This window comes from Nocardia sp. GTS18, from assembly GCF_013839555.1.
Taxonomy (GTDB): Bacteria; Actinomycetota; Actinomycetes; order Mycobacteriales; family Mycobacteriaceae; genus Nocardia; species Nocardia rosealba.
In genome coordinates, this window is record NZ_JACBIU010000008.1 from 56,834 (window position 1) to 114,504 (window position 57,671).

Below are 57,671 nucleotides of genomic sequence, written 5' to 3' on the forward strand. Positions count from 1 at the left end.
ATCGGCCTCCGTGACGAGAATGGCTCTGATCGCGCTTTCATGGTCACCGCGAGCGGGGACCGCCACGCACTGAACAAGCCGTCGAATGCCCGGCTCTCCCAAGCTCTCGTGACGAACTACTCGATGCGCCCTAAAGAGCGATTTCTGCCCTTGGCCGGGCAGCAACGCTTTTTGGATGCACTCAGCGCACCCTCCGAGGATGGTAAGAAGAGAGGGCGCATCGGGGTCGACTTCGGCTCTGTCAGCCTGTGTCACGTTGCTGCCGGGTTCACTGATGCAACCGTCGAATTCGCCAAAGGCTTTGCCATTTGGGATCTTTCGCCCGGCCACTACATCTTGAATGCCGCAGGAGGAGTGGTGATCGACCTTGAAGGTAACCCGATCTCTATGGACTGCGGCCTGAACAGTCTGTCTGAAATCAACAAGGCGATGAGCGCGCGCCGGAAGTTCATCGCCGCTGGCAACCGTGCGCTGGCCGACCAGATTCGTGAGGTTATCCGGCAGTAGAAGCGGTTGGCCCGCAAGAATTTTCACGGTGCTCCTTCCGCATGCGTACCCCGATCCGGGTACGACGGCCCGCCGCATCGCCGGTGCGTACAGCATCTGCTGTGACCGATCGCGATCAGGATCGGCGCACCAGCGCCGCGCCTTCTGGTTCGATTCAGCAGCCACAGTCGCTACCGCCGGTGCTACCTGGGGTCAGGATGCAAGTGCTGATCTTCTATCCAGCCCGTGACCGTGCCGATTCGGAGAATCGAATGATGCCCTTCCGCTACCAGTCGGCGTCGTAGCCCGGGCCGCGCTGTCGATTGTCGTGCAGGTCGAAGTCATCGGCCTCGTGGTCGTGCTCGGCGTACGTAGACTGCGTGCCGCTGAGTGCGGCGCCTACAGCGTCGGTGATTGCTCGAGCATGCTGGTCCTCGGAGCGCGTGGAGTTGTCGGCCGAAACTGTGATGTCAGTGGCGGGGATTTCCAGGCGTGCCCAGAGCGCGGCGGCAGGCATCTCATCGGGTAGCGGCCGCATGTGGCTGGCCTCGGCGAGCTGGTGTTCTATGTCGATGCCGGCTTGGGCAGCAGCGTCGATGTGAGTGGCGATGGTCGGCCAGGCCGGATCCTTGCTGATACGGGGGTCGATGCGGTCGACGGTGGCAGCCCATCGGTGTTGCGGCAGGCGGGTGTTGCCGTCGATTTCGAGAATTCGGCGGTTCAACTGTTGTTGGTGAGCGCGTTCGATCCCGATGTGCCGGGTGGGTCCGGTCGGTCGGTGGTCGGAGTCGGGAACGTTCAACCCGGCGCGCCAGATGGCAAGGTCGGCGACGAGTTCGGGGTCGGTGCCGAGCAGGGGCCGTGCCCATTTCGGCGAGGTAGCGGTGGTCCAGGTGCGAGAGAGGTCGCTGATCTGTCGGGCGAGTTCGGCCACGATCCGTTCCCGCGCGCGTACGGGCGCGGTCTCGGTGTCGGTGGCGAGATCGCTGGGGAGTCCCGGGGTCCAGGCCAAGGGGCCGGGTCCTGCGGAATGATGGCCGGTGGGGTCGAGTCGCCAGTCGAGTACGGCAGCCGGATCGGTGACGGTGTCGAGTTCGCGGGCGTCTACGGCGGTGCGTAGTTCGGTGATCGGGTCGGCGCCGGTGAGGGCGAGCATGGCCAAGTGTTGGCGCAGGACTGAGTAGGCGGGGCTCTCGGTCAGTCCCGGTACGAGTTGGTCGGCGATCCGGTCGATGGCGTCGAGTCGCGCGGTGCCGATGGAGTTTTCGGCGGTCATACCGAGTGTGTCGAGGTAGATATCGATCGCGCGCCCGATTCGGCGTGTGGGGTCGAGCGCGTCACGGAGTTCGGTGTGAGCTGATTTGCGTGCGCCGTCGCGGTCGAGAATGTGGTGGAGATGTTCGACCGCGGTGCGCGGGTGGTGGGCGGGAAGTGTGTAGATGTCGCCTTCTTCGCCGTCGAGTGCGGTGGCGATATAGGCGTGGTTGGCGTGGCGTCCGCGCGTTATTGATACGTAGAACTGTTGGCGTGATTCGCGTCCGGACAGGGCGACGTGGCAGGTATCGGTGGTGATGCCTTGCGCGGAATCGATGGTGGCGGCGTATCCGAGGTGCAAGTGTTCGCGCACGTACTCACCCGGTAACCGCACGACGGTGTCGGTATCGCGGCCGTGTACGCGCCGCACGACTGTCACCGCGTCGTCTGGATGAACCTCTCGGACGGTCCAGGTGTAGCCGTTGCGCACCCAATCGCGTTCGCCCAATCGAAGGCGGCGGTCGTTGCGGCGGGTGCGCACGGTGTCACCGGCTGAGGCCACCAACCCGTCAGCGAGGAACACGTGCGGGTCCTTGGATATATCCGTGGGAGGGTCGCTGCGGGCGATTCGGTGGGCGCGGGCGCGCACATTCAATGCGGACACGATGTCGTGCGTCGGTGCGAGCATCACCGCGTCCGACCCGTTGGCGGCATCGGCGGCCCACGCTCGGTAGACGTCTTCGTAGACGGTACCGAGGTGTCCGCCGTGGATGCGGCCGTTGTCGAGATACCAGGCCAGTGCGATCGGGTCGCCGTCGCGTATCCCTTTCGACGCCAGCGCTTCGCCGCGTTCGGTGAACCGGACCACCTCGGTCAAGGTTGGTTGTTCCTGTGGTGAGGCACTAGCGATGTCGGCATGGACGCCACCGGCATCGATGGACGAGAGTTGCCGGTCGTCGCCGATGCACCGCACGGTTGCGCCGCGTCCGGTCAGATACCGGAGCAGTTGCAGGCGTTTGGCGGTCGGCAAGGTGACGTGTTCGTCGATGATCACCAACGTGGTCTCGTTGATGTCGAGGACCCATTGCGGCAAGCCCGGCGGGTACTCACCGGTGTCGGCGCCTGGGTGGTGGCGGTCGATGACGGTCAAGAGCTTGTCCACGGTTTCGGCGCGCGCACCGATCGACGCACCCAGAACGGCTGCGGCTGCTGCTGTGGGGGCCATGCCCAACACCGTCCCGCCGCCCGATTCCCAAGCTGTGGCAAGGACTTCCATCGCGGTGGTCTTGCCGGTTCCGGCGGGGGCATTGGCGGTATGTACGCGCATTCCGGCGCCCGCGAACGACTCGATGACACGAATTTGGCCGGGATTCAACGGTTGGTCCGGGTGGGCGGTGTTGTAGTTGTTGACTGCGTTGAAGACCCATCCGGGGTCGAGGATGTGTCCGCCGGGCTCGATCGAGAGCGCGATGAGTTCGGCTTCGTCGGTGAGCGTGGACTCGGTGGTGTAGATCTGAGAGTTCGCGCGGGTGTGCATCGGGGTGCCGTCGTGGCGGCGTAACCAGGTCGGGACCGCGCGCAGATCGGGCTGTTCGGCCACGTCCGGATCGCCGCGCGCGACCGTGGACGACGGTGACAATGCCTGCGTCATCACAGCATCCGTGATGCGCGACCAGTCGGCGGGAGCGACGTTCCCGCGGATTTGGCGCTCGACTTCGGCCCGAAGGTTGAACTCGCGCCAGGTCGAGCGTTTGTCCGAGACCGCCGCTAAGGCTTGATCGGCGAGGTGGGTGATGAACGTGTGATCGGGTGCCGGACGGTGAGTGTGTGAGGCGGACGTAGCGCGGATGATGATGTCGTCCACTGCTTCGGGAGTGCCGAGAAGTGCTTTGGCTTGGGCACGCCAAGTGGTGCGCTGCTCGGTACGGGAACCCGGAACATGCTTGCGAGGCCGGGTTTCGAGTGTGGCGCGTTGGGCGAGGTCGTGCACTTCGCCCGGGTCGGGTTCGCGCCCGAACGTGGTCTGGAACGCGGTGGTGAGGGTGTCGAGTCGGTCGCTGATCACGGCTGTGCGCTGGGACCAATGGTGGATCAGCGACAGCGGAAACCCGACGATCTCGCGAACCCGCACCTGGTCTGGGCTGCGGTCGGGGCGGGTTTCGAACTGCACTGCGAGGGCGGTTTCGAGGTGGTGTTCGAGGCGGGTGTCATAGATTTCGGACACTGTGACCACGGCTTCATGGATGAGCGAGCCGTAGATGGTGCGCCACTTGCCGTCCAGTGTTCGGACCCGGTTCGCGATCAGAACATGGGTGTGCAGATCCGGGTCACCTGCGCGGGACTCTCGGTGGTCGAATGTCGCGGCGATCGAACCTTGCACGTCGACTTGTCGAATTCCGTTGCGGCCCAGCCGGGTGAACAGTGCGTTGTTTTCCAACCAGGTCAACGCGTCGGTGATAGCGGCGCGGTGAGCGGTCTCGATCTTGTGTGCCAGCTCGGGTGTGGCGATCGCCCACAACCCCGACACACTCTTGACGGGGCTGAACGTGAAGTCGAACCCGGCCACTGCTGTGCGGTCCGCGCGTGAGTTTTTCGCGACCCATCCTGACAGTTCGCGGGCGTCCAACGGGGCACGCCCGTACTCGTTGGTGAACATTTCAGTGGCGACTTCGGTACGGATTTGAGCGCGGGCCGGGTCGGGAATGTGTGCGGTGACGCACTCGCCGTTGCGGGTGTTGTGGTCGCGGTATGCCTGGGCCGTGGCAGCGGGGAACCCCGAAGTGGTGGTGTAAACCGCGTAGCTGTTGCCGAGTTTGGTTGCTTGGTCGGCCAATCGGGCGGCCTGAGCGGGCGGTACTCCCGAGTTGAGGTGGTGCGTTTCGACGCGTTGGCGGACCTGGTCTGCGTTCGGGTGCTTCCCTGCACCGAACAGAGATCTCATCTGGTCTTCGGCCACTTCCTCGCCGGGGGTGATGCCGAGAGCGGAAAGTCCGGTGCCGTACCAGGTTCCGGGGACTTCGCCGTGCTCGTTGTAGTACTCCGACAGCGATGCTCGCCCGCGCGCTGTGGTGTCGTTGGCGGCGGTGTTGCGCAGGTAGTACTCGTAGCCGTTGCCTGCGGCGACTTTGTGCATGGTCGCGACCATGCCTCCATGAGGCATCGATGAATTCGTTTGCCGCAAGGGGCAATTAGCTCGGGATGGACAACGCGGGACGACGTTGGACAACTATGGACACAGCGTGACCGAATTGTGACTCGGTAGCGGAGTTCGCTGCGAAAACTATGCCTATTACGGGGATTTCAAGGTGCCCCGGGCACCCTTGTTCATTCCGACGGGTGGTGGTCCGGGCCCAGATGAAAGATGTCTGATCGTGGAAAGGAGGGTGAGACGAGTGGCGGAGGCACTTGTGCTGAGGAGCAGTGTGTCCAGGTCTAGTCGGCGGAGTCCAGATGTAGTTGGCGAGTAGGTGGCGAAGTCCGGCGATGGGTGGCGAAGTCCGGCGATGGGTGGCGAGTGGCTATGGGTGACCAAGGCTTTCGGGGTGTTGGCGATTGCAGACGGGCTCGCCGTCGGACGCGACCGTCAACGCCCGAACCCGTTGCTGCATCACCTCCCGGGCGGTCTCGGACACTCACGCTGTGACAGCCGACCGCCTATGGGGACTTGGTCATGCTGGGCTCGTGGTCGACCCGTTCAGTGCGCATCCGGAAAGCGCGCGTACATGTACATGTCGCGCGGTTGACCGTCGATCTTCTGCCATCGGCGCAGCAAGCCCTCGCGTCGATATCCGGCCGACTTCGCGGCACGCCATGATCCCTCGTTGGCGAACCGCCGCTCAGGAGCGCGTGCTTCGCCAACTCGAAGCGGAACGGACAAGCGGTGCTGGATGGGCATGGGAGCGAATGCGCTGGGCATGCGGGCCAAGTTCGTCTGTGAACTAAGTGTCACGCGGTGCTGGGAGCGCGGCTAGTTCTTGGAGGGGCGGGTAAGTCGGACCATCGCGCGGTAGAGCTCGCGCGGCGTCGGCGCGGGTGGCAACGGGCCGGGGTCGGTGCTGGGGGTGGCGTAGGAGCGCAGCATGTGTCCGACGAGGCGTTGCCACGCGTTGGGCGCGGCGTCTCCGGTGGCGTTGATGACTCCTGCGTTAGCCATCAGCAGGATGACGATGTCCTCGTCGGTGAAATCCGCGCGCAGGTGGCCGCTGTTCTTGGCGCGGGCGATGAGTTCGAGGACGCCGTTGTAGGCCTGAGTACGGCGGGCTTCGAGAGGTTTGGCTGCGGGGAAGGTCATGGTGAGCACGTCGGCGAAACCGCGGTCGGCAGCCTGCATGGCGCATACAGCGTGAATGAATCCGGCGAATCCTGCCCATGGGTCGCTATCGGCGAGTGCGGTGTCGACAGCGGCGACGTAGCCGTCCATACGGTCGGCGAACACCGCGGCGATGAGGTCTTCGCGGGTGGGGAAGCGGCGTGCCAGGGTCGCGTTGCCGACCCCGGCCTCGCGTGCGACCGCTGCCATGGAGACTCCGAGGCCCTCGCGGGCATACAGGCGTCGGGCGGCATCGATGATGCGCTCTCGGTTGCGTTCGGCATCGGCGCGCAGGGCGGGCTCGTCGGCGGTCGCGGGAGGGGTCGGAGGAGTTGTCACGTGCACCACTCTACCTAAGTGGAATGGGCTGCCCACTTGTGTTGTTACACTCAGCGAACAGAAATGGAAACCCCTTACCACTTAACTGGAGGGGTTGACCTGCACAAACCATGACAAGGAGTAATCGTGAACGTTGCCCTCTGGATCGTGGCCGGTGTCCTGGCCGCGATGTTCGCCCTCGCCGGGGTGCAGAAATCGCTGCAACCCCAGGACAAGCTGGCCGAGAAACTGCCGTGGGTCGAAGACGTCTCCCTGCCCACGCTGCGATTGATCGGTGTCTCCGAACTGCTGGGCGCACTCGGCCTGATCCTGCCCGCCTGGACCGGGATCGCCCCGATCCTGACCCCGGTCGCCGCGGTCGGGCTGGCCGTGATCATGGCACTGGCCGCGCTCACCCACGCTCGCCGCAAGGAACCAGCCGCGATCGTGTTCAACCTCGCCCTAGCCGCGGCCGCGGTGTTCGTCGCCTGGGGACGTTTCGGCCCCTACGCCTTCTGACCCCCTGATTCCCCGAAGGAGAACTCCGTTGAACGTCACCGTTTTCGGCGCCACCGGCGCTATCGGTTCGCTGACCGTGGACCGGCTGCTCGCGGCCGGGCACACCGTGACCGCCTACGCCCGCAACCCCGCCAAGATCCCCGCCCGCTGGGGCGAGCAGGTGAAAGTCGTGATCGGGGAGGTGTCCGACGCCGCCGCGATCGATGACGCCGTCGCCGGTGCTGATGCCGTGATCAGCGCGTTGGGCCCGAGCATGGACCGCAAAGCCACCGGGACCCCGCTGATCGAGGGCACCGGCCACATCCTGGACGCGATGAAGCGCCACGGCGTGCGCCGCTACATCGGCCACGCCACCCCTGCGGTGCTCGACCCGCAGGAAAAGCCGACCCTGGTCACCCGGTTGATCGGGTTCATGCCGCGCACGTTCATGCCCCGCGCCTACGACGAGATCACCGGCATGTCGAACCAGATCATGTCCTCGGGGCTGGATTGGACGATCGTGCGGTTCATCGCCCCCAAGGACGGCGCTCCCAAGGGCCGCGTCCGGTCGGGGTTCTTCGGCACCGACAAGCTCGGCTTCGCGATCACCCGCGCCGACATCGCCGCCTTCACCGCCGACCAGATCGGCGAGAGCCGCTACCTGCGTCGCGCACCCGCCATCAGCAACTAATCCCTGTCGAATCCTGAACGGAGACATCCCTGTGTCCATCGTCATCACCGCTACCTCCGGCCACCTCGGCCGCGCAGCTGTCGAAGCCGTCCTCGACCGCGGTACCGACCCCGCGCAGGTGATCGCCGGGGCCCGCGACCTGGCCAAGATCACCGACCTCGCCGCCCGCGGGGTCCGCACCGCGGTCATCGACTACGACGACCCCACCACCGTTACCGCCGCGGTGACGCCGGGCGATGTGTTCGTGCTGGTCTCGGGCACCGACCTGGCCAACCGTGACCGCCAGCACGCCGAGGTGATCGCTGCCGCCGCGCAAGCCGGTGCCGGGCGGATCATCTACACCAGCGGCCTCAAGGCCGACGACACCGCGCTGCCGATCGCGGCCATGCACCTGCCCACCGAGAACGCGGTGCGCGAGAGCGGGACACCGTTCACGATCTTGCGCAACGGCTGGTACAGCGAGAACTACGCCCGAGACATCCCCACCGTCCGCGAGACCGGGGTGCTGCTGTCGAGCACCGGCAACGGGGCGGTCGCTTCGGCGTCGCGTCGCGATCTTGCCGAGGCCATCGCGGTCGTGGCCACCACCGAGGGCCATGAGGGCAACACCTACGAGCTGTCCGGCGATACCGCCTGGACCTACGACGAGCTCGCTGTCGCGCTGGCGCAGGTCCTGGGCCGGGAGGTCACCCACCGCAATGTGTCCTCCGACGAGCACCGCGCGATCTTGATCGACGCCGGTGTGCCCGAGCAGTTCGCCGATATGGCCGTCGCTGTCGATGCCGGTCTGGACGCGGGCGCGATGGGTTTCCGCAATGGTGACCTGTCGCGGCTGATCGGACGTCCCACCACCCCGCTCGCCGAGACCTTGCACACGCTGGTCTGAGTATCACTTCCCGCGTGGCCGCCCACCTCTGTCCGGGGTGGGCAGCCACGAGACCCTCAGTAAGTCAGGAGAATCCGATGCCCTTCGAGCTCGGTGTCTACAGTTTCGGCAACACCCCCCGCACCACCGACGGCGGCTACGGCCCAACCTCCCAAGCCGTGCGCGACGCACTCGAAGCCGTTCGGCTCGCCGATGAGGTCGGTTTGGACTTCTTCGGTTTCGGCGAGCACCACACCGCCTCGATGCCGCTGTCCTCGCCGACCGCGATGGTCACCGCCGCCGCGGCCACCACCGAGCGCATCAAGATCGGTACTGCGGTCACGGTGCTTTCCACCGACGACCCGATCAGGGTTTTCGAACAGCTCGCCGTCGCTGACGCGATCGCACCGGGCCGTATCGAGGCCGTCGCCGGCCGCGGCTCGTCCACGATCACCTTCGACCTGTTCGACTTCGACGAAGCCGACTACGACATGCTCTTCGCCTCCAAACTCGACCTGCTGCTCGCGGGCGACCACGGCGAGAACATCACCTTCGACGGCCCGCACCGTCGCAAACCCTTGACCGATGTGACGGTCTATCCGCGTCCGGCGCAGCCGTTGCCGATCTGGCTCGGCACCGGAGGCAGCCCGAACTCGGTGATGCGCGCGGTCGAGCTCGGCCTGCCGATGTTCATCGGCGTCCTCGGGGGCACCCCGGAGCACTGGGCCCGCTACGGCCACGCCTACCGACAGGCTTGGGCGCAGACCGGCCGCCCTGCGGATCAGGGGCGGATCGCTATCGCGGTCCACGGTTTCGTCGGCCCCGACAACGCCGCCGCCAAAACCACCTACCTAGAACACGAACTCGCCATGTTCGCCACCGGTGCCGCCGAAGCAGGGCGACCCCCTATGACCCCGACCGGCCGCGAACGCGACCTCGACCCCGGCGGCATGGTCTTCGCCGGAAGCCCTGACGAGATCGCTGACCGAATCATCGGCCTGCACGAACTGCTCGGCCACGACCGCCAGATCCTGCAGATGGACGTCGGTGGCATGCCCCAAGCCGACCTGCTGGCAAGCATCGAACTACTCGGTACAGAAGTCGCGCCCCTCGTCCGCAAGGCGCTCGACTGACCTAGCTGGCGTTCAGCGAGGTAGCGGCGTTTGTGTCGATCTGGGCAGAGTTCGCTACAGCGCATAGACCTCGCGGAGCTGGTTGTCATCGCAGAATGTGGACGATGCCACTACGGGCGGCTTTCGGACGAAACTCAGTCGGCGGTGAGAGCTTTGGCCGGATCGATATTTCCGGCTCCCCGGGCGAGTGGGTGAGGTTCGCCGGTTAGGACGGCTAAAGCGGCCGCGACTTCGTGCAGTTGGGCTTTGACGTAGGTATCGGTTGTGCCGGTGGTCTTTCCGCGGTGCCCGGCGAAAGCTCGCGCCACGGCGTAGCTGAACGTGCGTTCGACCCAAGTCAATGTGGTGTGGCGCAGCCAGTGTGTGGTGACGCCTTGTGTGGCTACCCAGGGCAGTGATTCGCCGACTCGGCTCCAGATGTAGTCGTATCGGCGTCCGGTGATCGGGCGTCCGTGGTGGTATCGCAAGAGTTGGCCGCTGAACGGGGCGTGCCGGTTGGTCGCGTGGTCGTGGAGGTGTCGCATCAGCGTCGGGGATACGGGTTGCCAGCGGTCCGAGCCGCCCTTCTCGCGAAGGAATACCAGGCATTGGTCGCGATCGAGATCCTGGGGGCGCATCGCCAGCGCGCCGCCGCGACGGCATGCGGTTTCGAGATGGAATCGCAGAATCAGGGAGTCGAGTTCGGGGTCGTCTCCGGATGTGGCTGCGATCTGGCAGATTTCGGCGACTTGACCGGATGGGATCGCATAGCGGTGTGAGGGGCGGCGGGTCGGGATCGGGAGCTTGCGTGCTGGATTGTCCTGCGGTCGAATCCAACCGGCCTCTTCCGCATAGCGGTAGATGCAGCGCACTGCGGACACGTAGTGTTCGACTGCGCTCGTGCCGCCGCGCGACGCCTTGTTCGTTCGAGCTGTCGCCTGGACCATCTGTGCGAGTTCTTCCAATTCATGGTGGGTGGGTTCGCCCAGAGATCGGTTTGCCCATCGGGATTCGAGTAGGTCGAAGTGGGTGCCGTAGGTACGGGCCGTCCCGGCCGTCAGGCGTGCCCGCACCCGAGGGATCGCTTCGGCGAAAGTCGGGGCGGTGGGTGCGGTGTCGATGAGATCGGTCGCGGCGATGCCCATCTGGGCCAGCAGAAGTCGGGCAGCAGCAAGAGCCTCTGTGGTGACGGGGGAACCAACGGTGCCGGTCACAGTGTCTCCTCGAGAAGTCGGCGGCTCTGACCGGTCAGGTTGTCGAGCACGGCGGGAGGGTGGATCAGCAGTCCGCCCAGAGTGCGGTGTGCCATCAGCAGCACCCGATCGCCTTCGATCAGTCCGACCCGGCGGCGTGTGCGGAACGGGATGCGTAAAAACCCGGCGCCGGTTATGACGACGGACCCGTCCTCGGTCTCGCGGGCGAGGATCAGTCGGCCCTCCGGGCATGACACGTTCAGTCGGGTGCCTGGCGACCAACCCAACTGGGTGAATACCGCACGGTCGGCAATACGTCCGGACTCTCCGACTACAGCTATTCCGTAAGCAAGGTTCTTGTTGGCTGATCGGGGAACGGCGAACACCGGCAATGGGCCGTGGATGCGTTCTTCCAACTGGCTCAGCGGTGGAGTCAGCGGCTCGATCATCGCTGATCACCTCGTCCCGACAGCCTGAAATGCGCGGCGCCGGGCTGGTCAAAAGTGACACAGCTGCCACCCTCAAAAATCGGTCTGTACAGGTCAGACGCTTCCGATGCCGAATTTGTGTGTCGGCGCGGGCACTCGCACACCCGACGGTGCGTGAGCGCTACTCGCGTTCGAGAACTCGGCCCACAGGCCGGTTTCGGGGAACGGCGGTCGTCGCCGAAATGTGGCACAGCTGCCACCGGTGAAGCATGTTTATGCAGGTCATGGTCGTCCACAGGTGCTCTCCTGAGTGTGCGAGTGCACTCGAACACTTAGAAGCCCTGATCTGGCCCGAAGGCCAGGAATGTGTGCGCGAGAGGGGACTTGAACCCCTACGTCCGTGGACACCAGAACCTAAATCTGGCGCGTCTGCCAATTTCGCCACTCGCGCTGGATGTGTACGACCGTCCAAACTCTACCGGGCGAATCGGGCTCTCCCAAGCGTTGGGGCGGCGTGGCGTACTGGTGGGTAACACGACCTGGGATTATAACGATTCGATAAAGGTCAATATGAGGGGCACTCATGTTTTGCAAACGGACAGTAGGGCCTCACCTGCGCGTTCAAACATGAGGCGGGGTCATGTTTCAGAATAAACTTGTACGGTCGTACGGAAATACTGGGTGGTAGCTGCTGTGGGGGCGGGAAACGTGAGGCTTTCCTCATGATTTTGTGCGATCGTGGCTTCTAACAGGCCCGAGGGGCTGCCGGATACGTGTGCGTGCCGTCGGTGGGCGGAGCGCCAGGAGAAGGAAGTCGAGCGACTTGACGATCAACGAGAGCACCGAGATGGGCACGGGGTCGACCGCGAAAGCCGAAGGTCGTGGCCGGGCAACGGGTGTCCGGGTGTCGCTGCTCGAGCAGTTGCGCGGTGGCGCGGGATACGCGTTGGCCTTCGGTGGGCAGGGCGCGCAGTGGTTGCGTGAGCTCGAGGAGATCGGGCGCGACAGCGCGCTGGAATCCGAGCTGACGGCGCTGGTCGGCGAGGCCGCGGCGCTGGTCGATCCGGTTGCCACCCAGTTGCTGATGGTTCGCCCCGGCGGGTTCGACCCCATGGGCTGGGTGCTCGAGAGCGAACTCGACGAGCCGGAGGAGCCGTCCTCGGCACCGGCCGACGCGGTACTGCGGTCGGCGGCCGTATCGATGCCCGGCGTGCTGCTCACCCAGCTCGCGGCGATTCGCGCGCTGCGGCTGCAGGGTCTCGACCCGGCCGAGCACGCGCCGGTCGCCGTCATCGGGCACTCCCAGGGGCTGTTCGCCGCCGAGGCCGTGCGGGCCGGTGGCGCGCGCGACGCGGAGCTGCTGGCGATTGCCCAGCTCGTCGGTGCGGCCGCCGGTCTGATCGCGCGCAGGCGCGGGCTGATGCCGGTGGGGGAGCGCTCGCCGATGGTCGCGGTGTCGAATGTCGATCCGGAGCAGTTGCGCGCGATCGTCGCCGAGGTGGGCGAAGGGGTCGACCCGGCGCAGGCCGCGGTGGTGTCGATCCGCAACGGCCGCAGGCGGGTCGTGCTGTCGGGTGCGCCCGCGCAGATCGACCGGGTGCGGGCGCGCTGCGCGCAGCTGCACGAGGAACAGAACCGTGAGCGCGAAGCGAAGATCCGTGGTGGCGCGGTGTTCTCGCCCGTCTTCGAAGACGTGACCGTCGACGTCGCCTTCCATCATCCGGCGCTGGCCGAGACCGTCGACGTGGTCGCGGGCTGGGCCCGTCAGTGCGAGCTCGACGTAGACCTGGCCGCCTCGCTCGCCCAGCAGATCCTGGTCGACCCGATCGACTGGGTCGCCATCGTCGACTCCGCCGTCGAGGCGGGCACCCAGTGGATCCTCGACCTCGGCCCCGGTGACCTGCTCTCGCGCCTGACCGGTGGTTCGCTCAAGGGCACCGGTGTCGGTGTCGTCGCGGCGGCCACACGCGCGGGGCAGCGCAGCCTGCTCACCCCGGGTGCGGCGCCCGAACCGTCGGTGCCGTGGTCGGCATTCGCGCCCAAGCCGGTGCGCCTGCCCAACGGCCGCATCGTCGTGGAGACCTCGTTCACCCGCCTCACCGGCCGTTCACCGATCCTGCTCGCCGGCATGACGCCGACCACTGTCGACGCGAAAATCGTTGCGGCGGCGGCCAACGCGGGGCACTGGGCGGAGCTGGCCGGTGGTGGACAGGTCACCGAACAGATCTTCGCCGACCGGATGACCGAGCTGCGTCAGCTGCTGCAGCCGGGCCGCGCGGTGCAGTTCAACTCGCTGTTCCTCGACCCGTACCTGTGGAAGCTGCAGCTCGGCGGCAAGCGGCTGGTGCAGAAGGCGCGTGCGGCCGGTGCGCCGCTGGACGGCGTGATCGTCACCGCGGGTATCCCCGAACTCGACGAAGCCGTCGCGCTGATCGCCGAGCTCACCGAGGTGGGTATCAGCCATGTCGCCTTCAAGCCGGGCACCGTCGCCCAGATCCGGGCGGTGCTGCGGATCGCCGACGAGGTGCCGGACTACCCGGTGATCATGCATATCGAAGGTGGCAAGGCGGGCGGGCACCACTCCTGGGAAGACCTGGACGACCTGCTGCTGGCCACCTACGCCGAGTTGCGCGCCCGCGCCAACGTGGTCGTCTGCGTCGGCGGCGGCATCGGCACCCCCGAGCGCGCCACCGACTACCTCACGGGCACCTGGGCAACCAACCACGGCTACCCGGTGATGCCGCTCGACGGCGTGCTTGTCGGCACCGCGGCGATGGCAACCCTCGAGGCGACCACCGCGCCCGAGGTGAAGCAGCTGCTCGTCGACACCCCCGGCACTCCCGACTGGGTGGGTGCGGGCACCGCGAACGGCGGCATGGCCTCGGGCCGCAGCCAGCTCGGCGCCGACATCCACGAGATCGACAACGCCGCCTCGCGCACCGGCCGCCTGCTCGACGAGGTCGCCGGTGACGCCGACGCCGTGGCCGCGCGCCGCGACGAGATCATCGCCGCCCTCGACGCCACCGCCAAGCCGTACTTCGGCGACGTGGCGACCATGACCTACCAGCAGTGGCTGGAACGCTATGTCTCCTTGGCCGTTTCCAGCGATGTTCCGATCTCCTTCGATTGCGGCAGCGATATCGGTGACGCCATTCGCGACGCCACGCGCTCGGACTGGCTCGACATCAGCTGGCGCGACCGGTTCGCGGAGATGATGCGCCGCACCGAGGCCCGGCTGCACCCGGCCGACCGCGGCGAGATCGAAACCCTCTTCGCCGACGACGCCGACTTCGAGCACCCCGTGCAGGCGCTGTGCGCGCTGAAGAAGCAGTACCCGGCCCTCGCCGAGACCGTGCTGCACCCGGCCGACGTGCCGTTCTTCGTGTCGCTGTGCAAGACGCCGGGCAAGCCGGTGAACTTCGTGCCCGTCATCGACGCCGATGTGCGCCGCTGGTGGCGCTCGGATTCGCTGTGGCAGGCCCATGATCCGCGCTACTCGGCCGACCAGGTGTGCGTCATCCCCGGCACCGTCGCCGTCGCGGGTATCACCCGGGTCGACGAGCCGGTGGGTGAGCTGCTCGACCGCTTCGAGCAGGACGCCGCGTTCAGCCTGGTCCGCTCGGGTGTCACCCCGGCGCCGGTGGACGCGCGCCGGGTGGCCGGTGTGGTCGCGGGCCCGATCGACACGGTGCTGGCGGCCCCCGATGTGCAGTGGGCCGGGCGCACCACCGTCAACCCGGTGCATCGCCTCGGCGCGGTATCGGAGTGGGTGGTCGAGCAGGGCAGCGCGGTGCATACCGGCACCGGTGCCACCCTGACCGAAACGACCGGCCCGGAAGCCGAATTCAGCTACGTCGAGCTGGTTGTTCCGCTGCTCGGCAAGGACGCTGTGCGGATCCGGATCACCGTCCCGACGAGCGTGTACTCCGGCGGGGCGCCGGTCATCACCGAAGCCGATGCCGAAACCGCCATGTCTGCCCTGCTCGGCGTGGCCGCCGGTGCGTCGCTGCCCGACGTGAAATCCGGTGTGGCACATCTGAACCTGGCCTGGCAACCGGATCTGATCGCCGACCACGCGGGCGTCACCGGCTCGGGTCTGCCCGAGACGCTCAGCACCCTCGGCCGCACCGCACCCGACGTGCTCGTCGGCGCCTGCTGGCCCGCCGTCTTCGCGGTGCTCGGCGCGGCCCGCACGCCCGCCGGCGGTTCGGTGATCGAGGGCATGCTCGACCTGGTCCACCTGGATCACCAGATCGAACTGCTCGCCGAACTGCCCTCGGAGACAGCGATTCTCGTCGTCCGCGCCGACGGCGGCGAAGTGGTCGACACCGATATGGGCCGCGTGGTCGAGGTGGCCGTGAGCATCGGCGTCATCCTCGATCAGGGCCTCGACGCCACCCCGCTGGCCCGGTTGGTCGAACGGTTCGCCATCCGTGGCCGCAACGGCGCCGGTGAACTCACCGACCCGCCGCGGGCCGCCGGGTCCGTGTCCGGCGCGGCCACCGACACCCCGCGTCGCCGCCGTCGCGATGTGAGCATGGCCGCGCCGCGCGCCATGCACGCCTTCGCCGCCGTCTCGGGCGACCACAACCCGATCCACACCAGTGAGGCCGCCGCCAAGCTGGCCGGCCTCGGCAGCCCGATCGTGCACGGCATGTGGCTCTCGGCCGCCGCCCAGCACGCCGTGGTGGCGGTGGATCCCGAAAGCTCCGTTCCCGCACGCACTCTCACGGCATGGACCACCCGGTTCCTCGGCATGGTGCGCCCCGGCGCGACCGTGGACGTGCGGGTGGAGCGGATCGCGGTGGACGCGGGCGCCGAGATCGTCGAGGTCTCCTGCCGCGTCGAGGGTGACCTGGTCATGACCGCGACCGGGCGCACCGCCGCCCCGAAGACCGTGTACGCCTTCCCCGGGCAGGGCATCCAGCGCAAGGGGATGGGCCTGGACGCACTGACCCGCTCGAAGGCGGCCAAGCAGGTGTGGGAGCGTGCCGACGCGCACACCCGCGAAGCACTCGGTTTCTCGATCCTGGCGGTGGTGCGCGACAACCCCACCTACCTCAAGGCGCGCGGTGTCGAACACCGTCACCCCGACGGTGTGCTGCACCTGACCCAGTTCACCCAGGTCGCCATGGCGACCCTCGGTGTGGCCCAGGTCGCCGAGCTGCGCGAGGCCGGTGCCTTCGTCGAAGGCGCCATGCTGGCCGGGCACTCGGTGGGTGAGTACAACGCACTCGCCGCCGTCGCCGGTGTGCTGCCGCTGGAAGCCGTGCTCGAGGTGGTGTTCCAGCGTGGCTCGGCCATGCACGAGCTGGTCCCGCGTGACGCGCAGGGTCGCAGCGACTACCGGATGGCCGCCATCCGCCCGTCGCAGATCGGCCTGCCCGACGACGAGGTCATCGGCTTCGTCACCGGCATCGGCGAAGCGACCGGTGAGTTCCTCGAGGTCGTGAATCTGAACCTGCGCGGCTCGCAGTACGCCATCGCGGGCACCGTGGCCGGACTCGAGGCACTGGAGACCGAGATCGACCGTCGCCGCGCCGAGTTCGGTGGCAAGCGGGCGTTCATCCTGGTTCCCGGTATCGACGTGCCGTTCCACTCCTCGGTGCTGCGCGACGGCGTGCCGGAGTTCCGGCACAAGCTCGAGCAGCTGCTGCCCACCGAGGTGCACCCGGAGGTGCTCGTCGGGCGCTACATCCCGAACCTGGTGCCGCGGCCGTTCTCGCTGGAGCGTGAATTCCTCACCGAGATCGCCGAACTCGTGCCGTCGGAGCCGCTGCAAGCGGTGCTCGCCGACTTCGACAGCTGGGCCGAGCGCGATGCCGAACTGTGCCGCGTGGTGCTGATCGAGCTGCTGGCCTGGCAGTTCGCCAGCCCGGTCCGCTGGATCGAGACCCAGGACCTGCTGTTCACCGACACCGCCCACGGTGGTCTCGGCGTGGAGCGTTTCGTCGAGATCGGTCTCGGTGCCACTCCGACCGTGGCGAACCTGGCGAGCCAGACGCTGAAGCTGCCCGCGTTCGGTGGGGCGACGGTCGAGGTGGTCAATGTCGAGCGCGACGCCGCGGTCGTCTACTCCACCGACACCGATCCCGCGCCGGTCGAGGACGACATCGAGGAGACCCCGGCCGCCGAAGCCCCCGCTGCCGCAGCCGCTCCCGTGGCCGCCGCACCGGTGGCGACCGGCGGACCGCGCCCCGACGACATCGCCTTCACCGCCGCCGACGCCACCCGCGTGCTCATCGCGCTGTGGACCAAGCTGCGCTTGGACCAGATCGGCCCGGTCGACACCATCGAGGGCCTCTGCGACGGTGTGTCCTCGCGCCGCAACCAGCTGCTGGTCGACCTCGGCGCGGAGCTCTCGCTCGGTGCCATCGACGGTGCCGCCGACGCCGACATGGGCGCGCTCGCGGCCACCGTCGAACGTCTGGCCCGCACCTACAAGCCGTTCGGCACCGTGCTCACCGACGCCATCGGCGACCACCTGCGCAAGGTCTTCGGGCCGTCGGGCAAGCGGCCCGCCGCCATCGCCGACCGGGTCAAGAAGGTCTGGGAACTCGGTGACGGCTGGGCCAGCCACGTCACCGCCGAGGTCTCGCTCGGCACCCGCGAAGGTGTCAGCGTGCGCGGCGGGGACCTCGGCGGACTCGTCGGTGGCGCTCTCACCGACGCTGCCTCCGTCGATGCCGCCATCGACGCGGCTGTGCAGGCTGTCGCCGCCCGGCGCGGGGTCGCGGTCTCGCTGCCCTCGGCCGGTGGCGCGTCCGGCGGCACCGTCGACGCGGCCGCGCTGGGTGAGTTCACCGAGCAGATCACCGGTCGCGACGGCGTGCTCGCCACGGCGGCTCGCGTGGTGCTCGAGCAGCTCGGCCTCAGCGAGCAGGTGAGCGCACCCGAAGCCACCCCCGATACCCTCGTCGACCTGGTGTCGGCCGAACTGGGTTCGGACTGGCCGCGTCTGGTGGCTCCCGCGTTCGACGCTCGCAAGGCCGTCCTCATCGACGACCGCTGGGCCACCGCCCGCGAGGACCTCGCCAAGATGTGGCTCGGCAACGACGCCGAGACCGCCCAGCTGTCGATCGACGGCTACTACGGTGCCGGGGAAGCGGTTGCCGCACAGGCGAACTGGTGGCGTCAGCGGGCCATGCACGAGGCCCGCTCGGTGCTGGCCGGGGTGTACGCGCAGATCGCGCAGGTCGCCCTCGACACCAGCGAACCGGGGCTGTGGTCCGACGACGTCGCCGTGATCACCGGTGCCAGCAAGGGTTCCATCGCCGCCGCCGTCACCGGCAAGCTGCTCGCCGGCGGTGCCACCGTGGTGGTGACCACCTCGAGCCTGAACGACGAACGGCTGCGGTTCTACCGTTCGCTGTATCGCGACAACGCCCGCCACGGCGCGGCGCTGTGGGTCGTCCCCGCCAACATGGCCTCCTACCAGGATCTGGACGCGCTCATCGAGTGGGTCGGGTCCGAGCAGGTCGACAACGCCGGTGGCGCCAAGATCAAGGTCAAGGACGCCATGACTCCGACGCTGCTGCTGCCGTTCGCGGCGCCGCGCGTCGCGGGTGATCTCGCCGACGCCGGTGCGCGTGCCGAGATGGAGATGCGCGTGCTGCTGTGGTCGGTGGAGCGGCTGATCGGCGGCTTGTCCGCCCTCGGCGCCGATCACGACGTCGACGCGAAACTGCATGTGGTGCTTCCGGGTTCGCCCAACCGTGGCCTCTTCGGCGGCGACGGTGCCTACGGCGAGTCCAAGGCCGCGCTCGACGCCGTGGTCGCCAAGTGGCGGGCCGAGAAGTCGTGGGCCGCACGGGTCACCCTGGTGCACGCGCTGATCGGCTGGGTGCGCGGCACCGGGCTGATGGGCCACAACGACCCGATGGTCGAGGCCGTCGAGGCGGCGGGCGTGCACACCTGGTCGACCACCGAGATGGCCGACGAACTGCTGAAGTGGTGCACCTCGCGTGCCCGTCAGGTGACGGTCACCGGCCCGCAGCAGATCGACCTCACCGGCGGCCTGGCCCGCGCCAAGCTCGACCTGCCCGCGCTGGCCAAGCAGGCACAGGAAGCCGCGGCCGCGGCCGAGGAGGAAGCGGCCACCGCCGCGACCATCGCCGCGCTGCCCGCACCGCCGACGATGAGCTCGGCGCTGCCGGTGCCCGAATGGGGCGAGGTGACCGCCGATCTCAGCGAGATGGTCGTCATCGTCGGCGCGGGCGAGCTCGGCCCGTACGGCTCCGCGCGCACGCGTTTCGAGATGGAGGTCGAGGACAAGCTCTCGGCCGCGGGCGTACTCGAGTTGGCCTGGACCACCGGTCTGATCCGCTGGGAGAACGAGCCGAAGCCGGGCTGGTACGACACCGAATCCGGTGATTTCGTGCCCGAGGAAGAGGTGGCCGAGCGCTACCACGACACCGTCGTGGAACGCTGCGGTGTGCGCCGCTACGAAGACGACGGCGCCATGCTCGACAACGCCGCCCCGCTGCTCACCTCGGTGTTCCTCGACCAGGACCTGTCGTTCACGGTGGCGAGCGAGGCCGAGGCCCGCGCGTTCCACACGGCCGATCCCGAGCACACGGTGATCACCCCGGTCGCCGACTCCAGCGACTGGACCGTCACCCGCAAGGCGGGCACCGAGATCCGGGTCCCGCGCAAGGCGAAGCTGTCGCGCGTGGTCGGCGGTCAGATCCCCACCGGCTGGGACCCGACCATCTGGGGCATCTCCGCCGACATGGCGGCCTCGATCGACCGGGTGGCGCTGTGGAACATCGTCTGCACCGTCGACGCGTTCGTTTCGGCGGGCTTCAGTCCCGACGAGCTGATGAGCTGGGTGCACCCGAGCCTGGTGGCCAACACCCAGGGCACCGGCATGGGTGGCATGTCCTCGATGCGCTCGCTCTACGTCGACAACCTGCTCGGCGAGCCGCGCCCGAACGACATCCTGCAGGAGGCACTGCCCAACGTCGCACTGGCGCACGTGGTCCAGTCCTACGTCGGCAGCTACGGCGCCATGGTGCACCCGGTCGCGGCGTGCGCCACGGCGGCGGTGTCGGTGGAGGAGGGCGTCGACAAGATCCGGCTCGGCAAGGCCGAGGTCGTGGTCGCCGGTGGTTACGACGATCTCGGTATCGAGGGCATCGTCGGCTTCGGTGACATGTCGGCCACCGCCGACTCGGCGGCCATGCGTGCCAAGGGCATCAGCGACCGGTACTTCTCCCGCGCCAACGACCGCCGTCGCGGCGGATTCGTCGAATCCCAGGGTGGCGGCACCGTGCTGCTGGCCCGCGGTGACGTGGCCGTGGAGATGGGTCTGCCGGTGCTTGGCGTACTCGCCTTCGCGCAGTCGTTCGCCGACGGCGTGCACACCTCCATCCCGGCACCGGGTCTCGGTGCGCTCGGTGCGGGACGTGGCGGCAGCGGTTCGCGGCTGGCCGCCGAGTTGCGCAAGCTCGGTGTCACCCCGGACGACATCGCGGTGATCTCCAAGCACGACACCTCCACCGCCGCCAACGATCCCAACGAGTCCGAACTGCACGAGCGGCTCGCGGGCGCACTGGGCCGCAGCGAGGGCGCACCGCTGTTCGTGGTGTCGCAGAAGAGCCTCACCGGCCACGCCAAGGGCGGCGCCGCGGCCTTCCAGCTCATCGGCCTGTGCCAGGTGCTGGAAAACGGTGTGGTGCCGCCGAACCGGAGCCTTGACTGTGTCGACGAGAAGATGCAGGCCTACCCGCATCTGGTGTGGGCACGCGAACCGCTGCGCTTCGGCGAGAAGTTCGCGCTCAAGGCGGGTCTGGTGACCTCGCTCGGCTTCGGGCACGTGTCGGGTCTGCTCGCGGTGGTGCATCCGCAGGCGTTCCTCGCCGCGATCGAACCGGGCGCGCGGGCGGAGTACCAGGAGCGGGCGCAGGCACGTCAGCTGGCGGGCAGGCAGCGTTTCGCCGAGGCCATGTGCGGCGGCGCGGCACTGTACGAGAAGCCGGCCGATCGTCGCCTCGGCGCCGACGGCACCCCGGCCAAGCAGGTCCGGCAGCTCGAGGCCGACATGCTGCTCTCGCCGACGGCGCGCCTCGACCAGGGGCTGTACCGGGCCAACGGAATCGGTTGCGAGACCGGGCTGCTCGGTTCCGCCCCGCAACCCAGCGAAGCGTCGTAGGCTGCCGCTTCGTGACGATTCTCGGTATCGGCTTGGACCTGGTCACCATTTCCGAGTTCGCCGAACAGCTGCAGCGGCCCGGGTCGGCCATGCTCAGGGAGACGTTCACCGCCGGTGAACGCCGCTACTGCCAGAGCAAGCAGACCGACCCGGCCCGCAGCTTCGCCGCCCGCTGGGCCGCGAAGGAGGCGGTGCTCAAAGCCTGGGCGTCGTCGCGTTTCGCGCGCAGCCCGCAGATCGGGGACAACCCGTATCCGCTGATCGAAGTAGTCAACGACGCGTGGGGCAGGCCGAGTATCAAACTGCACGGCCTGGCCGCGGAGTTCCTGCCGCGCGTGCGCGTGCACCTGTCGCTGACCCACGACGGCGACACCGCCGCGGCTATGGTGGTTCTCGAAGATCCAGGTGAACTAGCCGACCTCATCGAAGGACGGGTAGGAAACTCCTAGCGCCGCAGACGTTCCGGGCCCGGGTCGAGGTCACTCCTCCGACCCGGGTCCTTTCGCGTGCCTGGACTCCTTCTCGGCGACCAGCAGATACGCCACCATCAGCCGCTTGAGTTCGGCGACGGCATCGGCGTTGGACTGCTCGTCCTGCACCGAGAAGTTGAGCATCGAATAGACGACGTGCACCAGCACCTCGGCCATCATCGTGCGCCGGGCGCGGGGAGTGCGCGGGGTGAGCGGCCGCAGCATCTGCGACACGACCTCGGCGAACTCCTTCTCGTGCAACGCGCCGGTCGCCCGGGTGGACGGGGTGGACTGCATCGCCAGCCACACCTCGCGCCGCGACGGATCGGTGGTCCACAGATTCGCCAGGTGATCGACGAACTGGTTCATGTGCCGCAACCAGTCCAGCGACGGCACCTCGCCGTGGAAATCGGCCAGCTCGCGCGAAACCGCGACGAGGTCTTGCCGATTCAGCTCACAGACGATCACGTACTTGTTGGCGAAGAACTGATAGAGCGTGCCGATCGGCACCTCGGCGCGCTGGGCGACCTCTTCACAGGTGAACGATTCGAAACCCACCTCGACCAGCAGTTCTCGCGAAGCCTGCAGCAATGCGTCGAACTTGCGCTTGCTGCGCTCCTGGGTGGGCCGCTTGCGCGGCATCAATTCCTGTGGATCGTCCTGCAATTCCAGCGCGGGGTCCGGGCGGTGCTGCTTGGACCGGGCCTGCGCATGTACTTCCACCCATCCAGGCTAGCGCTAGAGGGACCTATACGACATCCGCATACCCGAAGCGTGTCAGGAACCGGTGTGATTCCCACCCATCCGACCCGTGACCGGTGACGAATCATCAGATGAGCGTGCGTGCATCCGCACGCTGATTCGCGGTTCGTACCGCACCGCGTCGCACAGGGGCATCGTTTCGCTACAGGGGAAGGCAAGACTGGTGGCAGCAGTATCAGTGGTAACCCTCGGCGTGAGCACCGAGCGTGGAGCCGTGCACGCGGTCGCGCTCGCCGAGACGGGCAGCACCCTCACCGATCGGATGGTGCTGCGGCGCACCGTCCGTACCGCCGGTGACAGCAGACCGGAGACGGCCGAAGCGGTACGGGTGGCGCTCGACGCCCTCGCCTCCGAACTCGGCGACGACTACGAGATCGCCGGTGCGGCAGTCGGATACCGCGACGCCGCCGATCGCCGCGCCATCGTCACCCATCTGGCGACCACGCCGTGGAGCTCGGCGTCGCTGGTGTCGGCCAAGTCGGCGCACCTGTTCGTCGGTGGCGTGATGACCTGGCTCGACGAATTCGACACCCTGCTCGTCTACGAGGCGGTGCCGGGCTACCAGGCGATGACCCTGCTCGATCCGGGCAGGCACCGCGTGCTCGCCGCGTGCTCGCAGACCGGCCCGTCCACGCCCGAGGCGCTGCGTGCCGGGGTGGCGGCGGCGGGCGACCAGCTGGATGCGGCATCGGTGCGGCCCGGCGCGGTGGTGCTCATCGGCTCGTCGGCCGACGCGCCCGCCGTGCGCGAGGCAGCCGCGGGCTTCGGGGTGCCGGTGCTGCCGTGCCGGCTGGCCGGCTACGCGCCCGCCGCCGGTGCCGCACTGGTCGCGCTCGGTGACACGAAGGTGGTGCCGATCACCGGGCCCGCGCGGTCCCGCCGCGGCACCGCGGTGGCCGCCGCGGCGGCGAGTGTGCTGGCGGGCGGGCTGGTGGTCGGTGGTTCCTACGCGCTGATGGACGGTGGCGCGCCGACGGTCGACAACACCGCCGCGTCCTCGGAACCCGGTGCCGCCCCCGCACATCCGGCCCCCGCTGTCCAGGAGACCGCCGACACCGGATCCGCCGGTGGGCTCGGAGGTGGCAGCGGCCTCGCGGTCGACCCGACACCGCCCACCGACGTCTGGCCCTACGAGAAGGTGTCACCGAACCCGCAACTGGTGAACCCCGGGGTGTTCCCGCTCGACTATCCGACCCAGCTCTACGGCGACGCGGGCGAGGACGAGCCGCTCCCGCTGGAACCGGTACAGCCGGTCGCCCCGGAGATCCCGGTCGCCGCGCAGACGGTGCCGGGCACGGGCATCCCGCTCAGCATGCAACCCGCCCAGGCGATGACCCCGCCGGGCGGGATGTCACAATCGGCCGACTGATACGACACACGGGCCGCGCGAGATGATCGCGCGGCCCGTGCCGTTTCCGCTCAGGAACTGGTGCGGCGCCGGAACATCCACCGCGCGGCCAGATACCCGGCCACCGCGATACCGCCGCACCACAGCACCGCGAGCAAGCCGCTGTCACCGATGGGCGTGCCCATCAGCAGCCCGCGCATCGTCTCGATCACCGGCGTCACCGGCTGGTTCTCGGCGAAGGTGTGCAACCAGGTCGGCATGGTCGAGGTCGGCACGAACGCACTGCTCACATACGGCAGGAACATGAAGAAGAACGTGAACCCGTTGGCCGCCTCCGGGTTGCGGGCCACCATTCCCAGCGCCGCCGACAGCCACGACAGCGCGAACACGAACATCGCGAGCACACCTGCCACGCCGAGCCAGCGCACCGGATCGGTGGTCGGCCGGAAGCCGAGCACCACGGCCACACCGATCACGACGGCCGAGGTGACCAGGTTGCGCAGCACGCTCTCCACCACATGTCCGGTGAGGACCGCCGAGCGGGCGATCGCCATGGCCCGGAACCGGTCGACGATGCCCTCGGCCAGATCGGTCGACAGCGCCACCGCCGTGGTCGAGGCCCCGAATCCCGCACACAGCAGGATGATTCCGGGCACCACATAGTCGATGTAGGCGCCGTCGACCCGCATCGCGCCGCCGAAGACGTAGACGAACATCAGCAGGATCATCACCGGCAGGGCGATGGTCATGATCATGGTGTCCGGGCTGCGCAGGGTGTGGCGGATATTGCGGTCGAGCATGGTGACCGAATCCTGCACGGTGGTCATGGCGCTCATGCCGCCACCGCCGTCCGGCCGGTCAACGCGAAGAACACATCGTCGAGGTCGGGTGTGTGCACGGTGAGCTGCTCGATGGCGATGCCGAGTTCGGCGAACCGGTCGAGCAGCAGTTTGATCTCCACTGCGCTGCCCGTCGAGGACACCTGCATGCTCAGTTGTTCGGGGTCGACCTGTGCGCTCGGCACCGCCTTCGCCGCCGCGGTGAGCAGGGTGTGATCGGCGAACCGGAACCGCAGGTGCCCGCCGGGGACGAGCCGCTTGAGTTCCTCCGGGGTGCCGTCGGCGACGATGCGCCCGCCGTCGAGGACGGCGATGCGGTCGGCGAGCTGGTCGGCCTCCTCCAGGTATTGCGTGGTGAGGAAGACGGTGGTGCCCTCGGCGGCGAGTTCGCGGATGGCGTTCCACAGATCACGGCGGCTGCGTGGGTCGAGGCCGGTGGTCGGCTCGTCGAGGAAGACCAGCCGCGGGCGGCCCATCAGGCTCATGGCCAGGTCGAGTCGGCGTCGCATGCCGCCCGAATAGGTGTCGACCGGCTTGGCCGCGGCGTCGACGAGATCGAACCGGTCGAGCAATGCGGCGCTGCGGCGGGCGATTTCAGGCTTGTCCAGATGCAGCAGCTTGCCGGTGAGGCGCAGGTTCTCGTGGCCGGTGAGCACTCCGTCGACGGCCGCGAACTGGCCCGTGACGCCGATCAGCGCGCGCACGTCGTCGGCCTCGGTGACCGGGTCGTGGCCGAGGACGCGCAGTTCGCCGCGATCCGGCCGGGTGAGGGTGGCGAGGATGCGGACCAGGGTGGTCTTGCCCGCGCCGTTGGGGCCGAGCAGGGCGAAGACGGTGCCCGCACGGACCTCGAGGTCGAGGTCGTCGAGGACGACGTGGGTGCCGAATGACTTGTGCAGCTGCCGCACCGAGAGTGCGGGTGGTTCGGGTGCCATGGTGTTTTCTCCGATCGATGCCACTGTTTATGGCCTATATTGTTTATAGGCTAAACAGTTGTCGGGCACAAGTGGGCCGCCGGTTACAGTCGTGGCAGAGCGAAGGAGGCGGGCGAGTCGATGACGACCGGCGAAGCGGCGTTACCCAGAGCGGTGGAACTGATGTGGGGGTTGGCCCAGCCGGCCGGTCGCGGACCGAAACGGGCGCTCACCATCGACCAGATCATCGATGCCGCGATCGAGGTCGCCGACGCGGAAGGCGTCGCCGCGCTGTCGATGAGCAGGGTGGCCAAGCAGCTCGGCTTCACCGCCATGTCGCTCTACCGCTATGTCGACAGCAAGGACACCTTGCTCGACCTGCTGATGGATCGCGTGGTCGGCGCGCCACCGGACATCCCCGCCGGAACCTCCTGGCGCGCAGGTCTCGAACAATGGGCTTTCGCCGAGTTCGACCGGATCGGCAGGCATCCGTGGTGGATCGACATTCCGCTGGCCCGGCCGCCGATGGGCCCGAACAACATGGCTTGGCTCGAGGTGGCGCTCGGCACGCTCGCCGGGACCGACGTGCCGGAGCCGGCGAAGCTGCAGCTGGTGATGAACGTGTCGGTCTACGTCATCGGCAAACGCCGCATGCTGCGCGATCTGCAGACCGTCGAAGGTGCCGACTTCGCCTCCGTGATGGCGCGCGTGCTCGACCCGCGGCGGTTCCCCGCGGTGACGGCGGCCATGTCGGGCGCGGCGTTCGACGGCGACGAAGACGAGATCGACATCGACTGGGCGCGAGCGGATTTCGAATTCGGGCTGGCGCGGATGCTCGACGGTTTCGAGGTGTTCATCCGCACCTTCGCCGAGTAGCTACACCGAGAGGTCGCGGCGCAGTTTGGCCACGTGGCCGGTGGCGCGCACGTTGTACTGGGCGCTACTCTTGACAAGGTGACGCTGAGAGCGATAGTCGGAGCCCGCGTATCCAAGATGCAAGGGCAAGAGAAGGTTTCGCACCTTGCCCAGAAGGAGGATGGCCTACGGTGGGCTGCCGCCCAGGGGTACGAGGTAGTCGACACATTCGAAGATCTGGGGGTGTCGGCAGGCAAGACGACCCCGTTTGAGCGTCCTGACCTGGGGCAATGGCTCAAGCCGGAACGGTTGCATGAGTGGGATGTGATCGTGTTCCAGAAGATCGACCGAGCGTTTCGATCGACCCGCGACTGTGTGGACTTCGCCAAGTTCATCGAGGAGAACAAGAAGGTACTCGCGTTCTCCGGTGACGGCATGGTGTTGAACTATCGAGACCAGGGGGCGAGCTCGTTCGAGTCGCAGATGGCCGAGTTCTTCATCTACATCGGATCCTTCTTCGCTCAGATCGAGCTGAACCGCTTCAAGAGCCGTGCCCAGGATCGGATGAGCCAACTCAAGATGACCGACCGAGTGTCACACGGCGTGGCTCCGTTCGGATACCGGACGATTCCTCACCCGTCTGGTAAGGGCAAAGCGCTGGAGCGCGACCTGGAAGCCTATGCGGTGCTGCACGACATGAAGGACAAGCTTCTCCATGAGCACTGGTCAATGACCAGGCTGTGTGTCTGGTTGAACGAGAATGGCAAGAAGACGGCCGTCGCCAAGGCGAGAGGTTCCGGCGAATGGTCGGTGACGACGATTAGGCGTGTGCTGACATCGGTACGAACCCAGGGTCTGAAGGTCAGCCGCAACGGCGGTGTGGAGCATCCCGTGCTGGATACCGAAGGCAATGTAATTCGGATGGCTGAGCCAACGTTCACTGAAGAGGACTGGCAGTCTATTCAGTCCTTGCTCGCTGCCAAGTCGCAGAGCGGCAAGGCCCGGCAGATGACGGACAACCCGATGTCGGGTATTGGCAGGTGCCTGGAGTGTGGGTACTCGCTGAGCCAGCATCGCCGAAGCGTAAAGAAGAGGGACGGTTCTGTGAACGTCCATACCTACATCCGGTGTGGCCGCAGTCCGCGTGGATGCAAGGGTGCCGTCCGGCTCGATGCGGTTGAACGGAAGATCTCCGAATTGATCGAGGACTACTCGACGTTGGAAGTTACCAGGCAAGTGTTCAGGCCGGGTGAGGACCACACGCAAGATCTCGCAATGGCTGAACAAGCGTTGAAGCGGCTTCGCTGGGAGTCGGACAACGGTTTGGTCGATGATGAAGATCTCTGGCGCAGCCGCATGGCGGCGTTGTCAGCGAGGGTTCGGGAGCTGGGGCAGAATCCTGTGGTTCCCGCGCGCTGGGAAACAGTGGGGACGGGCACGACATACGGCGAACTCTGGGCCGACCCGAACACGGATCGCAGACAGGTACTGAGGGAAGCCGGAGTGATCGTCGGGTTGCAGGACGGAAAGATTCGGATCCGTACTCCGGACGACTGGCCCGAGCCGAGCTGGGTCGCGGAGCTGCGAAACGTGGAGCCTCCTTCCCTGCGTGAAGAGGAACCTGAGTGTGCGATAGACGATTTGGCAGTGTGATCGTGTGAGGACTGAGGGTGATGGGCGAAGTGAATAAGCGAGTGTCGAGCGGTGCGGCGGCTCACCTGGACTTCTATCTTGATCGTGGTTGCGTGGTTGTGCCGTGTCTGCCGGGTAAGAAGCGCGTGGTGAAAGGCGCTGGTGAGTGGATACCCGAGCGCTCGAAAGCTGAGCGAGAGAAGTTGACCCGCAACGCTGCTGTCCGAAACGGCACGGGCGGCATCTTGGTGGTGGACATCGATGCGAAGAACGGCGGATCGCTCGATCTCATGGCTGAGATGTTCCCTAGCACCACCATGACACGGACAGTGCAGACGGTGTCACCTGGCCCGCATGGCCTTGGTGCACAGCTGATCTATGCGTTGCCTGAAGGGTTCAAGATTCGACAAAGCATCTTGGCTCGCAACGACCACGGCGAACCAATGATCGAGGTCGCAGCGTTCGCGATGCTGCCGGGCTCCCGTGCCCGTGGTGCGGATGACGTGCAACGGTTCTACAAAGTCATCCGTGATCTGTCCCCATACCCTGCTACGCCGGAACTGTTGTCAGCCGTTGAAGCACGGGTGACGGTCGAGACCTCCGAGCCTGCACCGGCCGACGAAGACACTGCCGATGCTGGTATCCAGCTGAATACCTTGGTTGCCCGGGTGGCTGCTGCCGGACCAGGTCAGCGAAACGAGGTCTTCACCCAGTACGCCCTTCCGATCGTGCGGCTGTGCGATGTCCTTGGGGAGGACCCAGAGGAAGTCCTCACGTCGGCGTACGAAGAGTCCGGCGGAACGGACGCGAGCTGGATTGCGTCAGCTATTCGATCAGCTGTGAGAGGTGCGACCGGCGGGCCACTCGGACCACGAGGGCTCGGACAGTGGGCGAAGGAACACCTGTCGAAGATTGAGACCTGGGCTAGGTTCGCGGTCTGGAGCGGGAAGACCGGACCGTCTGACAGGCGAGTGCTGCTCGCATTGATAGCGGCATGCATTGAGCATGGGAACACCGAGACAACGCAGGGCAAGCGGAAGCTCGCTCTTCGTGCCGGTGTATCTGAGGAAACTGTTGAAGCTGCGTTGAAGCGGCTGACCGCACAGGGGCACCTACAGACGTTGAAACAGGAGAAGTGGTCTGTCCGACGTCTTCTGCGACGAGCGGACGACAACACACACATATTCCCCCCATTAGTAAGAGGAATACATACTACAGAGGATCTTTCAGATGACTTGTGGAAGGGGCTGGGACCCCTTCATATGGTGTGGAGTGTCCCCAGGACCGATAGGAGTCCTGGGATGGATGGCAGGCATGGTCATCTGTATGACCTTGTGGGTGCTGGGCTGACAACGGCCAAGGCGCTAGGTGACTACAGCGGTTCTCGTCCCGACTCTCTCAACCGGCCACTAGTCCGGATGGTTGAGGTCGGCTTGTTGGTGAAGTCCGGTAGGGAGTTCGCACCGGCCGATGATGCCGGGGACCTTGCCGCGAAGCTCGCCCTTGAGCTTGGCGCGGTCGAAGTATGTGCACACCGCGAGAACAGGTATCGGGACGATGACCTCAAGTGGGTTGAGGCCCAACGGCGACAGCGTGAACCCGCTCAGCAGACGAGCGATGTCCAGGACTCGATCGTTGACTTGCTGGAATCGTCATATCAACACGAGTTGTCCGACCAGGAGAAGGTCGAGATTCTGCAAGAGCTAGCGGCAGAGGCTGAGGAAGAACGTAAGCGCCGGGAGGACGAGCAAGAGCTGATGCGTCAGTTGGGGATCTTGCGTGACATAGGAATCTGACGCGACCCAAGGGGTACGCGGCTAACCGCCGTTCTTACACTGGCGCGCTAGGAATCCTCGCTCATGAAGCGGTTGAACATTTCATCTATTTCCTTCTCATCCCCGGGCCCTGGAGTGCGATGATGCGCCATCATGCGAGAATTGCCATCCATGTCGTCCTGCTGGTCTTCACGACTTTTCGCCTCCCGAACATCTTCCTCGATGCTCGGGTATACGCCGAAAATTTCTGCCATGTCGACCAAGGCGTCGAGGTCCGGGGGTGAAGGGTCCCATGCCATCAACTCACTTAACGCATGATCGAGAAATCGGTCCCTGATGCCCTGATCGATCTCGTCGTCGGAATAGATGAAGCTAAATTCCACGTAGGCGCTCCAGTCGGCTGTCTCGTCAAGCGACGAACCAAGCCAGTCCTCAAGGGACGCTTGGCAATCAGCAAGAGTTTCTTCAGGAATTGTAACAATTCCGCGCATTCTAAGCTCTGAGGCTTTACGTAGCACCTGGACCGCTTCAGGCTTCCCTCCGAGGGCCTCTTTCCAGCGCTCCGACAAGAAGGTCAGTCGTGACTCTATCCAGGTGTCCGGTGGTCGAAGGTCACTTGGCAAGTCGAGCACGTCTCCCAAGCGGACTTCGAACAGCCCACTAGGATCTTCGTAGCTGGCCAGTGTTCCCAACTTCAACTGCTTGACCGGACTCGGTCCTCCAAATGTTCTAATCAGCGCTTCCGTGAAATTGTCACCGAACAGCTCCACTGGCATTCGGCGGGTACCGTCATCGCCAATGCGAGATACAAAGGAGGAGCCTTCTCCACTCGCGTTTCTCAGAATAGTAAGCTGTTCAAAGAATGCAACACTAGATATAAGCGACGAAAGCACTGCGAGGTCTTCTCGTATCCGATCAAGCACAAACTCGGCCACAGACGGGCTGTGAAAGGATATTACAATATCATCCCCTCTCTTTGCGATGGAGATGAACGTTCCTTCCAGCACTTCAAGTGAAGAACGAAATGTGACGACATTCGCATGAATGTGCGACTTTGAGCAGTAAGAGAGGTAAGCGCCTAGAAGGTCCCCATGCAACGCGTGGACCGGCATGGAAGCCAAGCACAGCAGAAGCGCTCTTTGATTCTCGGTGAGGTGGCGGTCAAATGCATTTCGCCACAGCTCTTCGGGGTGGGCAAGCATCGCGGAAAACCGAGTTAGGTATCCTGCAGATGAAGAGTCAAAGTTGGGGCCTGTGCAATACTCGATCAACCTTGGATTGTAGCCAGGATGATCGACGATCTTTTTCCATCCGCCACTGGACAGTTCATTTCGGCAGATCTTTGGGACATTTGCGCGCCACAAGTGACTGTACAAGATTTGAGCACGATCGAGGCGCGAATATTTGCCTAGCTCCAGAATGAAGTGGAGGTGGTCGCCGAGTTCCGTTAGGCGACGGTAGTCGAGACGGGCGTCTCTGAGAATGTACTCTCTGGTAGTCATGACGAGCCTCTTATTAGCCATCCGACCTATAGAATCAATAAAATTTACCAGTCGAGAGTCTTCATTCTTTCCCATGCGCTCAGTGAACGATATCTGACCCAGGAAATCGTCATACAAAAAGATCTGCTTAGCCTTGGGGTCTAGCACCGAAAATGCTTCTTTAATGTCTTCGGAGACCTCGATCGGCTGATATCCAAGGGTGATGTAGCTTGCGACCAACATTTGAGCCAGGGCAGACTTCCCTATTCCGGGAACTCCTGCGATGAGGCATACACGATGCTCGTCAAGAATCTTCGTCGCTTCTTCGTAAGACTCGCCTCGCACATACGTGCTCAGGGTCCGCTCGATGCGCGTTCTAAGAACTCCAGATCGGGAAGCAATCTCAGAATTTGTAGCCCAGAATAATTCCGTTCCAGTGGACAACCACAAGTTGATATGCCGGCGCTCGACGTTGACGTTTCGAGTGAGCGCACCGTCTATATCGCGACCTCCGAATACATGTTCAGGCCCAGGCATCCATGCGGAGAACACCTCATATACCTGCTTTTTTTGAGTTATCGTTAGGTCGAAGCTTGTATAGAACCGATACTCGGCAGGATTGAGAGATTTTACATTCGGAATTTCGTCCTTGGCCGATTTCAACAGTTGGGAGAACGTTGATCGAAAGTAGTGCTTGCACTGCGCTATTGCTCGTTCACCGCTAGGCAGACGCCATCTCAGATCGATTCCCCCGTCTGAGCCACGAGCGAATCGCTCGACGTTGGCGCTGGATTCTGCGGCTATCAGGTCTGCGATGACCGACTCGAAGTCGAGGTCGCTCAGGACTGAGAAGTTGCGCACACAGGAAGTATCCAGGATCAGGACCGACTTTACCGGCAGAACAGCGCGTCCACTGGGGGCGGCCCAGGAGCATCGCTGACACCATCGCCCAGTTGATCGAGGCCCTGACATCGTGGACTACGAACAGCGACGTCGCGCCGCCAGGCAAGGACTCGGCAATGCCGAGACCAGACTCCGCGGGCACCAAACTGCCATAGAAGCTGGTGTCGATGCAGCCGCACGAGTCGACGCCATCAAACAGCGCCCACATGGATCGCGCCACGTCCAAACTCTGCGATCGATCGAGGCAACCGAACTGGAGCGGAGGGGGTTCCACCTCCCCTGAGGGCTCTTGTTCACCTCTCTGTCATACGGTCCACACGCACACGCGGGAGGGGGTGCGGGGACTGGGGATCGCCTATTCGGGCCGGACAATCGCAAGGACCTCGGCCAGTTGACGACTTAGCCGGTCTACATCCTCGCGAAGTCGCTGGACCTCTGCGGCTGTCGATATCCCGGAGTCAGCCAGGCGCGGGACTGTCTCCGCGTAGGCCTCGGCTCGTTCGGTGGCTCGGTCAGCACGGGCCGGCAAGTGCATCGCTGTTTGGTCTCGATCAGGCCGGTATCCCTGCTTGCCGGTCCAGTCTCGATCGCTTGGTTGGACCGCTCGATATACGCGTCCATCTTCGCCAGAAGGGTTTCGCAGTCGACCGAAGGACGACGCTGAACGATGGCATTCCGCAGCGTGATCCACGCTTGGGTCGATTTCGGCCACGCGTTCGTATCGACTGTCATCTCTGAATCCCAGGTAGCCGGGGCTTCAGTCGGTAGGCCAAACGATGGCGGCTACGAGGCCGCCGGCAGGAACTGCGAACACGAGGAACCATCCGGCGAGGATCACCGATCGCGGCTCTCCGCTGCGGTCAACCAGTCCGCGATGTTCTCCAAGGTCCCATGGCAGACGACCCGGAATGGGTTCGACAGCTGCCATCCGTACGGGGGCTCTTCCGCTCTGCGTATGCCCATAGAACGACTGGCGGCACGCTTGTTCAGTGCGTCCAACTGGGCTTGTACCGCCTTGCTCATGATGCTTGCCGCTTCGGTTCCCACCGAGCGAGTGCTTCAAGCAATCTCCGGATCACCTCGGGTGGAGCGACCTCTATGGGATCGAGCCGTGTCGGCTTCGGTATGCGTTGTGGGAGCACTGCGGGCCTCCTGGTAGCGCGCTCGTTGGCTTCCACCCCCGGCGGGGACTCTGAGTTCACCCGCCGGGAGCGGTGGGATTAACTTACGAACCGGCGAACCCGCACGGAAACGAACTTGGCGGAACTTGCCTGCATTGGTGTCTAGCTGCCCCATAGGCGCCCGAAACCAGCGACACTGGGCATTGCCGCATGCCAAACAATGCCAAGCCGTTAGACGGGGGTTCATGTCATGTTGAAACTGAGGTTCTTGGGCAACGGTGGGTCCGGTACCGGAGAGTGCCCGGCGTTGTACGCGACAGATCAAGACACCTACGCGGTACAAGGCTGGACAACCAGCCACGCTGACACGATCGAAATCCCGCACTTGCTGTTGGGGTTCGCCGAGCCTGACACCTACGTCGGGGCTGAGCTTGCCGACACCGGTCGGGGAACGTTTACCCTCACGGGTCGGCCGGTCACTGACCCTGAGACCCTGGCACAAGTGAAGTACCTTGCCGAAGACGAATCGGTCATCGAGGTTCCCAAGAACACGCGGAGGTTCTACGGCAATGCTGCTGCGGCTCAATGATGAACCAGACCTCTGGGAGTCGCTGTTCGCGGAGTGCGGGCGGGAAGCGTTCCACCTAGAGACCTTGGATGCATACTCAGTTGCATCCGAGTCCGAGCCGTTGCGGCGGTTCCTTGCGGGCGAGCCACCAGACAACACCTGGTTCGACCCGTGGCGTTCACTGGTCAGGTACACCACCAGACGCGGTGTGGCGATTCGCCGGGTTCGCGTACTCACCGAGCCGGTGAGCGACTACCACCGATGGATTCTGACGCTGAACCCCGAGAGCATCGAGGCTGGCGAAGACATCAGGTACCTGCCCCGACATAACGCGGGGGAGCCGCCTCTGACCGAGGACTACTGGCTGCTTGATAGCTCCCGCGTGGCGTTTCACGCCCGCGATTCGGCTACTCGCGGTCGGGGGGTGGTGGTCACCGAGGACCCCGGCCTGGTTGGGTACTGCGTAGAGCAGCGAAACCGAGTGTGGGAGCTTGCAACACCGTTCAGCGAGTACGTGGAACACATCGCGTGACCACACCTCGCCAAGCTCGCGAGGAACTGGGTAGACGCCTTCGTGAGATTCGTAGGGATGCTGAGCTGACTGGACGTCGGTTGGCTCAGCTCTCCGGGTGGCACGAGTCCAAGGTCTCGAAGATCGAGAACGGCACCAGGCCGCCGAACGAGGCGGACCTTCGCGCGTACGCCGCACACACCGGCACCGCGGATCAGTTGCCGGACCTCATCGCCACTCTTCGGGGCATCGAAGCCGCATACGTCGAACTGCGCCGGTCGCTGTCTACTGGCACCCGTCGCCGACAAGAACGATCGGTGAAGCTGGCCGAGGAAACCCGACTACAGCGGGTGTTCGAGCCGCAGATCATTCCTGGCCTCTTCCAAACACCCGAGTACGCCGAACAGATTCTGAGGCGCGCCGTGCGGTTCTACGGGATACCCGACGACGTCGACGCGGGGGTGTCGAAACGGATCGAACGTCAACAGTGGCTGTATCGGGGAGACCGAAGGTTTCACGTTCTCGTGACTGAGCAGGCCGTCTACAACCCGGTGGGCGGCCCTGGCGTCCACAGTGGACAGTTGGACCGGCTTCTAGCTGTATCCGGGCTCCCGAGAGTGAGACTTGGCATCATTCCCACGAACACGCCTATGCCCATGCAATCAACGAACTTCGTCATGTTCGATGCTCGCCTGGTTCTGGTCGAGACTCCCACCGCTGAGCTATCAGTTACACAGCCCCGAGAGATCGAGACCTACTCACGACTGTTCACGGAGCTCGCAGACATGTCGTTGACCGGCGACGCTGCACGTCGCGTAATCCGGCACGCGATCGACACGCGGAGTAGATAACCCACCCTCGATACGGTCAGATGATGACCGAACTACCTCACCTCCCGGCGCGGTTTGATGAGCTTCGGTCGGAGGTGGCCGACCTAGGTACTGCGCTCGAAGCGAACGGGGTGGAGCTAGTTACGAAGCTTCGAGAGCTTCGCGCAGAGCTCAGCGGCATCGGTACGGATTTAGACAGCTTCGCCGCCGGAGAGGAGCGGCGGCATGACGAATTCATGGGGATGCTCGCAGAGCGAGCTCTGCACCTGGACTCCTATGGAAGCGCGGGTTCTTCCGCATCGGTCGAGAGCTAAATCAGCGGGAACCGCCCTGCTCAAATCAATCAGAACTCCGACCCCTACTCAAGTGTGGGTAGAGGCGATTTCGTCCGTCAGAATCGTTCTGGGGGCCCATTTTTGGAGTCTGTGTGGCTAGGTTTCTGAATGTGCGTCCGCCGACAGGTACCGATAGACGGTCGCTCGGGAGCATCCCAGCATCTTGGCGATGTCTGGGGCAGTGACACCCTTCGCCCGCAGATCCCGTGCCTTCGTGGCGTCTGCATCATCCACCTTGCGAGGACGACCACCCTTGCGCCCGTTGGCCGCTGCGGCGGCTAGACCCGCCTTGGTCCGCTCGATCATGGTGTCTCGCTCAAGCTGTGCGAATGCAGCCATCACAGTGAGCATGGCCTTGCCCATTGGGCCATCTGTATGAAGCCCCTCGGTGACGCTGCGGAATCCGACACCGAGCTCAGTCAGCTGCTCGATGAGCTGAAGGACGTGGATTGTATTGCGGCCCAGTCGATCCAACTTCCAGACCACGAGTACATCGCCGTCGCGAAGGTGATCCAAGCATCGATCCAGTTCGGGCCGCTGAGACTTTGCACCTGACACGCCATGGTCGGTGAAGATACGGTTGCACCCAGCCGCGCCAAGCGCGTCGAGCTGAAGTTGGGGGTCCTGGTCGGCAGTGCTGGCCCGTGCGTAGCCGATGAGTGCCATCTTGATCCTGTCTCAAAATCCCGTACCGCTGACAGTTTTGAGACTAGAGGTTATGAGACAGGTTTTCAAGACAGTTGGTTGAGCTGTTTCCCGAGGATGGGCGATGGCAGGGCATCGCCCAGTCTCTGTTGCAACAAGGGATCGTTTCTGAGACGCCTAGAACATCGGCTGCGGTTCGACCACTGTGCCGCAGGCTGGGCATGAGATCGGCTTGGCGCCCCAGTCGCACGACCAGGCTAGGTACCCAACTCGATACTTCCCATTGTTGCGAGACATGTTGCTGTTGAAGCGATCGGCGGAGACGTGCCAGTCGTGGACGCGAGCGGCGTATTCCTCAGCGTCGGTCAGCCCCTGTTCCGGGTCGTAGTAGGAGGCTGTGTACAGGGCATCCCCAGAGAGTTTGCTGTCCACCCGAAGTTGCATTCGCACGGTTCGGAGGGCGGTGGATGCGCCTCCCTGGCGCATCTCACTGACCAACTCGGCAGCGTGCTCGTCGGCCTTCTCGCGGGTGGGGAGCCACATGCCCTTAGCGGCACAGTTGGGGTTGTTGCCCCATCCCAGTGCAAGCTGGGCGGTTACGTCGTACTGGCATTTGGGTTTCCTGGCCATGTGTGGAGTTCGTATCAGCAAGGCTGCTTGGATCTGAGGCGCAGCATCCCCCCACGGGGGATGCCCCTGCCCCGGCCCTCTGGATCGGCACGTAATGCGGCTCCCCGATCCTGTACGGGTTTGGAAGTTCCTACTTTCGCTTGCCCAAGATTCGATCGATATTGATTGTCGTATGTGCAGCCTTGACGTTGTACTGGGCCACCTCGATCTTGCCGTCGGCGTCGACGAGGAAGGTCGAGCGGATGACGCCGGTGACGGTCTTGCCGTACATCTTCTTCTCGCCGAACGCGCCCCACTGCTGCAGGACGGTGCGCTCGGGGTCGGACAGCAGCGGGAAGGTGAGGCCCTCGGCGTCGCGGAACTTGGCCAGTTTGGCCGGTTTGTCCGGGGAGATGCCGAGGACGGTGATCCCGGCCTCGTTCAGTTCGGCGAGATTGTCGCGGAAGTCGCAGGCCTGCTTGGTGCAGCCGGGGGTCGAGGCGGCCGGGTAGAAGTAGACGATCACCTTGCGGCCACGGTAGTCCGACAGTGACACGTCCTTGCCGTCGGCGTCGGGCAGCGTGAAATCGGGTGCGGTGTCTCCGGGGGAGAGGCGATGGTTGTCGGTCACCACCGCACGGTAACCGACCGGGTCCGCTGACGGCATGGATAGACTCGGGCGAGCACAGACACATACCTGGAGGTGACGGTGGCCAAGGACGACACCGACCGGATCGAACGCGAGATCGAGATCGCGCGCGCCCGGTTGGCGACCACGCTCGACGAACTGGCGGTGCGCGCCGATCCGCAGCGGATCGCCGACGACACGAAGGCGATCGTGGTCGCCAAGTTCAACGAGCCCAAGGTCAAATACACGCTGATCGGCGCGGGTGCCCTCGTAGCGGGCCTGGTCCTGGTCAAACTCTTCCGCCGCTGAGCGGTCCACAAACAAGAACACCCGATGCGGCACAAGCCACATCGGGTGTTTCTGTATTCAAACGCACCCACAACTCCCCGACCCTTAGGGAGGGGACGCCGCGAAGCGGCGGTCGGCGGCCGTCCCGTCGATCAGGTGCCGGTGCGTAGGCGACGAAGGAGCAAGCACCGGTGCCTGATCGACGGGACCACAGGGGCCGCCGACTCGAGCGCGCCAGCGCTCCATGTCACTGCGTGGGGCAGGCCAGGCCGTCGCCGTCCGGGTCGAGGTGGGGGGAGTAGCCCGCCTCGCCGCGGAACAGGGGGGCGCGACCGGCGGCCATCGCCTCGTCGCAGCTGCGGAACGCGCCGCCGGCCGAACCGGACTGGACCAGGTTGGCCGAGCCGGTGGCGCCGAGCAGGGAGTCGAAGCTGGACGAGCCGGTGCCCGCGGAGCCCGTCACCAACGGATTCGCCTGAGCGGCGGGGGCGACGAGCAGGCCGAGGCCTACGGCGGCGAGGCTGACAGTGAGCCGACGAACGTTCATGAATTCCTCTATGTCTGCTGCGGTTCGGATGTTGGCCCGGACACACGCCTCGGGCGGCGAAGTCAACCTTCATGACGGGGCCCCCGCTTGTCAACCGCACCGCGTGTGCCTCGCCTGTTACTCGCCGAGCCTGCGCCCGGTGAGGTGCTCGGCGGGCACGGTGCCCATCCGTCCGGCCTGGAAGTCCTCGAGTGCCTCGATGATCTCCGCGCGGGTGTTCATGACGAACGGTCCGTACTGGATCACAGGCTCGCGCAACGGTTTTCCACCGAGCAACAGCACTTCGAGGTCGCCGAAGTCCTGTGCGGTGTCGGCGGTGAGCGTGATGGCCTCGCCCTTACCGAACATCACGAGCTGGCCGGTGTGGATCGGCCGACGGTCGGTGCCCGCCGTGCCGCTGCCCGACAGCACGTAGGCCATGGCCGTGAAGTCCTGCGGCCACGGTGTTTCCAGCTGCGCGCCGGGGCTGATCGAGGCGTGTGCGTAGGCGATCGGGGTGTAGGTGGAACCCGGCCCGGCGAAGCCGCCGACCTCGCCCGCGATGAGCCGCACCAGGGCGCCGCCGTCGTGCGAGCTGACCAGGGTGAGCTCGCTCCCGCGCAGGTCCTGGTAACGCGGGGTGGCGAACTTCTGGGCGCGTGGCAGGTTCACCCAGAGCTGGATGCCGTGGAACCGGCCGCCCGAGATCACCAGTTTCTCTTCGGGCAGTTCGTCGTGCAGCATGCCCGAGCCCGCCGTCATCCACTGGGTGTCGCCCTCGCCGATCACACCGCCGCCACCCTGGGAGTCGTGGTGGACCATGGTGCCGTCGAGCATGTAGGTGACGGTTTCGAAGCCGCGATGCGGATGCCATGGCGCGCCCTTGGCCTCGTAGGGCTCGTAGGCCACGGGGCCCATCTGGTCGAGCAGGATGAAGGGGTCGGCCGCGCGCAGGTCGACGCTGGGGAACGGGCGCGTCACCTCGAAACCCGCCCCTTCGCGCTGACGGTGGGCGGTGACGATCTGACGTACCGGCCGCTGGGTTTCGGTGACGTCCGGGCGGGGGAGCCGGGGCAGCACCATGATGTCGTCGACGGTGATCGCGGGCATGGGAAGCGCCTCCTGGAGTGGAACCTATTTGGTTTCCATGTCAACCAATGTGGTTCTAGGATCATTCCCGTGACCCGATGGTTGTCCGAGCAAGAGCAGCAGACCTGGCAGGCCTTCATCCGGATGCGGCAGCGGCTGGACGCGGCGCTGTCGGCCGGGCTGGCCGGGCACGGGCTGTCGATGGCCGACTACGAGCTGATGGTTCCGCTCTCGGCCGCGCCGGAGGGCTGTCTGCGCGCCAGGGATCTCGCCGCGGAGGTGTGCTGGGACAAGTCGCGGTTGTCCAAGCAGCTGGCCAGGATGGCGGCGCGCGGGCTGGTCGACCGGGCCCCGGCCGCCGACGACGCACGAGGCATCGTGGTCACGCTGACCGACCACGGGCGCGACGTCTTGCGCGCCGCCGCGCCCGAACATGTCGAGCTGGTGCGAAAGTTGTTCGTGGACAACATGACCCGCCAGGAAGGCGCGGCATTGCGGTCACTCTCGGACAAGGTCGCCTCGGCGGTCGAGCAGAGCTGACTACCGGCGCCGCCGGGTGCCGAACAAGCTGCGGCTGATCTCGCGGCCCGCCGCACTGGCCGCCGAGCGCAGGAAGCTCTTCACGGCCGGGTTCTTCATGATCCGTTCGGCCGCCGAATCCGCGTCCGGTCCCGCATGCGGCGGGGCTGTTTCCGGGGCGGGTGCGGCAGCCACGCTGGCCAGCAGCATCTCGTAGGCCGATTCGCGGTCGATGCTCTGCCCGTACTTGCCCTGCAACGAGCTCGACCGGGCGGCGGAGCGGATGGCGTCGTCACCGATGGTGTCCATCAGCGACCGTGGCGGCACGATCTTGGTCCAGGCGACCGGGGTCGGGGCACCCTTCTCCGACAGCACTGTGACGATCGCCTCACCGGTACCGAGGCTGGTGAGCGCCTCCTCGAGGTCGTAGACCTCCGACTTCGGATACGTGCGAACCGTTTTCGCCAACGCCTTCTGATCGTCGGGGGTGAAGGCGCGCAGCGCGTGCTGGACGCGGGCACCGAGCTGCGACAGCACCGCGTTCGGGACGTCGGTGGGCAGCTGCGTGCAGAAGAACACGCCGACACCCTTGGAGCGGATCAGCTTCACGGTCTGCTCGATCTGCTGCAGGAACGCCTTGGAGGCGTCGGCGAAGAGCAGATGCGCCTCGTCGAAGACGAACACGAGCTTGGGTTTGTCGACGTCACCCACTTCGGGCAGCGTCTGGAACAGTTCGGCGAGCACCCACATCAGGAACGTCGAGAACAGCGCGGGCCGCGCCGCCTGCTGACCCAGTTCGACCAGTGTGATGACGCCCTGGCCGTCGACGACCCGGGCCAGATCGGCGGGATCGAGTTCGGGCTCGCCGAAGAACGTGTCACCGCCCTCGGCCTCGAGATTCACCAGCGAACGCAGGATCACCCCGGCGGTCTGGCTGGATACCCCGCCGATGCCCTTGAGGTCTTCCTTGCCTTCGGGGCTGGTCAGGTGGGTGATGACCGCGCGCAGGTCCTTCAGGTCGAGCAGGGCGAGGCCCCGCTGATCGGCCCAGTGGAAGATCAGCCCGAGGGTCGACTCCTGGGTGTCGTTGAGGCCGAGAACCTTGCTGAGCAGGATCGGGCCGAAGGAGGTGATCGTGGCGCGGATCGGCACGCCGATGCCCTCGGTACCGAGCGAGACGAACTCGGTGGGGAAACCGCTCGGAGCCCAGTCGCTCGCGCCGGTCTCGGCGGCGCGAGCGCGGATCTTGTCGTTGTCGGCACCGGGGTCGCGTAGACCCGACAGATCGCCCTTCACATCGGCGAGCACCACGGGAACGCCCGCCCGCGAGAGCTGTTCGGCGATGCCCTGCAGGGTTTTGGTCTTGCCCGTGCCGGTCGCTCCCGCGACGAGCCCGTGGCGGTTCATCATGCGCAACGGAATACGCACGCGCGCAGCGGGATCGGTGGTTCCGTCGACGACAACGGTGCCCAGCTCCAGGGCCTGACCGTCGAAGGCGTAACCGGCCGCGATCTGTGCGGCGGCACCCGACCCGGGCGAGGCGTCGGGTGACGTTGCCGCCGAAGCCGATTGCGCCGCCTCCCGCTCGGCGGCCTCCGCCGCGGCGGCTGCCTCGGCGGCGACGCGCGCCGCCTCTTCGGCTGCCAGGCGAGCCGCTGCCGCCTTCTCCTGAGGGGTGGTCATCGCGTCCTCCGTCTCGATCGCAAGAACATGAACGGAAAATCTCAGGCAAACTGTATCCGTGCCGGTCACCACTGTGGTGGCCTTCGGCGGGTGTCGTCGGCAAACACCTCCGCCGCGCCCGCGCGACACACCTGTCGGCGAGGCGCGCCGATACCCCATTAGGGTGGCTCGGGTGTCCGACAAACTCTTGGTCTGGATGGATTGCGAGATGACGGGGCTCCGTCTCGACAGCGACAAGCTGATCGAGATCGCCGCGCTCGTAACCGACAGCGACCTGAACATTCTCGGTGACGGTGTCGACATCGTCATCCACGCCGATGACGCCGCCCTGGCCTGCATGCCACCCGTCGTCGCCGACATGCACGCGAAATCCGGTCTCACCGAGGAGGTCCGGCGCTCGACCGTCACCCTCGAACAGGCCCAGCAGCAGGTGCTCGACTACGTGCGCCAGTACGCGCCCGCCGCGCGCACCGTGCCGCTGTGCGGCAACTCCATCGCCACCGATCGCGGCTTCATCGCGCGCGATATGCCCGAACTGGACGCGCACCTGCACTACCGGATGGTCGACGTGAGCTCGATCAAGGAGCTGTGCCGCCGCTGGTACCCGCGCATCTACTTCGGTCAGCCGGAGAAGGGGCTCGCGCACCGCGCGCTGGCCGACATCAAGGAATCCATCCGCGAGCTGGAGTACTACCGGCGCACCGCGTTCGTGGCGCCGCCCGGCCCGTCCTCGGCCGACATCGCAAGCATCGCGGCGGCGGTCACCGAGGCCGTCGACGTCGCTGGAACAGGGTCCCGACCAGCGGATTAGGGCTTCGGGGCCGGTACAAGCTAGTATTTACCGCGCCGGTGCAAGCCGGTGATGGTGACCGTAGTTCAGTTGGTAGAGCACCAGGTTGTGATCCTGGCTGTCGCGGGTTCGAGTCCCGTCGGTCACCCCGAAGAGAAGGCCCCGATCCTCAGGATCGGGGCCTTCTTCGTTGTCGGAGCCCGCATCCGCTTCATGACGCAGGTCACGTTTGAACCGCTACACTCTGGACGGCTGCCCAAATGTGTGGGCCGCCATATCCCCGTTCGACCGGAAAGACCCTTGATGAAGCGTTCCACCGTGGTCGTGGCCCTCGCAGCCGCCACCGTGCTCGGCCCCGTCGCAGGCACCTCGGCGGCGCAGACCCCCGGCCTGCCCCTCACCGACTTCACGGCCACCCCCTCGGGCGGCATGGAACTGCCGGGGCCGCCCGAAACCGGATCGGCGCAGAGCGGATCGACCGGCGGCCTGGAGACCACCGGCTCCTCCGGCACCGGCTCGGCAGGCCTGCCCAACCTCGACCGCCTGCTGTTCGGCGGACGCATCCTCTGCGGGGCACTCGGCAGCGCCATGGCCGTGGCGGGCGAGGCCATGATGGACTGCGCCGATCTGCCCACCCCGGTCTGATCAGGACACGAAAAAGGCCGCCGGAGATATCCGGCGGCCCTTTTCTGCTGTATGGGTCAGGAGACGTCGGCGTTGCCGGCCTTCCACTCCGCCCACGGAATGTTCCAGTCACCGAGCCCGTCGACGCCCGACAGCGTCCCACCCACGGTGTTCTTGATGATCGTGATGTCACCGCGCTTGGCGTTCTCGTACACCCAGCGGGCATTGGCGGGGCTCAGATTCAGGCAGCCGTGGCTGGCGTTCGAGTAACCCTGCTGACCCACCGACCACGGCGCCGAGTGGAAGAAGATGCCGCTGTAGGAGATCCGCGTGGCGTAGTCCACCGGCGTGCGGTAGCCGTCGGCGGAGTTCACCGCGACACCGTAGGTGGACGAGTCCATGATGATCTTCTCGTGCTTGTCGGCGACGATGTAGATGCCGTTGTCGGTGGGCGTGGAATCCTTGCCCATCGAGGTAGGCATGGTCATGATCACCTCGCCGTTGCGCTCGACCGTCACCTGATGGGTGTTGTCGTCGGCGGTGAAGATCACCGCGTCACCGATGGTGAAGTGCGAGGTGAGGTTGTCCTGGCCGTACAGACCCTTGCCCAGGTCCTTGCCGTAGACGTTCACCTCCACGTTCACCCGCGTACCCGGCTTCCAGAAATGCTCTGGGCGCCAACGGACTTCGCGGTTGTTCACCCAGTAGAACGCGCCTTCCACGGGCGGTTCGGTGGTGATCTTGATGGCGTCCTGTGCGGCGCGGCGGTCCGGGATGTTCTCGTCGAACTGGATCGCCACCGGCTGGCCGATACCGACCACCTCGCCCTCGCCGGGCATCAGGTACGGCTTGGTCTGGTTGTTCGGCGAGCTCGTGGTGAAGCTCAGGGTGGAGGAGTTCGTTCCGCCCAGGCCGATCGCGGCGGCCGAGAGCTGATAGGTCTTGCCGTAACCGAGCACCTCGGTGGTGGCCCACGAACGCCCGTCGGGCGCGAGCTGACCCGACACCTGCGTGCCCTGCTGGTTGGTCAGCTTCACCTCGGTGAACTTGCCGTCCTGCACCTGGAACTTCAGCGGCATCCCCGGCGAGACGCCGACCTGGCCGTCCTTGATCTCGGAGACCAGTTTCGGCTTGATGAGTTCGGTGATCGGGTTACGGTCGATCGCCACCTCGACCCCGGCACCCTCGGCCGACGAGCACGCGGAGGCACCGAGGGCGAAAACCGCCAACAGTGCCACCGGAACGATCATCCGCAATGACCGAGGTTTCCCCCGCTTCTTACCCATGTCCAACCCCGTTTCCATACCGACGCCCCGCCATTCTGCCAGCCCGCCCGGTCGCCACCAACGTCGAAAGCGCGGCGACACGACCCGAGTGGGCAATCGTTAGATACGTGCCGGGGCCCGATCTGTTAACACTGCGAACCGTCCGGCATCGGTGCTGGTCAGCGCCCGATTTCACTTTTCGCCCTCGGGCCTGTTAATGTTTCTTCCGCACCGCAGAGCGGAGCAAACGCACCGCGCAGCGGGGCGAAGCCAAGCGCCATTAGCTCAATTGGCAGAGCAGCTGACTCTTAATCAGCGGGTTCGGGGTTCGAGTCCCTGATGGCGCACAGTAGACCGCATCCCGGCAGTTACCACTGCCGGGATGCGGTCTTTTTGTGGTCTGCCAGCCTCGTCATCGATCGTTACCTTCGGTGCCTCGCGCGCCCGTTTTGCCACCGCGAACAGCCAGGAAACCTGATTCGGGCAAACTTTTTCTGTGACCCATACCACGGTCGTCGCAGTTCTAAACCCCCTGCATACATAACGATTCTGCAACCACCGGTAGAAGCGACCAAGATCGCCAGCACCTGCCGTTCAGATTTCGTTCATCTCGCGTTAACCTGCCGTGACCATTCTGTCATCAGGTCACAAACAGACCTGCGGTTTGGTTAGCCACCGGGAACCCGGATACCGAACAGCGCGTGGTCTCCCCGCAGCCAGCTGTGGAGCACCGTGCGACGAGCGGGACAGCCATCGAGCGTCTCCGTCACCACAGCGTCGCACATTCCCATACCGACAGAAACAACACATCGCCTGACCGGCGTGCGCCGCTGCGCGCGCTGCGCGGTCCACCGGGGCCCTGCGGTCGCCAGACAGAGATGAAGGAACAGAGAAGAACATGATCGTCAAAGACAAGCTCAACTCCATGATCGGCCACCGCCGCGAGGCGTTCACCGTGGCAGTCGCCGCGGTCGGTCTGGTGGCCGTTGCCGCGTCCTCGGCGGTGTCCTTCGCCGACGACAGCGTCCCGCAGCGTGCCGCCATGGTCGTCGAGCAGGCCGAGGCCATCCCGGCCGTCGGTGCCGCCCCCGCCGTGGAGGCCGTGCCCGCCCCCGCGGCGCCGGTGTACCCGAACAACCTCGACGGCTGGATCCGTGAGGCCCTCGACATCATGGCCGCCAAGGGCATCCCCGGCAGCTACGAGGGCATCATGCGCAACATCATGCGCGAGTCGACCGGTAACCCCCAGGCCATCAACCTGTGGGACTCCAACGCCGCCGCGGGCATCCCCTCCAAGGGCCTGCTCCAGGTGATCGACCCGACCTTCGCCGCCTATCACGTGGAGGGCACCCCCTTCGACGTGTGGCACCCCGTGGCCAACATCGTCGCGGCCTGCAACTACGCCGCCGACCGCTACGGCTCGATGGACAACGTCAACAGCGCGTACTGATACGCACTGCGAACACAGCAACGCCCGCGCACCGGTTGGGGAAGACCGGGGCGCGGGCGTTCGCCGTTAGAATGCCCTCGTGCCAGACAGCGCCGATCAGGCACCCGATCACGCGCATTCCGACGCGGCGACAGCGAGCCGCGTCGCCAAGGCCCGCCGCTTGGCGGCCTACCTTTGGGCTCGCGATATCAGCAGCGCCGAACTGCGCGCTCTGCCCGCGCCGACGCTGCGCAAGCTCGCCCGTGCCGCCGAGACCAACCCACCAAGCACCGGCGAGACGTGGCGGGTGGTCGGGGAACTGCTCGATCAGAAGGACGGCTGGGCCGCGCGCAACCCCGATCACGAGGCCGCACGCCGCGCCCACGCCGACGAGAAGCTGCTGTGGGTCAAGCCGCCGGTGACGCCCTGGTCGTCGCAGTCCTGAGTCAGCCGAGGACGAGACCGATCGCGAGTGCGAGCATCACCACCGCGATCAGTGAGTCGAGGATGCGCCAGGCGAGGGGTTTCGCGAACAGCGGGCCGAGTCGACTCGCGCCGTAACCGAGACCGAAGAACCACAGCACGCTGGCCAGCATGGCCCCGGCCGCGAGGAACCAGCGCTCCGAGGGCGCCCAGGTGCTGGCGAACGAGCCGAACAGGACGAGCGTGTCCAGGTAGACGTGCGGGTTGAGCCAGGTGAGCGCGAGACAGGTGAGCACCGAGGCGCCCAGTGCCGCCGAGGTGCCCGTAAGGTCGGCCTGCAGTGCCGACGACCCGAACGCGCGCCGGGCGGCGAACAGGGCATAGCAGACCAGGAAGGCTGCCCCGGCCCACCGCGCGATGGTGACGACCGCCGGAAACGACTCGACGACGGTGCCGAACCCGGCCACCCCGGCCGCGATCAGCACCACATCCGAGAGCGCGCACACCGCGACCACCGGGAGGATGTGTCGGCCGCGCACGCCCTGTCGCAGGACGAACGCGTTCTGCGCGCCGATCGCGACGATGAGCGAGAGCCCGAAACCCAACCCGGAGAGTGCGGCCACTGCGGCCGACGATGTCGTCATATCCCTGACGCTAGAAAGCTCGGCACATTCAGTCCAGCTAATAATTCTGCAGAACCATTAGAATCGCTGATGTGGATCTGCAGCTGGACCAGCTACGCGCGCTCGACGCCGTGCTCACCGAAGGCACCTTCGACGCGGCTGCCCGCCGATTGAACCTCACGCCGTCGGCCGTCAGCCAGCGGATAAAGGCACTGGAGGACGCGGCGGGCCGCATTCTCGTGCAGCGGTCGAAACCGGTGCGGGCCACCGAATCGGGGCTCGCCGTGCTGCGACTGGCCAGGCAGGTGCACGTGCTCGCCGCCGATACCGCGCGCGAACTCGGCGAACCGGACCGGCCGGCCGGGCGACCCGCCCGCATTCCGATCGCGGTGAACGCCGACTCGCTCGAGACGTGGGTGTTGCCGGCCGTGTCGCGCGTCTCCGGCATCGCCTGTCTCGAACTACACCGAGAGGACGAGGAACACACCACCCGGTTGCTGCGCGACGGCACGGTGATGGCGGCGATCACCGCCACGGCCACCCCGGTGCAGGGCTGCCGGGTGCAACCGCTCGGCGCCATGCGCTATCAGGCGCTCGCCACGCCGGACTTCGCGCAGTACTGGTTCCCCGACGGCGCGCGCCCCGGCTCCTACACCCACGTGCCGATGATCCAGTTCGACCGCAACGACGACCTGCAAGCCCGGCACCTGCGTGGCGCCAATCAGCAGCCCGCCGATCCGCCGACACATTTCGTGCCGTCCTCCACCGCGTTCCGTGAGGCGGTCCGGCTCGGCATGGGCTGGGGCATGCTGCCCGACCTGCAGACCGAAACCGACCGGGCCGAAGGCACTTTGGTGAACATCAACGGCCAGGCCCGCATCGATGTGCCGCTCTACTGGCAGCAGTGGAAACTGGATTCGCCCGCCCTGAACGCGGTCGCCGACGCCATCATCACGGCCGCCGCGAAAGCCCTGCTGCCCGTCGAGTGACTCGTCAGCCGCCGAGCTTCTTGTAGAACGCGCCCGCGATCGGGGCCGTCATCGCGCGCGGACCATAGTTGCCCGCCACGCTCATGCCCTTGCTGATGAGGCCCGGGACGATGCGCATCTTGTTGCGGGCCAAGGCGTCGATCGACACCTTGGCCGTGTATTCGCTCGACACCCACAGGAAGTCGGGGACCATCTTGTCGACGATCGACTCCTCTTCCGGCGCAGGCGTTTCCGTGCGCACGGGACCGGGCGCCAGCAGAGTGACATTGACGCCGCTGCCCTTGAGCTCGCCGCGCAGCGACTCGGAGAACGTGTTGGCGAACGCCTTCGACGCGGCGTAGGTGGCGTTGTTCGGGATGGGCATATTGCCCGCTGCCGAGCCGCTGATGAGGATGCCGCCCGCCTTGCGCTCGATCATGCCCGGCAGCACGGCCAGGGTCAGGTCGTGCACGGCGGTGGCGTTGAGTTCCATCTGCGCGCGTTCGTAGGCGAAGTCGAGTTCGGCGACAGGGCCGAAGGTGGCGATGCCCGCGTTGTTGCACAGGATGGCGATATCGCGCACCGACAGCTCGTCGACCAGGCTCGCGCGCTGGGTGCGGTCGGCGAGGTCGACGGCGCGGACCTCGGCGGTGATGCCGTGCGCCAGCGTCAACCGCTGCGCCAGTTCGGTCAGGATCTCTCCGCGCCGGGCGACCAGGATCAGCGAATAGCCGCGCCCGGCCAGCTCGGCGGCCAGGGCGGTGCCGATACCGGAGGACGCGCCGGTGACGACGGCACGATTGTCAGCAGTGGGGGAGGGCAGGCTCACACGGCGAAGCTTAGGTGATCGCCCGCCCGGCCATAGCATGGCTCTTGCTATGACTACTGACTCCTCGCCCCGCGCCCAGGAGGCGCCGCTGCTGCTCACCACCGAGCCGCCGCGCACGTTCGGGTTCACCGACCAGGCCGCCTTCTGGACCAATCTCGGGGTGAGCCTGATCGGGTTCACCGGCGCCATCTATGTGCTGCAACCGCCCGGGTACGACCGGTTGCCGCTGCTCGGGGCGGTGCTGGCGACCGTGGTCGGCACGATCGTCGGCACGTCGATGGTGGCCGCCGCCGGTGCGGTCGGCGCCGGAACCGGTGCGCCCGCGATGGCCAATTTCCGTGGGCTGTTCGGCACCAAGCTGTCCGGGCTGCCGACGGTGGCCAATGTGGTGCAGTGCATCGGCTGGGGTGTGTACGAGCTCACCGTGATCGCGGCGGGTATCGCGGCACTCACCAGCGACCGGGTGCCGCACGCGGTGGCGGTGATCGCGGCCGGTGTACTGAGCACGGTGATGGCGATCTGGCCGATGCACGTGGTCGGCATCCTGCGCCGGTACGTGACGGTGGCGGTCGGTATCGCCATGCTGTATTTCACCGTGCAGATGCTGCGTCAGCCGCTGCCCGACCTGGGGCAGACCTCGTGGGCCGGGTTCTTCCCCGCCGTCGACACCGCGCTCGCCGTCGCCGTCTCGTTCGTGCCCTTGGCTGCCGACTACACCCGGCATTCCCGGTCGGTGAAGGTGGCGGGCGGTGCCACCGTGATCGGGTACTCGGTGGCCCAGATCTGGTGCTACCTGCTGGGTATCGTCGCCCTGCTGCACGTGGGCGGCGACCCGAACCAGCTGTTCGACTCGTTCCTCGGGATCACCGCGGGCTGGGTGTTCTTCGCGGTGCTCGTGCTGCGCGAGACCGACCAGTCCTTCGCCAACGTGTACTCCACGGCCATGTCGTTGCAGAACCTGCTGCCGCGCGTGGATCGCCGCATCCTGGCCGCCGTCGTCGGCGTGCTCGCCACCGTATTCGCCCTGAACGTGCGCGATTTCAGCTCTTACGCGAACTTCCTACTGCTCATCGGCTCGGTGTTCGTGCCACTCACCGCCGTACTCGTGGTCGACTACTTCTTCGGGCGCGGCCGAACCGGCTGGGACCTGTCCGACAACTCGCCCGCCCGCCCGATCATGCTGCTGCCCTGGGCGATCGGCTTCGTGGTGTACCAGCTGTGCAACCCCGGCTCGGTGTCTTGGTGGGCCGACCGGTGGACCGGGATCCAGGACGCGCTCGGCGTGCATCCGACCTGGTGGACATCGGCATCGCTGTTCTCGTTCCTCGCGGCCGGCGCCGCCACCGGGGTCGTCGTGGTCGTCGGTCGGCGACGGTGATTCGGCGGCGCGGCGAGGTGCTCCGGCAGCGACGGCCCCAGCGTGTCGGCGCCGGTGACGCTTTCGCCGTCGGCTACCTGGCGGCCATCCCACGATGTCGAACCCGTCGGCCGAGCGTCTCCCCGAGCTTTCGCCCGACCGGACGGAGCCCGAGCGATGGATGAGGAGCGCGTTTTCGGAATGGGCGACGAGCCCCTTGCCGCGCCGACCTGGCCCGCGCTCACCGAAGACGAAGCCTCCTCGGCCGTCGCGACTACGTGGGGCTTCGGTGGGGCGTCGATCGAATGGCGCAGTGCGCGACCGCTTTCCGCGACCGTCGGGGTGCGTACCGGCAGTGGGCAGCGATTCGTCGTCAAACGGTTGCCGAGCGCGCTGCGCGACCTGGGTGCTCTGGCGGAGGAGCACCGGTTCATGGCGCACCTGCGAGCACGCGGGATTCCGGTGCCGGAGGTGCGCGCCGTCGCCGGGTCCGCGTTGCGGGTGGCTGGTCGGCGCGACGAGGCCGGAGAGCGCCGGTTCGGCGGGGAGCTTGATGGCTCCAGGCCTGTACGCGGTGGTTCGGGTGAGTTCGTCTATGAGGTTCATCGGGTGGGGGAGGGAGAGGATCGGTATCGCGCGGACTTTTCCTGGACACCGTTCCGCGACGTCGAGGACGCCGCCGGAGCAGGCACGATGCTGGCCCGATTGCATTCGGCGGCCGAGGGTTTCGATGCCCCCGCCCGCCCCGCCCGCCCGTTGCTCGCCACCATGCACAGCGACGTCATCAGCGCCTTCGAATGGCACACCGCCCGTCGTCCCGCCCTCGCAGCCTTCCTCGCCACCCGCGACTGGCGCACGGAAGTCCCCGACCTCCGCGCCGACCTCACCACCATCGACCCCTTATGGACGCACGGTGATTGGCACCCGACCAATCTCCTCTGGCGCAACCACGAGGTGACCTCGGTGATCGATTTCGGCCTATCCGACCGCACCACCGCCGTCTTCGACCTCGCCACCGCCGTGGAACGTACCGCCGTGGACTGGATCTCCCTCCGAGACGGCGGCCCCGCCAACGTTCGTACAGACCAGATCACGGCCCTGCTCGACGGCTATCAATCCATCCGTCCGCTGAACCACGCGGAAAGCCGGCTGTTACCGGATCTCCTCCCGCTGGCCCACATCGGCTACGAACTCTCCGAGATCGACTACTTCCTCACGATTCCCCAGGAACACCGCAACGCCGAAATCGCCTACCACGACTGGCTTCTAGGACACCTGCGCTGGTACGAAACACCCGAAGGCCACGACCTCAGAACACTGCTCCACGACCTGTCCGCGCGCTGAAACCCTTGCCACCTCCCGCACTGCCAGCCACCCCACATCACCCGAGTAGGCCACCTACCGAACTCCCAGCCACACGGCACTACTCGAGTCCGCCATAACCGCACTACCAGCCACACGGCCCACTCGAGTCCGCCATGACCGCATTCCCAGCCCCGCACGACCCGACCTCGAGGAGGGTCCGCCGCGAAGCGGCGTAGCGGCCCGGCCGCGCGAACAGCGCTCGAAGCGCATGCGCGAAGCGCGAGTCTCGAGCGCTGTTCGCGCGGCCCCTCAGGGGCCGCGCTCGAGCGCGCCAGCGCTCCAAAAACACAGCCAGCACCTCCTTGGCGCAATCCAAAAAGAGCTGGCCACCAACCCCCACGCCACCTCCCCACAAAAGACAACACCCCCACCCACCGGATGCGAGTTCGGTGAATGGGGGCGCTGCGAACGATCGTCCGTCGCGTCGGACGACCGAGTCTAGAGACGGGCAGCCAACCGAGTCCCCTGGTCGATGGCCCGCTTAGCATCGAGCTCAGCAGCCAATTCCGCCCCACCGATGAGATGCAACTCGACCCCGGCCGCCCGCAACGGTTCCTCGAGCTCACGCACCGATTCCTGCCCGGCACAAACGATCACGTTGTCCACCTCGAGAACCCGCGGATTCTCCCGCTTCTCCCCGAAGCTGATGTGCAGCCCGGCATCGTCGATGCGCTCGTAATTCACCCCACCGATCTGCTCGACCCCCTTGGCCTTGAGCGCAGCACGGTGGACCCACCCGGACGTCTTGCCGAGATCCTTGCCGAACGGCGTCGACTTGCGTTGCAGCAGAACGACATCGCGGGCGGCGGGGGAGGGGTTGGGCTTCTTGAGCTGGCCGGGAACCTGCTCGTTGTCGGAGTCGACGCCCCACTCTTCCTTCCACTCGTCGAGCTTGAGCGTGGGATGTCCGTCGACGGTGAGGTATTCGCTCACGTCGTAGCCGATACCGCCCGCGCCGATCACCGCGACCTTCTTGCCGACCGGCTTCTCCTGCTTCACCAGTTCGGCGTACGACAGGACCATCGGATGGTCGATGCCGGGGATGTTAGGGATGCGGGGACGCACGCCGGTGGCCAGGACGACCGAGTCGTAGCCGCCGTCGATGAGTTCGGTCGCATCGACGCGCTTTTCGAGGTGCAGTCGCACGCCGGTGAGCTCGATCTTGCGGCGGAAGTAGCGGATCGACTCGTCGAACTCTTCCTTGCCGGGGATGCGGCGGGCGATGTCGAACTGGCCGCCGATCTTGTCGTCGGCCTCGAACAGGTCGACGTGGTGGCCGCGCTCGGCGAGGTTCACCGCGGCCGAGAGGCCTGCGGGGCCCGCGCCGACCACCGCGATGCGCTTGGTGCGCCGGGTGGGCAGCAGGTTGAGGGTGGTCTCGCTGCCCGCACGCGGGTTCACCAGGCACGACACCTTCTTGTTGCCGAAGGCGTGGTCGAGGCAGGCCTGGTTGCAGGCGATGCAGGTGTTGATCTCGTCGGCGCGGTCACCGCGTGCCTTGTTCGCCCACTCGGGGTCGGCGAGCAGCGGGCGCGCGAGTGAGATCAGGGCCGCGTCGCCTCGGGTGAGGATCTCCTCGGCGATCTCGGGCATGTTGATCCGGTTCGACGCGCACACCGGGATGTTCACCTTGCGGGCGATCTTGGCGGTGAACTCCACGAACGCCCCACGCGGCACCGAAGTGACGATGGTCGGCACCCGCGCCTCGTGCCAGCCGATGTCGGTGTTGAGGATGTCGACACCGACAGCCTCCAATTCCTGTGCCAGCGCGACGATCTCGTCGAAGGTCTGACCCTTCTCCACGAGCTCGGCCATCGACAACCGGAACACGATGATGAAATCGGGGCCCACCTCGGCGCGGATGCGGCGGGCGATCTCCACCGGCAGCCGCCGCCGGTTCTCCGGGGTGCCGCCCCACTTGTCGGTGCGCTTGTTCACCCGTGGCGCGAGGAACTGGTTGATGAAATACCCTTCACCGCCCATGATCTCGCAACCGTCGTACCCGGCGAACTTGGCCAGCGCGGCGCAGCGGGCGTAGTCGTCGATGGTGCGTTCGATGCCCTTGGCCGACAGTGCGCGCGGCTTGAACGGGTTGATCGCCGACTTGATCGCCGAGGCCGAAACGCTGGTCGGCATATAGGAATAGCGACCGGCGTGCAGGATCTGGATGGCGATCTTGCCGCCATCGTCGTGCACCGCCTTGGTGATGCGCCGGTGCCGGTAGGCCTCGGTCTTGGTGGTGAGCTTGCCGCCGAACGGGAGGAGCCAGCCGGTGCGGTTGGGTGCGTACCCGCCGGTGATGATGAGCCCGACACCGCCGCGTGCGCGTTCGGCGAAGTAGGCGGCGAGCTTGTTGGTGTCCCAGGCGCGGTCTTCCAGGCCGGTGTGCATGGAACCCATGACCACCCGGTTACGCAGGGTGGTGTGGCCGAGGTCGAGGGGCTCGAACAGATGGGGATAGGCAGTCATGGGCGATGGTCACCTTTTCGCGGTCGCAGGGCCTGCAGTACTTCGTCGCACCATTCGACGTAACCGGTCTCCGCGCGGATACCCGCGCGCAGCACCAGGTACTGGTGCAGAGCGGTGCCGGAGAGCTGGTCCGGCGCCGGAAAGAACTTCTTCTCGCTGAGCTGGTACTCCTCGAGGCGTTGCGCGTGTTCGGCGCGATGGCGGGCCACCTCGGCGCAGACGGCGTCGATATCGCCGTGCGCGGCGCCACGCACCTTGACGCCGAGTTCGTCGCGGGTGGGCACCGATTCGGCGGGCTCGGCGATCCAGCGGGCCAGTTCCTCGGCTCCCGCGGGGGCGACCGAGTACACCTTCTTGTCGGGTTTGCCCTGCTGGGCGACCGATTCCACGGTGACCCAGCCGGCTTCCTCCATCCGCTTGAGCACGCGGTAGATCTGCTGGTGGGTGGCACTCCAGAAGTAGCCGATCGACTTGTCGAACCGGCGGGCGAGTTCATACCCGGAGCCTGCTCGCTCGCTCAGCGAGACCAGGAGCGCGTGCTCGAGTGCCATGCGACGAGGATATGCGCAACCAACGGTTCTATGCAACCAGGTTCATATGGATTGACGGCGTGGCGGATCATCGATGCCCTGCCGGGCGCCGAACACGCCGTTACGCTCGGTGCATGACCGAGGTGAGCGCGTCCGCGACCATCGGCGAGGCGGCCGGACGCGGACAGGTGATGGCGTGGGGATTGTGGGACTGGGGGTCCTCGGCGTTCCAGGCCGTGACGCTCACCTTCGTGTTCTCGGTGTATCTCACCGACAAGGTCGGCAAGGATCTGCCGGGAACGATCTCCGCGAGCGCGTGGCTCGGTTGGGCGCTGGCGGGTGCGGGTCTGGTGGTCGCGCTGACGGCACCGGTGTGCGGGCAGTATTTCGACGCGGTCGGCTCCCGCAAGCGCGCGCTGGCCACGCTGACCGCGCTCACCGTCGGTGCGATGGCGCTGATGTTCTTCGTCCACGCCGACTACCGCGACCTGTGGCTCGGTCTCGCGCTGCTCGGTTTCGCCTCGGCCACCTTCGAATTGGCGACGGTGCCCTACAACGCGATGATGCGCCAGGTGTCGACGCCTGCGACGGTCGGCCGGGTGTCCGGATTCGGTTGGGCGATGGGCTACTTCGGTGGCATCGTGCTGCTGCTCGCCTGCTACGCGGGATTCCTCGCCGGTGACGGTGACCGCCGCGGCCTGCTCGACATGCCGACCGATCAGGGCCTCAATGTGCGCCTGGTGATCGTGCTCGCCGCCGTCTGGTTCACGGTGTTCGCGCTGCCGGTGCTGTTCACCGTGCCCGAACTGCCACGCACCGGTGCCGATCCCGGCGCCGACCGCGTCGGATTTCTCGGCTCCTACCGGGTGCTGTGGCGTGACGTGCGCGACCTGTGGCGCACCGACCGGCACACCGTGTGGTTCCTGCTGGCCAGCGCGATCTTCCGCGACGGGCTGGCTGGGGTTTTCACCTTCGGCGCGGTGCTGGCGGTGGGCGTGTACGGCTTCGCCGATGCCGATGTGCTGCTGTTCGGGGTGGCCGCGAACGTGGTGGCCGGTGCGGCGGCGATCGCGGCGGGCCGCTTCGACGACCGGCTCGGACCCAAGCGCGTGATCGTCGGCTCACTGATCGGGATGATCGTCTGCGGCACGGTGTTGCTGGTGGTGACCGGTTCGCTGATGTTCTGGATCTTCGGTCTGGCCCTGACGGTCTTCGTCGGCCCCGCCCAGGCCTCGGCCCGATCGTTCCTCGCCCGCCTCGCCCCACCGGGCCGCGAGGGTCAGCTGTTCGGCCTGTACACCACCACCGGCCGCGCCGTCTCGTTCCTGGCACCTGCCCTGTTCGGCCTGTTCGCCTGGGCCTTCCACAACGACCGCGCCGGAATCATCGGTCTGCTCGTCGTATTAACCGTCGGCCTACTCGTGCTACTTCCGGTCCGTGCACCGAACACCGTCCAGGACGCCAAACCTGTGTAGCGTCACCGATTTGCCCCGTTCCAATTTGTGAACATCTGTACTCCCAACCGGTTCAACCGCAAATCCGCAAGAACATGGGTAACTCACCGGGTACGAACAAACGCAACCACGAACCTGTGTCTGGCCGCCGACCCAAGTCCCCCCGCACCTGAGTCTGGCCTTAATTTTCGGGGAGGCGGGTTTGCCATGCGGCGATACCCAGGGCGATCAAGCGCATCTGCATCACCGTGCGCTCCACGACCGCCGCCTCCTCGCGCGGCGTCGCCGACACGAAGGAACCGATGCCGTCGGTGACGGTGCTGACCAGCAGATCCGCGGCGATCTCGAGTTCTGTTGTGCTCCACGAGTCGAGCGCCCGCAACCTCGACAGGTCCGCGACGATCTCGCGCACGATCAGCTGCATCTCCATCGCGATGGCCTGACGCAGTGGTGCCGAGCCGCCGTGCCGTTCGCGCAGGAGGAATCCGAACAGCGCGCGCTTGGCGGCGACCTGGTCGAAGACGAACCGCACGGTGTCGGCGAGGTGGGCGTCGGGCTTGCGCCTGACCTCGCGCAATGCCAGCCGTAGCGCGGTGACACCCTCGTCGACGAGGGTGGCGCCCAGATCGTCCAGCGACGCGAAGTGGCGGTAGAACGCCGTCGGCACGATCCCGGCCGAGCGTGCGACCTCGCGCAGGCTCAGTGCGGCGAACCCGCGCTCCGCGGCCAGGGCCAGCGTGCCGTCGAGGAGAGCCGCCCGAGTGTGCGCTTTGCGCTCATTCCGGGTTCCTGCCTGCTCAGTCACATCGGTGAGCATACATCCGTTCACCATAGTCGCTTCCTTGGAAATGTAGTCCGGCTCACATCGCTGCCGGTTGACAGTAGGCCGGGTTCATCCGGCACACTGGTGAGTGTACAGGCGTGCACTGAAATTTTCGCCAGCACGTCCACGGAACATCCGCAGAGGGGCAACACACATGGTGGGACTGATCGACCTGGTGCAGACGTTGACGACGCCGCATCCGCTGGACCGGTACCTCGAACTCGTCAGCCCGGCGCTGACCGCGCGGGAACTGCGTGCCGAGGTCACCCATGTATCTCGCGCGGTGCCCGGCTCGGTGACGCTGACCCTGCGTACATCGCGCCGCTGGCGTGGACACAAGGCCGGGCAGTACATCCAGATCGGGGTGCTGATCGACGGCGTGCGCCACGTCCGCTGCTATTCGCCCATCGACCCCGAGGGCGGCAGCGACCGTTTCCTGCAGCTCACCGTCAAGGCACACCCCGGCGGGCTGGTCTCCAACTACCTACACGATCACGCCGAACCGGGCATGGTCGTCAACCTCGAGCCGGCGAGCGGGGTATTCGCGCTGCCCGAGCAGCGGCCCGCGAAGGTGCTGCTCATCAGTGGCGGCAGCGGCATCACCCCGGTGCTGTCGATGCTGCGCACCCTCGACGCCGAGGCCTACACCGGTGAGGTCACCTTCCTGCACTACGCGCGTCAGCCGGAGATGATTCCGCACCGCGCGGAGCTGGCCGCGATCGCCAACCGGCGTCCCAACTTCCGGGTGGAATACCGCTTCCCGGTCGAGCCGGGCACGGTCGTCAACGGTGAGACCTCCACCGGCAGCGGCTTTTTCGACTACGACGAGCTCGAGCGCGTGGCGCCCTGGTTCGCCGACGCGCAGACCTTCGTGTGCGGCCCGCCGCCGCTGATGAACGCCGTGAAGAACATCTTCGAGGCCGAGGGTCTCGCCGATCGGGTGCACAGCGAGGAGTTCACCCTCACCACCGTTCCGCTCGACCCGTCCGAGGCCACCGGCACCGTCACCTTCTCCGGCAGCGATGTCGCCGCCGAGAACAACGGTTCCTCACTGCTCGAACAGGCCGAATCGGCCGGGCTCACC

Annotated in this window: 45 protein-coding genes, 3 tRNA genes and 1 pseudogene (2 of these 49 running past the window's edge); 27 read left to right on the forward strand and 22 right to left on the reverse strand. The window is 66.1% G+C overall.

Features of this window, described 5'->3' with window-relative positions; translation table 11 throughout:
• A protein-coding gene (locus HYG95_RS10745; RefSeq protein WP_181697848.1) for an inositol monophosphatase family protein crosses the window boundary here: on the forward strand, positions 1-507 show its 3' portion. The gene continues 420 nt to the left of window position 1, outside the view; only the last 507 of its 927 coding nucleotides appear in the window; the start codon falls outside the window, past its left edge; the stop codon is at positions 505-507.
• Positions 508-772: 265 nt separating this feature from the next.
• On the opposite strand, the gene mobF is transcribed toward HYG95_RS10745, so the two are convergent.
• Positions 773-4,873, reverse strand: a complete 4,101-nt coding sequence (gene mobF, locus HYG95_RS10750; protein WP_181697849.1) for a MobF family relaxase — start codon at positions 4,871-4,873, stop codon at positions 773-775.
• Between the two features lie 834 nt (positions 4,874-5,707).
• Entirely contained in the window at positions 5,708-6,388 is a 681-nt protein-coding gene (locus HYG95_RS10755) for a TetR/AcrR family transcriptional regulator (RefSeq protein WP_181697850.1), read from the reverse strand.
• Positions 6,389-6,514: 126 nt separating this feature from the next.
• Between HYG95_RS10755 and HYG95_RS10760 the strand changes: the two genes are divergently transcribed.
• From HYG95_RS10760 to HYG95_RS10775, 4 genes are all read left to right on the forward strand, one after another.
• Positions 6,515-6,886, forward strand: coding sequence for a DoxX family protein (locus HYG95_RS10760; RefSeq protein ID WP_181697851.1), 372 nt, complete (start codon positions 6,515-6,517; stop codon positions 6,884-6,886).
• Positions 6,887-6,914: 28 nt separating this feature from the next.
• The gene (locus HYG95_RS10765; protein WP_181697852.1) at positions 6,915-7,556 is read left to right on the forward strand and encodes an NAD(P)-dependent oxidoreductase; all 642 of its coding nucleotides are present in this window, start codon (positions 6,915-6,917) and stop codon (positions 7,554-7,556) included.
• A 31-nt stretch (positions 7,557-7,587) separates the two neighbouring features.
• Positions 7,588-8,442: an NAD(P)H-binding protein gene (locus HYG95_RS10770; RefSeq protein WP_181697853.1), complete on the forward strand. Its 855-nt coding sequence runs from the start codon at positions 7,588-7,590 to the stop codon at positions 8,440-8,442.
• Positions 8,443-8,519: 77 nt separating this feature from the next.
• Positions 8,520-9,554, forward strand: coding sequence for an LLM class flavin-dependent oxidoreductase (locus HYG95_RS10775; protein ID WP_181697854.1), 1,035 nt, complete (start codon positions 8,520-8,522; stop codon positions 9,552-9,554).
• Positions 9,555-9,688: 134 nt separating this feature from the next.
• Here HYG95_RS10775 and HYG95_RS10780 read toward each other — a convergent pair whose 3' ends face one another.
• The 3 genes from HYG95_RS10780 to HYG95_RS10790 form a co-directional block, all read right to left on the reverse strand.
• Entirely contained in the window at positions 9,689-10,747 is a 1,059-nt protein-coding gene (locus tag HYG95_RS10780; RefSeq protein ID WP_370465748.1) for a tyrosine-type recombinase/integrase, read from the reverse strand.
• Positions 10,744-11,175, reverse strand: coding sequence for an AbrB/MazE/SpoVT family DNA-binding domain-containing protein (locus HYG95_RS10785; protein ID WP_181697855.1), 432 nt, complete (start codon positions 11,173-11,175; stop codon positions 10,744-10,746). Before HYG95_RS10785 ends, HYG95_RS10780 begins: the two co-directional genes overlap by 4 nt.
• Before the next feature lie 348 nt (positions 11,176-11,523).
• Positions 11,524-11,605 (reverse strand) — tRNA-Leu (locus HYG95_RS10790).
• A gap of 372 nt (positions 11,606-11,977) precedes the next feature.
• Between HYG95_RS10790 and HYG95_RS10795 the strand changes: the two genes are divergently transcribed.
• A complete protein-coding gene (locus HYG95_RS10795) occupies positions 11,978-21,307 on the forward strand; it encodes a type I polyketide synthase (protein WP_181697856.1) in 9,330 nt (3,109 codons plus the stop codon).
• An 11-nt stretch (positions 21,308-21,318) separates the two neighbouring features.
• Positions 21,319-21,756 (forward strand): holo-ACP synthase, encoded by a 438-nt coding sequence (locus HYG95_RS10800; RefSeq protein ID WP_067486057.1) that lies wholly within the window; start codon positions 21,319-21,321, stop codon positions 21,754-21,756.
• Between the two features lie 30 nt (positions 21,757-21,786).
• On the opposite strand, the gene HYG95_RS10805 is transcribed toward HYG95_RS10800, so the two are convergent.
• Positions 21,787-22,419 carry a TetR/AcrR family transcriptional regulator gene (locus HYG95_RS10805; protein WP_084457458.1) on the reverse strand — a complete coding sequence of 211 codons (633 nt, stop codon included), beginning with the start codon at positions 22,417-22,419 and terminating at the stop codon, positions 21,787-21,789.
• Between the two features lie 283 nt (positions 22,420-22,702).
• Here HYG95_RS10805 and HYG95_RS10810 point away from each other — a divergent pair, with 283 nt between their 5' ends.
• Entirely contained in the window at positions 22,703-23,908 is a 1,206-nt protein-coding gene (locus tag HYG95_RS10810) for a hypothetical protein (RefSeq protein WP_181697857.1), read from the forward strand.
• A gap of 50 nt (positions 23,909-23,958) precedes the next feature.
• Here the strand turns inward: HYG95_RS10810 and HYG95_RS10815 are convergent, their stop codons facing one another.
• On the reverse strand, positions 23,959-24,723 hold the full coding sequence (locus HYG95_RS10815; protein WP_370465749.1) for an ABC transporter permease: 765 nt from the start codon (positions 24,721-24,723) through the stop codon (positions 23,959-23,961).
• On the reverse strand, positions 24,720-25,661 hold the full coding sequence (locus HYG95_RS10820; protein WP_181697858.1) for an ATP-binding cassette domain-containing protein: 942 nt from the start codon (positions 25,659-25,661) through the stop codon (positions 24,720-24,722). The genes HYG95_RS10815 and HYG95_RS10820 overlap by 4 nt, the downstream gene beginning before the upstream one ends.
• Positions 25,662-25,781: 120 nt before the next feature.
• On the opposite strand from HYG95_RS10820, the gene HYG95_RS10825 reads away from it, so the two are divergent.
• A complete protein-coding gene (locus HYG95_RS10825; RefSeq protein WP_255495188.1) occupies positions 25,782-26,516 on the forward strand; it encodes a TetR/AcrR family transcriptional regulator in 735 nt (244 codons plus the stop codon).
• Here HYG95_RS10825 and HYG95_RS10830 read toward each other — a convergent pair.
• Positions 26,517-26,579: pseudogene (locus HYG95_RS10830) on the reverse strand (peroxiredoxin); the annotation flags it as partial.
• 15 nt (positions 26,580-26,594) lie between these two features.
• Here HYG95_RS10830 and HYG95_RS10835 point away from each other — a divergent pair.
• Together HYG95_RS10835 and HYG95_RS10840 are read left to right on the forward strand one after the other, a co-directional pair.
• Positions 26,595-28,148 carry a recombinase family protein gene (locus HYG95_RS10835; RefSeq protein WP_370465750.1) on the forward strand — a complete coding sequence of 518 codons (1,554 nt, stop codon included), beginning with the start codon at positions 26,595-26,597 and terminating at the stop codon, positions 28,146-28,148.
• Between the two features lie 20 nt (positions 28,149-28,168).
• Positions 28,169-29,923, forward strand: coding sequence for a bifunctional DNA primase/polymerase (locus HYG95_RS10840; RefSeq protein WP_181697860.1), 1,755 nt, complete (start codon positions 28,169-28,171; stop codon positions 29,921-29,923).
• Positions 29,924-29,970: 47 nt separating this feature from the next.
• On the opposite strand, the gene HYG95_RS10845 is transcribed toward HYG95_RS10840, so the two are convergent.
• Positions 29,971-32,244, reverse strand: a complete 2,274-nt coding sequence (locus HYG95_RS10845; RefSeq protein WP_181697861.1) for a restriction endonuclease — start codon at positions 32,242-32,244, stop codon at positions 29,971-29,973.
• Between the two features lie 1,413 nt (positions 32,245-33,657).
• Here HYG95_RS10845 and HYG95_RS10850 point away from each other — a divergent pair.
• Genes HYG95_RS10850 through HYG95_RS10860 form a run of 3 tightly spaced genes read left to right on the forward strand, consistent with a single transcriptional unit; the run spans position 33,658 to position 35,337 of the window.
• A complete protein-coding gene (locus HYG95_RS10850; RefSeq protein WP_255495191.1) occupies positions 33,658-33,996 on the forward strand; it encodes a hypothetical protein in 339 nt (112 codons plus the stop codon).
• On the forward strand, positions 33,977-34,507 hold the full coding sequence (locus HYG95_RS10855; RefSeq protein ID WP_255495192.1) for a DUF6879 family protein: 531 nt from the start codon (positions 33,977-33,979) through the stop codon (positions 34,505-34,507). The genes HYG95_RS10850 and HYG95_RS10855 overlap by 20 nt, the downstream gene beginning before the upstream one ends.
• Positions 34,504-35,337 (forward strand): Scr1 family TA system antitoxin-like transcriptional regulator, encoded by an 834-nt coding sequence (locus tag HYG95_RS10860; RefSeq protein WP_181697862.1) that lies wholly within the window; start codon positions 34,504-34,506, stop codon positions 35,335-35,337. Before HYG95_RS10855 ends, HYG95_RS10860 begins: the two co-directional genes overlap by 4 nt.
• A 410-nt stretch (positions 35,338-35,747) precedes the next feature.
• On the opposite strand, the gene HYG95_RS10865 is transcribed toward HYG95_RS10860, so the two are convergent.
• The 3 genes from HYG95_RS10865 to bcp all read right to left on the reverse strand — a co-directional run bounded on the left by HYG95_RS10865 (position 35,748) and on the right by bcp (position 37,536).
• Complete coding sequence (locus HYG95_RS10865) at positions 35,748-36,317, reverse strand: recombinase family protein (protein WP_181697863.1); 570 nt, start codon at positions 36,315-36,317, stop codon at positions 35,748-35,750.
• Positions 36,318-36,473: 156 nt separating this feature from the next.
• Positions 36,474-36,926: a hypothetical protein gene (locus HYG95_RS10870; RefSeq protein WP_181697864.1), complete on the reverse strand. Its 453-nt coding sequence runs from the start codon at positions 36,924-36,926 to the stop codon at positions 36,474-36,476.
• A 130-nt stretch (positions 36,927-37,056) separates the two neighbouring features.
• Positions 37,057-37,536: a thioredoxin-dependent thiol peroxidase gene (bcp, locus tag HYG95_RS10875; RefSeq protein ID WP_181697865.1), complete on the reverse strand. Its 480-nt coding sequence runs from the start codon at positions 37,534-37,536 to the stop codon at positions 37,057-37,059.
• A 72-nt stretch (positions 37,537-37,608) separates the two neighbouring features.
• Between bcp and HYG95_RS10880 the strand changes: the two genes are divergently transcribed.
• Complete coding sequence (locus HYG95_RS10880; protein WP_084458565.1) at positions 37,609-37,842, forward strand: DUF3618 domain-containing protein; 234 nt, start codon at positions 37,609-37,611, stop codon at positions 37,840-37,842.
• Between the two features lie 226 nt (positions 37,843-38,068).
• On the opposite strand, the gene HYG95_RS10885 is transcribed toward HYG95_RS10880, so the two are convergent.
• Together HYG95_RS10885 and HYG95_RS10890 are read right to left on the reverse strand one after the other, a co-directional pair.
• Positions 38,069-38,368, reverse strand: coding sequence for an excalibur calcium-binding domain-containing protein (locus HYG95_RS10885; protein WP_067486070.1), 300 nt, complete (start codon positions 38,366-38,368; stop codon positions 38,069-38,071).
• A gap of 117 nt (positions 38,369-38,485) precedes the next feature.
• Positions 38,486-39,457: a pirin family protein gene (locus HYG95_RS10890; protein ID WP_181697866.1), complete on the reverse strand. Its 972-nt coding sequence runs from the start codon at positions 39,455-39,457 to the stop codon at positions 38,486-38,488.
• Between the two features lie 69 nt (positions 39,458-39,526).
• Here HYG95_RS10890 and HYG95_RS10895 point away from each other — a divergent pair, with 69 nt between their 5' ends.
• Positions 39,527-39,976 (forward strand): MarR family winged helix-turn-helix transcriptional regulator, encoded by a 450-nt coding sequence (locus tag HYG95_RS10895; RefSeq protein ID WP_370465751.1) that lies wholly within the window; start codon positions 39,527-39,529, stop codon positions 39,974-39,976.
• Here the strand turns inward: HYG95_RS10895 and HYG95_RS10900 are convergent, their stop codons facing one another.
• Entirely contained in the window at positions 39,977-41,638 is a 1,662-nt protein-coding gene (locus HYG95_RS10900) for a helicase HerA-like domain-containing protein (RefSeq protein ID WP_181697867.1), read from the reverse strand.
• A gap of 172 nt (positions 41,639-41,810) precedes the next feature.
• On the opposite strand from HYG95_RS10900, the gene orn reads away from it, so the two are divergent.
• From orn to HYG95_RS10915, 3 genes are all read left to right on the forward strand, one after another.
• Positions 41,811-42,449 (forward strand): oligoribonuclease, encoded by a 639-nt coding sequence (gene orn / locus HYG95_RS10905; RefSeq protein ID WP_181697868.1) that lies wholly within the window; start codon positions 41,811-41,813, stop codon positions 42,447-42,449.
• Between the two features lie 54 nt (positions 42,450-42,503).
• Positions 42,504-42,576, forward strand: a tRNA-His gene (locus HYG95_RS10910).
• A 155-nt stretch (positions 42,577-42,731) separates the two neighbouring features.
• A complete protein-coding gene (locus HYG95_RS10915; RefSeq protein ID WP_067486076.1) occupies positions 42,732-43,073 on the forward strand; it encodes a hypothetical protein in 342 nt (113 codons plus the stop codon).
• A 56-nt stretch (positions 43,074-43,129) separates the two neighbouring features.
• On the opposite strand, the gene HYG95_RS10920 is transcribed toward HYG95_RS10915, so the two are convergent.
• Positions 43,130-44,338, reverse strand: a complete 1,209-nt coding sequence (locus HYG95_RS10920) for an Ig-like domain-containing protein (protein WP_181697869.1) — start codon at positions 44,336-44,338, stop codon at positions 43,130-43,132.
• Positions 44,339-44,591: 253 nt separating this feature from the next.
• Here HYG95_RS10920 and HYG95_RS10925 point away from each other — a divergent pair.
• The 3 genes from HYG95_RS10925 to HYG95_RS10935 all read left to right on the forward strand — a co-directional run bounded on the left by HYG95_RS10925 (position 44,592) and on the right by HYG95_RS10935 (position 46,191).
• Positions 44,592-44,664, forward strand: a tRNA-Lys gene (locus tag HYG95_RS10925).
• Between the two features lie 551 nt (positions 44,665-45,215).
• On the forward strand, positions 45,216-45,767 hold the full coding sequence (locus HYG95_RS10930; RefSeq protein ID WP_181697870.1) for a transglycosylase SLT domain-containing protein: 552 nt from the start codon (positions 45,216-45,218) through the stop codon (positions 45,765-45,767).
• A gap of 79 nt (positions 45,768-45,846) precedes the next feature.
• Positions 45,847-46,191, forward strand: a complete 345-nt coding sequence (locus HYG95_RS10935) for a hypothetical protein (protein ID WP_181697871.1) — start codon at positions 45,847-45,849, stop codon at positions 46,189-46,191.
• Position 46,192: 1 nt separating this feature from the next.
• Here the strand turns inward: HYG95_RS10935 and HYG95_RS10940 are convergent, their stop codons facing one another.
• Positions 46,193-46,813: a LysE/ArgO family amino acid transporter gene (locus tag HYG95_RS10940; RefSeq protein WP_067486088.1), complete on the reverse strand. Its 621-nt coding sequence runs from the start codon at positions 46,811-46,813 to the stop codon at positions 46,193-46,195.
• Between the two features lie 71 nt (positions 46,814-46,884).
• On the opposite strand from HYG95_RS10940, the gene HYG95_RS10945 reads away from it, so the two are divergent.
• A complete protein-coding gene (locus tag HYG95_RS10945) occupies positions 46,885-47,781 on the forward strand; it encodes a LysR family transcriptional regulator ArgP (protein WP_181697872.1) in 897 nt (298 codons plus the stop codon).
• A 4-nt stretch (positions 47,782-47,785) separates the two neighbouring features.
• Here the strand turns inward: HYG95_RS10945 and cmrA are convergent, their stop codons facing one another.
• Positions 47,786-48,589, reverse strand: coding sequence for a mycolate reductase (cmrA, locus tag HYG95_RS10950; RefSeq protein ID WP_067486092.1), 804 nt, complete (start codon positions 48,587-48,589; stop codon positions 47,786-47,788).
• Positions 48,590-48,638: 49 nt separating this feature from the next.
• Here cmrA and HYG95_RS10955 point away from each other — a divergent pair, with 49 nt between their 5' ends.
• Together HYG95_RS10955 and HYG95_RS10960 are read left to right on the forward strand one after the other, a co-directional pair.
• On the forward strand, positions 48,639-49,967 hold the full coding sequence (locus HYG95_RS10955) for a cytosine permease (protein WP_181697873.1): 1,329 nt from the start codon (positions 48,639-48,641) through the stop codon (positions 49,965-49,967).
• A 156-nt stretch (positions 49,968-50,123) separates the two neighbouring features.
• On the forward strand, positions 50,124-51,290 hold the full coding sequence (locus HYG95_RS10960; protein WP_220139310.1) for a phosphotransferase enzyme family protein: 1,167 nt from the start codon (positions 50,124-50,126) through the stop codon (positions 51,288-51,290).
• A gap of 459 nt (positions 51,291-51,749) precedes the next feature.
• Here the strand turns inward: HYG95_RS10960 and HYG95_RS10965 are convergent, their stop codons facing one another.
• Positions 51,750-53,780: an NADPH-dependent 2,4-dienoyl-CoA reductase gene (locus HYG95_RS10965; protein ID WP_181697874.1), complete on the reverse strand. Its 2,031-nt coding sequence runs from the start codon at positions 53,778-53,780 to the stop codon at positions 51,750-51,752.
• Positions 53,777-54,331, reverse strand: coding sequence for a PadR family transcriptional regulator (locus HYG95_RS10970; protein WP_067642467.1), 555 nt, complete (start codon positions 54,329-54,331; stop codon positions 53,777-53,779). The genes HYG95_RS10965 and HYG95_RS10970 overlap by 4 nt, the downstream gene beginning before the upstream one ends.
• Positions 54,332-54,444: 113 nt before the next feature.
• Between HYG95_RS10970 and HYG95_RS10975 the strand changes: the two genes are divergently transcribed.
• Entirely contained in the window at positions 54,445-55,785 is a 1,341-nt protein-coding gene (locus HYG95_RS10975; protein ID WP_181697875.1) for an MFS transporter, read from the forward strand.
• Between the two features lie 160 nt (positions 55,786-55,945).
• Here HYG95_RS10975 and HYG95_RS10980 read toward each other — a convergent pair whose 3' ends face one another.
• Positions 55,946-56,596 carry a TetR family transcriptional regulator gene (locus HYG95_RS10980; RefSeq protein ID WP_181697876.1) on the reverse strand — a complete coding sequence of 217 codons (651 nt, stop codon included), beginning with the start codon at positions 56,594-56,596 and terminating at the stop codon, positions 55,946-55,948.
• A gap of 145 nt (positions 56,597-56,741) precedes the next feature.
• Here HYG95_RS10980 and HYG95_RS10985 point away from each other — a divergent pair, with 145 nt between their 5' ends.
• Positions 56,742-57,671 carry the 5' portion of a ferredoxin reductase gene (locus HYG95_RS10985; protein WP_181697877.1) on the forward strand. Its footprint extends 162 nt past the window's final position, so only the first 930 of its 1,092 coding nucleotides appear in the window; its start codon is at positions 56,742-56,744; the stop codon falls past the right edge of the window.

Bases quoted from the DNA above. Each gene is read 5' to 3' on its own strand.
- mobF (WP_181697849.1), bottom strand. From the start codon at position 4,873: ATGCACAAAGTCGCCGCAGGCAACGGCTACGAGTACTACCTGCGCAAC.
- HYG95_RS10775 (WP_181697854.1), top strand. From the start codon at position 8,520: ATGCCCTTCGAGCTCGGTGTCTACAGTTTCGGCAACACCCCCCGCACC.
- HYG95_RS10785 (WP_181697855.1), bottom strand. From the start codon at position 11,175: ATGATCGAGCCGCTGACTCCACCGCTGAGCCAGTTGGAAGAACGCATC.
- HYG95_RS10805 (WP_084457458.1), bottom strand. From the start codon at position 22,419: ATGCCGCGCAAGCGGCCCACCCAGGAGCGCAGCAAGCGCAAGTTCGAC.
- HYG95_RS10815 (WP_370465749.1), bottom strand. From the start codon at position 24,723: ATGAGCGCCATGACCACCGTGCAGGATTCGGTCACCATGCTCGACCGC.
- HYG95_RS10820 (WP_181697858.1), bottom strand. From the start codon at position 25,661: ATGGCACCCGAACCACCCGCACTCTCGGTGCGGCAGCTGCACAAGTCA.
- HYG95_RS10825 (WP_255495188.1), top strand. From the start codon at position 25,782: ATGACGACCGGCGAAGCGGCGTTACCCAGAGCGGTGGAACTGATGTGG.
- HYG95_RS10840 (WP_181697860.1), top strand. From the start codon at position 28,169: ATGGGCGAAGTGAATAAGCGAGTGTCGAGCGGTGCGGCGGCTCACCTG.
- HYG95_RS10850 (WP_255495191.1), top strand. From the start codon at position 33,658: ATGTTGAAACTGAGGTTCTTGGGCAACGGTGGGTCCGGTACCGGAGAG.
- HYG95_RS10855 (WP_255495192.1), top strand. From the start codon at position 33,977: ATGCTGCTGCGGCTCAATGATGAACCAGACCTCTGGGAGTCGCTGTTC.
- HYG95_RS10865 (WP_181697863.1), bottom strand. From the start codon at position 36,317: ATGGCACTCATCGGCTACGCACGGGCCAGCACTGCCGACCAGGACCCC.
- HYG95_RS10870 (WP_181697864.1), bottom strand. From the start codon at position 36,926: ATGGCCAGGAAACCCAAATGCCAGTACGACGTAACCGCCCAGCTTGCA.
- HYG95_RS10885 (WP_067486070.1), bottom strand. From the start codon at position 38,368: ATGAACGTTCGTCGGCTCACTGTCAGCCTCGCCGCCGTAGGCCTCGGC.
- HYG95_RS10890 (WP_181697866.1), bottom strand. From the start codon at position 39,457: ATGCCCGCGATCACCGTCGACGACATCATGGTGCTGCCCCGGCTCCCC.
- HYG95_RS10900 (WP_181697867.1), bottom strand. From the start codon at position 41,638: ATGACCACCCCTCAGGAGAAGGCGGCAGCGGCTCGCCTGGCAGCCGAA.
- HYG95_RS10915 (WP_067486076.1), top strand. From the start codon at position 42,732: ATGAAGCGTTCCACCGTGGTCGTGGCCCTCGCAGCCGCCACCGTGCTC.
- HYG95_RS10920 (WP_181697869.1), bottom strand. From the start codon at position 44,338: ATGGGTAAGAAGCGGGGGAAACCTCGGTCATTGCGGATGATCGTTCCG.
- HYG95_RS10930 (WP_181697870.1), top strand. From the start codon at position 45,216: ATGATCGTCAAAGACAAGCTCAACTCCATGATCGGCCACCGCCGCGAG.
- HYG95_RS10940 (WP_067486088.1), bottom strand. From the start codon at position 46,813: ATGACGACATCGTCGGCCGCAGTGGCCGCACTCTCCGGGTTGGGTTTC.
- HYG95_RS10955 (WP_181697873.1), top strand. From the start codon at position 48,639: ATGACTACTGACTCCTCGCCCCGCGCCCAGGAGGCGCCGCTGCTGCTC.
- HYG95_RS10960 (WP_220139310.1), top strand. From the start codon at position 50,124: ATGGATGAGGAGCGCGTTTTCGGAATGGGCGACGAGCCCCTTGCCGCG.
- HYG95_RS10965 (WP_181697874.1), bottom strand. From the start codon at position 53,780: ATGACTGCCTATCCCCATCTGTTCGAGCCCCTCGACCTCGGCCACACC.
- HYG95_RS10970 (WP_067642467.1), bottom strand. From the start codon at position 54,331: ATGGCACTCGAGCACGCGCTCCTGGTCTCGCTGAGCGAGCGAGCAGGC.
- HYG95_RS10975 (WP_181697875.1), top strand. From the start codon at position 54,445: ATGACCGAGGTGAGCGCGTCCGCGACCATCGGCGAGGCGGCCGGACGC.
- HYG95_RS10980 (WP_181697876.1), bottom strand. From the start codon at position 56,596: ATGGTGAACGGATGTATGCTCACCGATGTGACTGAGCAGGCAGGAACC.